We start from the raw sequence: 47,768 nt of genomic DNA, 5'->3' as shown, positions 1-47,768 counted from the left end.
CGTGTCCCCGCCCGGGGGACGCCCGCCGCGTGTGCCCGCACGGCAGACGCCCGCCGCGTGTGCCCGCACGGCAGACGCCCGCCGCGTGTGCCCGCACGGCAGACGCCCGCCGCGTGTGCCCGCACGGGGGACGCCCGCCGCGTGTGCCCGCACGGCAGACGCCCGCCGCGTGTGCCCGCACGGCAGACGCCCGCCGCGTGTGCCCGCGCGGAGTACCCCAGCAGACGGGTCCGCTACTCCGTTGCCACGGCGCGCAGTACGTCCAGGCGAGCCGCGCGCCGGGCCGGGCGGAGGCCCGCGAGGGCGCCTGCTGTGAGGCCGACGAGGGCGACCACCGCGAGTTGGACGGGCGGCACGGCGAAGGCGAAGGCGGTGTCCGAGGCGCCGTCGGAGGCCGCCACGAGCACCCAGCCGAGGAAGGCGCCGAGGCCGAGTCCGCCGACCGTGCCGAAGGCGGCGACCAGGACGGACTCCCAGCGGACCATGGCCCGCAGTTGGGCCCGGGTCTGCCCGACGGCGCGCAGCAGGCCGAGTTCGCGGGTGCGCTCGTGGACCGCCAGGGTGAGCGTGTTGGCGATGCCGAGGAGTGCGATGAGCACCGCGAGAGCGAGCAGCGCGTAGACGAGCGTGAGCATCATGTCGATGCCACCCGCCGAGGACTCCGCGTACTCGTCTCGGGTCTGCACCTCGGGGTTGCCGTACTGGTCGGCCACCTGCGCGACGGCCGCCTTGCTGGCGTTTGTGGACACGCCGTCCGCGAGGGCGACGGCCACCAGCGTGTCGGAGTCCTGCGTGCGGTGCGGGGCCCAGGCGGCGCGGGTGATGACGTAGTCGCCGGCGAGTTCGGACTGCCCGTAGAGGGCGCGGACGGTGAAGGTCTCGCTGCGGCCGTCGGTGAAGGTCAGGCGTGCCGTGTCGCCGGTGGTCAGCCCCCGCTTCGCCGCCTCGCTCTCCGTGATCGCGATGCCGTCGGTGCCGAGGGAGCCGAGTGAGCCGTGGACGGTGCCCAGGTCGAAGGTGCGCTCCAGCGCGACCGGGTCGGTGACGGTCAACGCCCGTCCCTCGCCGTCGACTTCCGCGACGCCTCGGCCGAGGCCGACGGCGGTGTCCACCTCCGGCAGCCGCTGGACCGCGTCGGCCAGTCGCGGACTGAGCCCGCTGCCGCCGGCGCCGAAGGACGGGGCACTGACCGCGACGTCGCCCGCGAAGGACCGGGAGACGGTCTGGTCCATGGTCGCCTTGAGCGAGGCGCCGAACACCGTGAACAGCGACACGACGGCCACCCCGATCATCAGCGCCCCGGCCGTGGCGGCCGTGCGCTTGGGGCTGCGCAGGGCGTTGCGCCGGGCGAGGACGCCGGTGACGCCGCGCAGCCGGTCCAGCGGAGCGCCGAGGACGCGTACGGCGGTGGCGGAGGCGACCGGGCCGAGCACCACGAAGGCCGCCAGGGCCAGTACGCCGCCCAGTCCCGCCAGCCAGACCGACGGGGAGAGCAGGACGCCGCTCAGGGTCACCGCGAGGGCGAGCGCCATGAGCGCCGTGCCGGTGACCGCACGCGCGCGGGAGGCGCCGGACGTGTCGACGGCCGTCTCGCGCAGCGCCGCCAAGGGTGCGGTGCGGCCGGCCCGGGCGGCGGGCAGCAGGGCGGAGCCGAGGCAGACTACGACGCCGACGGCGAGCGGGAGCAGCATCGACACCGCGCCGATCACCAACGCGCCCTCGGGGAAGGGGAACCCGATCGCCGGGAACAGTGCCTGGAGTCCGGCCGCGATACCGATGCCGGCGGCGAGTCCCGCGGCGGACGCGGTCACGGCCACGACGGCCGCCTCGACGAGGGTGGCGGCGGTGATCTGCCGCCGGGAGGCACCGAGCGCCCGCAGCAGGGCGTTCTCGCGGGTGCGCTGGGCGACCACGATGGCGAAGGTGTTGTGGATCGAGAAGGTGGCGACCAGCAGGGCGATGCCGGAGAAGACGAGCAGGAAGGTCGTGAACAGGGTCAGGAACTGGCTGGAGATCATGTCGGTGTTCTCCGCGGCCGACTCCTCACCGGTGATGGCCTCGACGCCGTCCGGCAGTACGGGGGTCAGCCGGTCGACGAGTTCCTGCTGGCCGACGCCGGGACCGGCCCGCACCTGGATGCTCGCCGCCTCGCCCGGACGCGCGGTGAGGCACTTCTCGGCGTCGGCCCGCGTCATGCCGGTGTAGGTCACCTGGGCCATGCCGTCCTCGCCGCCGAAGGTCGCGAGGCCGACGACGGTGACCTCGACCGGGTCGGGCGTGCGCAGGGTCGTCGTGTCGCCGATCGCGAGGCCGCCCCGCTCGGCGGTGCCCCGGTTGACGACGACCTCGCCGGACGCCTGCGGGGCACGGCCCTCGGCGAGGCGGTACGGGTTCAGCCCGGGGTCGGTGATCCAGTTGCCGGCCAGGGTGGGCGGGCCCTGGCCGCCGATCGGCTCGCCGTCCGCGCCGACGAGCTGGCCCGCGCCCTGGACGCTGGGAGCGGCGGCCGCGACGCCGGGCACCCGCTCGACCGTCTCGACCAGGTCAGTGCCGACCGGCTGCCGTACCCCCTGACTCTCGCCCGGCGTGGTGATGGCGTCCGCGCTGCGCACCACGGCGTCCGTGCCCGCGCCGGCGTTGCCGAACATGGTGTCGAAGCTCGCGCGGAGCGTGTCGCCCATGACCAGGGTCCCGGTCAGGAAGGCGACGCCGAGGACGACGGCGAGGAACGTCCCGGCGAAGCGCCGCTTGTGGGCCCGCAGCGAGGAGACGCTGAGGCGGGCGGAGGCGTTCATGACGGCACCTCGAAGGCTTTCATCCGGTCCAGGACCTTGTCGGCGGTCGGGCCGTCCATGCGGTCGACGAGGCGTCCGTCCGCGAGGAAGACGACCTCGTCCGCGTGGGCGGCTGCGACCGGATCGTGGGTGACCATGACGACCGTGCGGCCGGTCCGCCGCACGGTGCGGCCGAGGAGGCCGAGCACCTCGCCGCCGGAGCGGGAGTCGAGGTTTCCGGTGGGTTCGTCGGCGAAGACCACGTCCGGCTGCCCGGCGAAGGCACGGGCCACGGCTACGCGCTGCTGCTGGCCGCCGGAGAGTTCGGCCGGCCGGTGGTGGAGGCGGTCGCGCAGTCCGACGACGTCGATCAGCGCGTCGACCCACTCGGTGTCGCCGCGGCGGCCCGCGAGGTCGAGCGGGAGGGTGATGTTCTCGGCGACGGTCAGCGTCGGGACCAGGTTGTAGGCCTGGAACACGAAGCCGACCCGGTCGCGGCGCAGGAGCGTGAGGCGTCGGTCGTCGAGGGTGCTCAGGTCGGTGTCGCCGATGCGGGCGGTGCCCGAGGTGAGCGTGTCCAGTCCGGCGGCGCAGTGCATCAGGGTCGACTTGCCGGAGCCCGAGGGCCCCATGATCGCCGTGAAGCGGCCGGCCGGGAAGTCCACGCTCACCCCGTCCAGCGCGCGTACGGCGGTGTCGCCACCGCCGTACACCTTCACGGCGTCGACGACCCGGGCGGCGGCCCCGGTGACGGTCGTCGTGGTCATGCCGCACCGCCCTTGCGGGTCCGGCCGAACTGCTCGTCCAGCACGGAGAGCCGGCGCCAGTACTCGTCCTCGTCGATCTCGCCGGAGGCGAAGCGGTGGCCGAGTACGGCGATGGGCGAGTTGTCCTCGACGGTGGGCCGTCCGGGTCCGCGGCGCCCGCGCCATACGGTGCGGCGGAGCAGGGTGATGCCGGCGCCGATGACCAGCGCCCAGATCACCGGGAAGAGCAGGATCCAGGGGCCGGGCCCGCCGTCGCCGAAGTGTGCCAGGGTCTCCATGTCGTCCAACTCCTCGGTGGCGATGTCCTTCGTGTCGCTTCCGAGCGTCGTCCCCGAGGCGGGTCCCGGTCGTCGTACGGCCAGCGGCACTGTGCGTACCCCGCGGGGAGTACGTACGCCGTCCGGGCCTGCTTCCTCCCCCGCCGGACTCTGGATCTCCTGCCTCGACCTCTGTAACTACTAGTATGTACAGTGGGATGCATGAGCACCTCGGAGCGACTGATCGAGTCCACCCGCGAGCTGTTGTGGGAGCGGGGGTACGTGGGGACCAGCCCCAAGGCGATCCTGGAGCGGGCGGACGCGGGGCAGGGCAGCATGTACCACCACTTCAAAGGCGGAAAGCCCGAGCTCGCGCTGGCCGCGATCCGGCAGACCGCCGAGGAGATGCGGGCCACCGCCGAGGGCGTGCTGGACGGTCCGGGCACGCCGTACGAGCGGATCGCGGCCTATCTGCGGCGCGAGCGCGAGGTGCTGCGCGGCTGCCCGGTGGGGCGGCTGACCATGGACCCGGACGTGATCGCCGACGACGCCCTGCGCGCCCCCGTCGACGAGACGCTCGACTGGCTCAGGGAGCACATCGCCCGGATCGTCGAAGAGGGCAGGGAGCAGGGCGAGTTCGCGCCCTCACTGGACGGCGAGGAGATCGCGGCGGCCGTCGTCGCGACCGTCCAGGGCGGTTACGTCCTCGCCCGCGCGTCCGGCTCCCCCACCGCATTCGACGCCGCGGTCCGGGGGCTGCTGGCCCTGCTGGCCCCGCACGACACCCCTGCCCGGTAAGGAGTCCGCGCCGATGCACGCCATGCAGTACGAGTTCACCCTGCCCGCCGACTACGCGATGGACGTCGTCCGGGAACGGGTCGCCCGCACCGGGCACCTCCTGGACGACTGGCCCGGGCTCGGCGCCAAGGCGTATCTGATGCGGGAGCGCGGGGTGCACGGCTCGCCGGTCAACCAGTACGCGCCGTTCTACCTGTGGCGCACCGTGGAGGGCATGAACTCCTTCCTCTGGGAGGGCGCCTTCCAGCGGCCCACCGACGACTTCGGCCGGCCCGCGGTCCGGCAGTGGACGGGCCTGGCCTACGAGGAGGGCGGCGCCGCCCGCTCCCCCGCGCGGGTGGCCGTACGACGTCGGCGGCCGGTGCCGGAGGGGGTGCCCCTGTCGGAGTGGGCGTCGGAGGCGGTGCGGGAGACCGGGCGACTGGCGGCCGGGGACGGCGTGTTGTTCGCGGCGGCGGTCGTGGACACCGGCCGCTGGGAGCTGGTCCACTTCTCGCTGCACGCCGACGAGGCGCCGGACGGGGTGGCGGGCGAGGTCTTCCAGGTGCTGCACGTGTCGGCACCGGAGCGGGAGCGGCTGCCGCGGGGGCGCCAGTGGTGAGCGCCGTCCGCGTATGCAACGCGCACGACCGCCTGTTCTTCGCCGGCCCCGGCTCCCGGCTCCCGGGTGCGGCTCTGTCCTTCGACGGGTCGTCTTGGGCCCACCACGCCACCCCCTGACGTCCGAACCGCCGAAACGCCCTGCCCCCGAACCCCCTGATCCCGAACCCCCTCCGTCCGAACGGGAGATGCCCGCATGCCCTTCGTCCGCATAGACGCCCACGGCACCGACGCCGACCGCCTCGACGCGCTCGGCCGTGCCGTCCACGAGGCCCTGGTCGAGACGCTCGGCATCCCGCACGACGACCGGTTCCAGGTCCTCACCGGACACGACGGCACCCGCGGAGCGCTGCGGTACGACGACTACCTCGGGGTGCACCGGGACGAGGGCATCGTCTTCGTGGCGATCACCCTCCGAGCGGGCCGGACGAGCGAGCGCAAACAGGCGCTGTACCGCCGGATCGCCGAACTCGCCGAGACCTACGCGGGTACCGAACCCCGGAACGTCTTCGTCACCCTGACCGAGAACACCTCCGCCGACTGGTCGCTCGGCCACGGGATCGCGCAGTACGTAGCGGGCGGTACGTAGGCTCGGACCATGTTGAGACTCGGTGTCCCCGTCATCGGCGTCAGGGACGTGCCCCGCGCGGAGGCGTTCTGGACCGCGGCGCTCGGTCTGGTCGCCACGGAGGAGTGGCGGAGCGAGACCTGGCGCACGCTGCACCACGCCGACGGCTCCGGGCGGGCGCTCGGCCTGATGCGCAGCGAGTCGCCGGCCGAGCCGTACCCCCGCGTCCACCTGGACCTCTACACGGACTCGGCGGACGAACAGCGGGCGGAGGTGCGGCGGCTGGTCGGCCTCGGCGCGCGGGAGGTCGACTGGGACCGCTACCCGCCCGACCCCGACTTCGTCGTCCTCGCGGACCCGGACGGCAACGTGTTCTGCGTGGTCGACCTGAGCAACGCCCCCAGCGGCGGCGACCGGCCGACGCCCTGAGCCGTCCGCCCGCCCCCGCCCTAGGCCAGTGCGCCCAGCGGGTCGTCCAGGACCGGCTGCCAGGCCAACTCGGCCGCGCCGACCAGGCTGTTGTGGTCCAGGCCGCACGGCAGGATGGGGACGCCGCCGCTCTGGCCCCACAGGCTGCGGTCGGCGACGACCGCGCGCAGCCGCTCTGGGTCGGCGTCGAGGAGGGCGCGGTGGAGTCCGCCGAGGATGATGCGGTCCGGGTTGAGGATGTTCACCAGGCCGGCGAGACCCAGGCCGAGGCGGTCGATGAGGGCCTCGGTGGCGGTGCGGACGGCCGGGTCGGTGTAGTGGTCGCGGATCAGGTCGTAGGACTGCTGGAGCAGGGACACCTCCGGCCCCGGCTCGCGGCCGGCCGCCGTGAGGAAGGCCAGCGGGTCGGCCTCCACGTCCAGGCAGCCGCGGCTGCCGCAGTGGCAGGGGCGGCCCTCGGGGTTGACGGCGAGGTGGCCGACCTCCAGTGCGAGACCCGAACTGCCCATGTGCAGGCGGCCGTCGAGGACCAGGGCACCGCCGACGCCCCGGTGGCCGGTGGCCACGCACAGCAGGTCGCGCGCGCCGCGTCCGGCACCGTGCCGGTGTTCCGCGAGGGCGGCGAGGTTGACGTCGTTCGCGGCGAACGCGGGCCCCTCGATACCGGCGGCGCGCACCTGCTCGGCGAAGATCCGCCGCACGGGCGCGCCCGCGGGCCAGGCCAGGTGCAGCGGGTTCAGCGCCAGACCCTCCGGCTCCGCGACGGCGGACGGCACGGCGAGCCCCGCGCCGACGCAGCGCCGCCCGGTCTCCCGCAGCAGCTCCGCGCCCGCCTCGACGACGGAGCCGAGCACTTTCGCCGGGTCGGCGTCGACGACCTCGCACCCGGGTGCGGTGGCGACGATCCGGCCGCCGAGACCGACCAGGGCCGCGCGGAAGCCGTCGGCGTGGACCTGCGCGGCGAGCGCGACGGGGCCGTCCTCGGCGACCGCGAGGCGGTGCGAGGGGCGGCCCTGCGAACCGGCCGCCGCGCCGGGCCTGGCGTCGACCCGGATCAGGCCGAGCGCCTCCAGTTCGGCGGCGACGGCGCCGGCCGTGGCCCGGGTCACGCCGAGTTCCGCGGTGAGGACGGCCCTGGTGGGGGCGCGTCCGGTGTGCACGAGCTCCAACGCGGGTCCGAGCGCAGCGCGCCCCCGCTCCAGCCGCGTCCTCGAGGTGGTCCCTTCCCCCGCCGCCCGGGGGTCCGCCTTGCCGCTCATGGAGGGGAGTCTCCCATGATCCGCAGGTGTGGCGTGCCTAGAGGCCACTGACCCGGAGCGTGATGTTGAGCCGTCCGGTGAGCCCCAACTCGGGCGGTGCCGTGCCCGGGTGCACCCTCGGCACGCCGTGGTAGGCGAGCCGGGAGGGCCCGCCGAAGACGAACAGGTCGCCGCTGCGCAGTTCGACGTCGGTGTAGGGGCGGGTCCGGGTCTCCGGGTTGCCGAAGCGGAAGACGCAGGTGTCGCCGAGGCTCAGGGAGACCACGGGCGCGTCGGAGCGCTCGTCGGCGTCGCGGTGCATGCCCATGCGGGCGTCGGCGTCGTAGAAGTTGACCAGGGCGATGTCGTACGGCGCGTCCGCCGCGGCGTCGGCGCCCAGCGCGTCGGTCACCGCGCCGCGGCCCAGCTCGCCGAGCCAGGCCGGGAAGGGCTTCACCGGCGCACCGTCGCCGTCGACGACGGTGCGGGCGTAGGCGTACGGGTGCCAGTGCCAGCCGAGGCAGACCTGCCGGGCGGTCATGGTGCCGCCGCCAGGAGTGTGGACCGTGCGCAGTCCGGCCGGGGGGCGGGCCCACTCGCGGCAGGCGTGCAGCAGCTCGCGCTGCCGTCCGGGCGTCAGCCAGTCCGGCACGTGGACGGCACCGGGCGCGGTCTCGGTACGGCTCCTCGGGAACAGCTCGGAGTCCATGTCCCCATCCTGCCCGCGACGCCGCCCGGTCCGCGCGAGGGGGGTCTGAGCTGCGGCTCGGTTAGCCTGGGCGCACGATGAACGACCGCAGTGACCGTATGACGACGCCATGGGGCGAGCAGGTGCTGACCCGCTTCCCCGAGGACCCGCGCGACCGGCTCCGGGCCTGGGACGCCTCCGACGAGTATCTGCTCGGGCACCTCGCGGAGCGGGAGGTGCCGCTGACCGGCACGGTGGTGGTGCTCGGGGACCGCTGGGGGGCGCTGGTGACGGCGCTGGCGGGGCACCGGCCGGTGCAGATCACCGACTCCCACCTCAGCCGGGAGGCGGCGCGCGTCAACCTGGAACGGGCGGGCGCGGAGCCCGGCGCCGTGCACCTGCTGACCACGCAGGACCCTCCGCCGGACCGCGTCGACGTGCTGCTGGTGCGAGTGCCCAAGAGCCTGGCGCTGCTGGAGGACCAGTTGCTGCGGCTGGCGCCCGCGCTGCACGAGGGCACGGTCGTCGTCGGCGCCGGGATGGTCAAGGAGATCCACACCTCGACGCTCCGGCTGTTCGAGCGGATCGTGGGCCCGACCAGGACCTCGCTGGCCGTGAAGAAGGCCCGGCTGATCTTCGCCACGCCCGACCCCGCCCTGCGGCGGCCGGCCAACCCCTGGCCGCTCACCTACCGGCTCCCCGACGACGTCGGACCGCTGCTCTCCGGCCGGGCCGTCGTCAACCACGCCGGTGTGTTCTGCGCCGACCGGCTGGACGTCGGCACCCGGTTCTTCCTCCAGCACCTGCCGACGGCCGGTGGCGCCCGCCGGGTGGTGGACCTGGGCTGCGGCAACGGTGTGGTCGGTACGGCGATGGCGCTGGCCGACCCCGGGGCGGAGGTGCTGTTCACCGACGAGTCGTTCCAGGCCGCGGCCTCCGCCGAGGCGACGTACAGGGCGAACGGGGCGACGGGACAGGCGGAGTTCCGGGTGGGCGACGGGCTGGCCGGGGTGCCCGACGGCAGTGTCGACCTGGTGCTCAACAACCCGCCCTTCCACTCCCACCAGGCGACCACCGACGCCACCGCGTGGCGGATGTTCACCGGGGCGCGACGCGTGCTGCGCCCCGGCGGCGAGCTGTGGGTGGTCGGCAACCGGCACCTGGGCTACCACGTCAAGCTGAAGCGCCTGTTCGGCAACTGTGACCTGGTGGCGAGCGACAGCCGGTTCGTGGTGCTGAGGGCCGTCAGGACGTAGCGCCGACCACCTGGATGATCGTCGCCACCGTCCGTGCCATGGCCTCCCTTCCGGCGGTGAGGTAGCCGCGCGAGTCGACCGCGTCGGGGCGGGCGGCGAGGTGCTCCCGGATGGCGCCGGTCATGGCGATGTTGAGGGCGGTACCGACGTTGACCTTGGCGATGCCGCCCGCGACGGCCGCGGCGAGTTCGGCGTCCGGGACGCCGGAGGAGCCGTGCAGGACGAGCGGGACGTCCAGCGCGCTCGACAGTGCCCTCAGCAGGTCGTGGTCGAGGGCCGCGGTGCGGGTGGTCATGGCATGCGAGCTGCCGACGGCGACGGCCAGGGCGTCCACGCCGGATTCGGCGACGAAGGCGCGGGCCTCGGAGGGGTTGGTGCGGGCGCCTGGGGCGTGGGCGTCCAGCGGCGCCGCGCCGTTCTTGCCGCCGACCTCCCCCAGTTCGGCCTCGATCCAGAGCCCCTGGGCGTGCGCCCAGCCGACGGCGGCCCGGGTCGCCGCGAGGTTCTCCGCGTACGTCAGCCGGGAGGCGTCGTACATCACGGAGCTGAACCCGGCGTCCGGTGCCTGGCGCAGCAGGCCGTCGCTCTGGACGTGGTCGAGGTGCAGGGCGACGGGCACGGCCGCGCCCTCGGCGGCGGCGACGGCCGCAGCCGCCAGGGGCAGCAGGCGGCCGTAGCGGTACTTCACGGCGTTCTCGCTGACCTGGAGCACGACGGGCATGCGCACGGACTCGGCGCCGGCGACGACGGCCTCGATGTGTTCCAGGGTGATGACGTTGAAGGCGGCTACGGCGGAGCGTGCGGCCGCGGCGCGGCCGACCAGGTCGCCGGTGCTGGCGAGGGGCACGGTCTCTCCCTTCCCGGGCGTCGGGGCACGGGTGTCGGGGGCGGGCTCGGGGACGGGTGACGGGTGCGCGCGGCGGGTGCGCGCGGCGGCGTCAGGGGGCGAGGATCACCGAGCGGGTGAGGTGGCGCGGGCGGTCCGGGTCGAGGCCGCGGGCGGCGGCGACGGCGACGGCGAGGCGCTGGGCGCGGACCAGTTCGGCGAGCGGGTCCAGCTCCCCCGGCACCCACATCGCGCCGGTGTCGCGGACCTGGTCGGCCAGTCCCTCGGGTGCCTCGCCGAACATCCAGGTGGCCGTGCCGGCGGTGCTGATGCTGATGGGCCCGTGCCGGTACTCCATCGCCGGGTAGGCCTCGGTCCAGGAGAGGGACGCCTCGCGCATCTTGAGTCCGGCCTCGTTGGCCAGTCCGACGGTCCAGTCCCGGCCGAGGAAGGTGAACTGGGTGCGCTCGACCAGCCCTTCGGGCAGAGCGGCGGCGAGCGCCGTGCGGGCGTCGGCGACGACCGCGTCGGTGTGCAGGCCCAGGTGGGCGCGGAGCAGGGTGAGGGCGGTGGTCGCGAACCGGGTCTGGACGACCGACCGTTCGTCGGCGAAGTCGAGGACGACCACGTCGTCGGCGGCGGCCATGACCGGCGTCTCCGGGTCCGCGGTGATCGCTACGGTTCGAGCACTGCCCTTCAACTCCGCGAGCAGCTCCAGCACTTCGGTGGTGGTGCCGGAGCGGGTGAGGGCGACGACCCGGTCGTACGCGCGTCCCCGCGGGAATTCCGAGGCGGCGAACGCGTCCGTCTCGCCCTGGCCCGCGCCCTCGCGCAGCGCCGCCACCGACTGCGCCATGAAGTACGAGGTGCCGCAGCCGACGACGGCGACCCGCTCGCCCGCCGCGGGCAGCGCCGCCGTGTGCCCCGCCGCCTCCGCGGCGGCGCGCGTCCAGCACTCGGGCTGGCTGTTGAGTTCGTCCTCGACATGCGTCATGCCGCACACTCCCCGATCGACCGATCTGATTGTTCCTGCAAGATATAGCGAGCTTTCGAGCACAATCAAGCAATCCGGGGAAGTGAACCGTGCGCTAGGGTCGGCGGGAGATCGAGGAACGGAGGCGCGGATGTCGCGCGACGCCCGCTGGAAGGCGCTGCTGGAACTGCTCGTGGAGCGGGGCCGGCTGGACGTCGAGGAGGCGGCGACCGAGCTGGAGGTCTCGGCCGCGACGATCCGCCGTGACTTCGACCGGCTCGCCGAGCAGCAGATGCTCGTGCGCACGCGCGGTGGCGCGGTCGTGCACGGGGTGTCGTACGAGCTGCCGCTGCGCTACAAGACCGCCCGCCGCGCCTCGGAGAAGCAGCACGTCGCACAGGCGGTCGCCGCCCTGGTGGCGCCCGGGGAGGCGGTGGGACTGACCGGGGGGACGACCACCACGGAGGTGGCGCGCGCCCTGGCCGTGCGCGCCGACCTGGCCGCCGGGACGCCCGCGCTGACGGTGGTCACCAACGCGCTCAACATCGCCAACGAGCTGGCCGTGCGGCCGCAGTTCAAGATCGTGGTGACCGGCGGGGTGGCCCGGGCGCAGTCGTACGAGCTGATCGGGCCGCTCGCGGACGGCGTGCTGGGCCAGGTGACGCTCGACGTGGCGGTGCTGGGTGTCGTCGCCTTCGACGCCGCGCACGGTGCGGCGGCGCACGACGAGGCGGAGGCGGCGATCAACCGGGTGCTGTGCGAGCGCGCCGAGCGCGTGGTGGTGGCCGCCGACTCCAGCAAGCTGGGTCGGCGGGCGTTCGCCCGAATCTGCGCGACCGAGTCGGTGGACACGCTGGTCACGGACGTCTCGGCCGACCCGGAGCTGGTGCGCCAGTTCGAGGAGGCGGGGGTCCGGGTCATCACGGCCGGCGCGTAGGAGCGGTTCGCCGGACCCTCAGTGCCCGTGTCCGTCGCCGTGTTCGGTCGGCGAGGAGGGCGCCGGTTCCGACGCGTCCGGCGCCGCTCCGGCCCGCACGGTGAAGGCGGCGGTGTGGACCTCGCCCCGGTGCCGGAAGTCCAGGAAGAGGCGGTAGGTGCCGTCGCTGGGCGCGGTGGCCGTGAAGGAGATGTCCGGGCCGGGCCTGGTGGTCCCGTCGCCGGGCTCGCCGTTGGGATGGACGTGCAGGTAGGCGAGGTCACCGGAGCGCAGGGCGACGAGGTGGCCGTAGGCGCCGAGATAGGGCTGGAGGTCGTTGACGGGTTCGCCGTCGCGGGACACCTCGAACTTCAGCTCGCTCGCCTTGCCGGGGCGCAGGGATCCGGCGAGTTCGGCCTGGTAACCGTCGGTCCTGGCGGTGCCGTTGGGGGCGGGCAGGCGGGCGGGCTCGTAGCGGCCGGAGGCGGCGAGGTCGGCGCCGAGGGTGAGGTTCTCGGCATCCTTCTTCGCCGGGGTGAAGTCGGCGAAGACGCGGTAGCCGCCCGCGCGCGGCAGGTCGACGGGCGTGCTCCAGGTGCCGTCGGCGGCGCGGATGGGGTGCAGGTGGCGGTAGGTGACCAGGTCGCGTGAGGCCACGATGAGGTGGAGTTCCTTGTCGTGCTCGCGCTGGTACGCGGTGACGGCCCCGCCGCTCGCGTCCCGGACCGTGAAGCGCAGCTCTTCACGCTCACCGGCGCTGACGCGCGGGGTGGCGAGGTCGAGGGTGTAGCCCTTCTCGGAGACCTGGAGTCCGCCGGGCGGGGTGCTCTCGTACCCCTCGTGGCCGCCGCCCTCCGGCTCCCGGGGCGCCGGCCCGCCGTGCTCGTCGTGGGGCGCGGGCGGCGCGCTCTCCTCCACGACGGGGTCCACTCCCAGGCCGACGCCGTACGCGGTGCCGAAGGTCGCGGCTAGTGCGGCGGCGAAGGCGGTGATCCTCAGTCCGGTGCGCATGACGGTCGTCTCCTCGGGTTCCGGGCCTCCGGCTCGACGGCGAGTGGAGGACTCTTCCTGCATTTCACAATACCCCTAGGGGGTACTGAGTCAAGCGGGACGAACGCTTGCGTTCGATACCCCCTCTGGGTATACATGAATGCGGAGCGGGGATACCCCCTCCCCGTATGTGCTTCCCAGCACAGCCGCGCACGCGTCAGGAGCAGCCATGACCACCAGTACGACCCGCGCACCGGCCGAGGTGGAACTCGCCATCGGCGGCATGACCTGCGCCTCATGTGCCGCCCGGATCGAGAAGAAGCTCAACCGGATGGACGGCGTCAGCGCCACCGTCAACTACGCGACGGAGAAGGCCAAGGTCAGTTACGGGGGTGAGGTGTCCGTACCGGACCTGATCGCCACGGTCGAGGCGACGGGATACACGGCCCACGAGCCCGAGCCGGTACGTGCCGAGCCCGCGCCCGGCGCCGACACGGCCGCTCCCTCCGGGGACGGCGACGCGCTGCGGCTCCTGCGGCAGCGGCTGGTCACCGCCGTACTGCTCGCCGTCCCCGTCATCGCGATGGCGATGGTGCCGGCGCTGCAGTTCGAGTACTGGCAGTGGCTGTCGCTGACCCTGGCGGCGCCCGTGGTGACGTACGCCGCGTGGCCCTTCCACCGGGCCGCCCTCACCAACGCCCGGCACGGCGCGGCCACCATGGACACGCTGATCTCGGTGGGCACGTCGGCGGCGTTCCTGTGGTCGCTGTGGGCCTTGTTCCTCGGCACCGCGGGCACGCCCGGCATGACCCACCCCTTCGAGCTGACCATCGCCCGCGGTGACGGCTCCGGGAACATCTACCTGGAGGCGGCCGCCGGGGTGACCGCCTTCCTCCTCGCCGGGCGCTACTTCGAGGCACGCGCCAAGCGCAAGGCCGGCGCCGCGCTGAAGGCCCTGCTGGAACTGGGCGCGCGGGAGGTCACGGTCCTGGGCCCCGACGGCCGGGAACGGACGGTTCCCACGGCCGAGTTGGCGGTGGGCGACCGCTTCCTGGTCCGCCCCGGCGAGAAGATCGCCACCGACGGCACGGTCGTGGAGGGCTCCTCCGCGGTGGACGCCTCGATGCTCACCGGCGAGTCGGTCCCCGCCGAGGTCGGTGTGGGCGACGGCGTCACGGGCGCGACCCTGAACGCGGGCGGCCGGCTGGTGGTCGAGGCGACCCGCGTCGGCGCCGACACGCAGCTGGCCCGGATGGCGAGGCTGGTCGAGGACGCGCAGAACGGCAAGGCCGCCGCCCAGCGCCTCGCCGACCGCGTCTCCGGTGTCTTCGTCCCCGTCGTCATCGCCCTGGCGCTGGCCACCCTGGGCTTCTGGCTCGGCAACGGGTCCGGACCCACCGCCGCGTTCACGGCCGCCGTCGCCGTACTGATCATCGCGTGCCCCTGCGCCCTGGGGCTGGCCACGCCCACCGCGCTCATGGTCGGCACGGGCCGGGGCGCCCAGCTCGGCATCCTCATCAAGGGACCCGAGGTGCTGGAGTCCACCCGCAGGGTCGACACCGTCGTCCTCGACAAGACCGGCACCGTCACCACCGGCCGGATGACCCTGCTCGCCGTGCACACAGCCGGTGCCACCGAGGAGGACGACGTACTGCGCCTGGCCGGTGCCCTGGAGCACGCCTCGGAGCACCCGGTGGCCCGCGCGGTCGCCGACGGGGCGCTGGAGCGGCTGGGCGGCACCCTGCCCACCCCCGAGGACTTCGCCAACGTCCCGGGGCTCGGTGTGCAGGGCGTCGTCGACGGCCACGCGGTCCTCGTCGGCCGGGAGCGGCTGCTCACCGAGTGGGCGATGACCCTTCCGGCGGACCTGGCCCGTGCCAAGGGCGAGGCGGAGACGGCCGGGCGGACCGCGGTCGTCGTCGCCTGGGACGGGGAGGCGCGGGCGGTCCTGGAGGTCGCGGACGCGGTGAAGGAGACCAGCGCCGAGGCGATCGGCCGACTGCGCGCCCTGGGCCTGACGCCGGTACTGCTGACCGGGGACAACCGTGCCGTGGCCGCCTCCGTCGCCCGCGAGGTCGGCATCGACCCCGGGGCCGTCTTCGCCGAGGTGCTGCCCCAGGACAAGGTCGACGTGGTCAAGCGCCTTCAGGGCGAGGGACGTTCGGTCGCGATGGTCGGTGACGGCGTCAACGACGCCGCCGCGCTCGCCCAGGCCGACCTGGGGCTCGCCATGGGCACCGGCACCGACGCCGCCATCGAGGCCGGCGACCTCACCCTGGTCCGCGGCGACCTGCGCGCCGCCGCCGACGCGATCCGGCTGGCCCGCAGGACGCTGGGCACCATCAAGTCCAACCTGTTCTGGGCCTTCGCCTACAACATCGCCGCGCTGCCGCTCGCCGCGGCCGGACTCCTCAACCCGATGATCGCCGGTGCGGCCATGGCCTTCTCCTCGGTCTTCGTCGTCGCCAACTCGCTGCGCCTGCGGTCCTTCCGGGCCGCGGGCTGAGCGGGCACCACCTCGCCGGGCGCGGCGTCGGCTGAGCGCAACCGCCCGGCTCCGTTCCACGTACGGTCCCCGTTCCACGTACGGTCCCCGTCCCCCGGTCGGGCCCCGCCGACGCGCCGCGGGCGCGGAGGCGGACCAGGATGGTGCGGCGAGGGACCACGCCCGGTACACCGGCCGGCCCACGGCGCGCGGGGCGCCCGGGCCGTCTCCCCAGGGAGCAGGAGCCGATGATCAAACCCACCAGAGCCGACGGGGACGACGACACCGGCGGCCCGCCGGACCCGCTGCCCGCCCCCCGACGGACCCCCGTGCGGTCCCTCTCCGCCGTGCTCGGTGACCTGCGTGCCGTCGACGGCGCGCTGTACGCGGCGGTCGCCGCCACCTCCACGCCCACGCTCGACCGGGCGCTGCGCCGCCTCTCCCACGCCGCGGACCATTCGAAGGTCTCCCTCGGGATCGCCGCCGCCCTCGCCCTGAGCGGTGCGCGGGCGCGCCGGGCCGCGCTCGTCGGGGCCGGGGCGGTCGCCGTGGCCTCGGCCTCGACGAACCTGCTGGGCAAGCGGCTGGTGCGCAGGGCGCGGCCGGACCGGGAGTCGGCGCGGGTGACGGTGGACCGGTACGTGCCCATGCCGGCGTCGGCGTCCTTCCCGTCGGGCCACACGGCCTCGGCGGTCGCGTTCGCCACGGCCGTCGGCGTCGTCCTGCCCGCCGCCGCCGTACCCCTGGGCGCGCTGGCGAGCGCCGTCGGCTACTCCCGGGTCCACACCGGCGTGCACTATCCCGGCGACGTCGCCGCGGGCGCCGTCGTGGGCATCGCCAGCGCGGCGGCGGCGCTGGCCGCTGCGGCCGCCGCCCCGGTCTCGGGCGTGCGGTCGGTCTACTCGACGACGACGGCGCCGCCGCCCACTGTCGGTCCCGGGTAGTCGCTGCGGGGCCGGAGACCCACGGAGTGTCACGACGCGGCGGCCCGCACCCGGGGACCCCGCTCGGCGAAGTCCCGCGCCCGTGCCGGGGCCACCGCCCTCACGCTCCGTGCACCCCCGGGCGAGGGCGCTCCTGGTGCCCTTTCGGCCCGGCTGTGGAAGCGTCCGGATCATGGCCCACATGTCCCACGGCGCCCACGGCAGGTCTCCGACCCGCGGGCGGCGCTGGTCCACGTTCCGGCAGTCGCCGTTCTGGCCGGCCACGGTGCTGGTGCTGATCCTCGCCGCCGCTGCCGGTCTCTTCGCGGGCTCGTACACCTACTCGATGGCGGACCCGACGCCGCGCTCGATCCCGACGGCGGTGGTCGGCTCGTACGACGAGGCCCGCAGCCGGGCCTTTCTGGACGGTCTGGAGCAGGCGCTGAACGCCTCGGTGAAGGTGCACACCTACGACACCCGGTCCGCGGCGGTCGGGGCGCTGGAGGACCAGGAGGTCTTCGCGATCTTCGAGTTGCGCGCGGGGGGACGGACCGCCGTCCTCGACCTGTCGAGCGCGTCGGGCGCCTCGGTCGCCGAAGTGCTGTCCGACGCGGCACCGGTCGTGGGCCGGAAGACGGGCGTCCAGGTCACCGTCCGGGACATCAACCCGCTCCAGGAGGGCGACCCGCGCGGGCTGGCGATCTTCTACATCTCCCTGGCCGCGGTGATCATCGGTTTCGTCGGGGCGATCCAGCTCAGCGTGCACGCGCGGTCGCTGGTCCCCTTCGAGCGCATCCTGTTCACGATGGCCTACGCGCTGCTCGGCGGCTTCGCCATCGCCGCGACGGTGGACTGGCTGCTGGACGCGCTCGACCTGCCGTTCGTGGAGTCGTGGCTGATCCTGGCGCTCACCCTGTTCACCTCCGGCATGGTCTTCTCCATGTTCAACACCCTGTTCGGGCGCTGGGCGATGCTGCCGACCTGGGGGCTGATGGTGCTCCTCGGCAATCCCTCGTCCGGCGGCGCGGTGTCATGGCCGCTGCTGCCGTCGCCGCTGGGGGTGATCGGCCAGTGGCTGCCGCCGGGCGCCTCGGTCAACGCGCAGCACACGGCGGTGTACTTCCAGGGCCATCAGCACGTGTTCCCGTTCCTGGTGCTGGGCGGATGGGCCCTGTTGTCCTGCGCGGTCTTCTGGATCTGGCGGCACCGGCACCCCGGCGGGCGCGAGAAGGAGCCGGTGGCGGCGGAGGAGTCCTGAGACGGCGGCGCGCCGCGCCTCAGTCGAGTTCCTCGCGCACGGTCGCGGCGATGCGGGTGAGCGCGGCCCCGAGGTGGCGGCGCTGAGCGGCGGTCAGCGGATCGAACACGAGCCGCTTCACCTGCGCGACGTGTTCCGGCGCGCTCTCGACGAGCTTCTGCCGGCCGGCGTCGGTCAGGGTGGCGAGGGTGTACCGGCCGTCTCCGGGGTCGGGGCGGCGGGCGACCCAGTCGCGGACTTCGAAGCGGTCCATCACCTTCGACAGGCGGGGCTGGGTGCTGTCGCTGACCCGGGCCAGGTCGCTGAGCCGCATCGTGGCCTCCTCGGCCATGGACAGCTGGGCCAGCACCCCGTACTCGAAGTTGGAGATGCCCGCGTCGCGCTGCAACTGGCGGTCGAGGGCTGCCGGGAGGGCGATGACGACCGTGCGCAGCGCCTGCCACAGGTCCTGCTGGTCGTCGTCGAGCCAGGGTGACTGGGTGTCCATGAGCCTCATCATACTTGCCCGGGCAACCTGAATCACTTGCCTGGGCAACTCAACGTGAGCTAGCTTCTCACTTGCCTCAGCAAGTAAAAATACTTGCCTGGGCAAGTCAAGAATCCGATGACGCCCTGGCGAAGGCGTCAAGCACACCCTGAGGAACTGCCATGAAGGCCATACGTTTCCACGAGTTCGGCAGCAGCGACGTCCTGCGCTACGAGGACGTCGACCGTCCGGTCCCCGGCACCGGGCAGGTGCTGGTGCGCGTGGCGGCCACGTCGTTCAACCCCGTCGACGACCACATCCGCGCCGGTGTCCTGGCCGAGATGATCCCGATCGCGCTCCCCTACGTGCCGGGGATCGACCTGGCCGGCACCGTCGCCGGACTCGGCGCCGACGTCACGGGCCTGGAGGTGGGCGACCGGGTCGTGGCGATGCTGCCCCTCGACTCCGCCGGCGGCGCCGCCGAGTACGTGCTCGCCCCGGCCGCGTCCCTGGCCCCGGCGCCCCGGACGACCGAGCTTGCCGACGCCGCGGCGCTGCCGCTGACCGGTCTGGCGGCCTGGCAGACGGTGTTCGAGCTCGCCGAGCTGAAGCCCGGACAGACCGTCCTGGTCAACGGGGCGGGGGGCGCGGTGGGCAGCCTCGTGGTGCAGCTCGCCGTCGACGCGGGTGCGAAGGTGACCGCGGTGGACGCGCCGACGCACGCCGACCGCCTCCGGGGCTACGGCGCGGACCGCGTCGTCGGCCCCCTCGACCTCGCCGTGGGACCGGCCGCCGTGGGCGGTCCGTTCCAGGCCGTGGTGAACCATGTCCGCGTCTCCCCCGAAGAGCTGGCGCGGCTGACGGAGTACGTCGCCGACGGCGGGGTCGCGGCCAGCACGGCCGGCCCGATTCCCGAGGGCCCCGCCCGGGGCGTGCGGAGCGCGAGCCTGTGGGTCCGGGGCGACGGAGCCCAGCTGGCCGAGCTGGTGGCCAAGGTGGACGCGGGCACGCTCCGGCTGCACGTCGCCGCGCGCCGCCCGGTGGCCGAGCTGGCCGCCGTGCACGAGGACGCCGGCGCCGGACGGCTGACCGGCAAGACGGTCGTACTCGTTCCCTGACCGCGCCCGGACGGACCGGCTGCCCGCCGTGCGCTCCCCCGTCGGCGGGCGGCCCGGAATCCGGGCCCGCGTCGCGGTCCCGCCCGACCGCCCTGCCCGACCGCCCCGTCTGTTCCGAACGCGGCCCGGCTGCGATCATGAGGTCGGAGTTTCCGCCTTCGGTTGGTTGGAGTGCACATGGCCCTCGACGTCGACGCGATCCGCGCGCAGATACCCGCCCTGAAGTCCGGCTCCGCCCGTTTCGACGCGCCGGGCGGTACCCAGACCCCGCAGCCGGTGATCGACGCCATCGGCGAGGCGCTGGCCAACCCGCTGGCCAACCGGGGCCGGACGACCGAGGGCGAGCGCAACGCGGACGACATCGTCGCGGACGCCCGGAGCGCGCTGGGCGACCTGCTGGGCACCGAGCCGCGGGGGATCGTCCTCGGCCGCAGCGCCACCCAGCTCGCCTACGACCTGTCCCGGACGCTCGCCAAGGCGTGGGGGCCCGGGGACGAGGTGGTCGTCACGCGCCTCGACCACGACTCCAACATCCGGCCCTGGATCCAGGCGGCCGAGGCGGTGGGCGCGAGCGTGCGGTGGGCGGACTTCGACCCGGCCACCGGGGAGTTGCTTCCCGAGCACATCGAGGCGGTGCTCTCCCCGCGCACCCGGCTGGTCGCCGTGACGGCCGCCTCCAACCTGATCGGCACCATGCCCGACCTGCCAGGCATCGCCCGTCTGGCGCACGGAGTCGGCGCGCTGCTGCACGCGGACGCGGTGCACTACGCCTCGCACGCGGTCGTCGACCCCGTGGCGCTCGGCGCGGACACGCTGGTCTGCTCGCCGTACAAGTTCCTCGGTCCGCACCTGGGCGTGCTGGCGGCGCGGCCCGAGTTCCTGGAGACACTGCGCCCGGACAAGCTGCTGCCGTCCAGCGACGCCGTTCCCGAGCGGTTCGAGCTGGGCACGCTGCCGTACGAACTGCTGACCGGTACCCGTGCCGCGGTGGACTTCCTCGCCGGTCTGGAACCGAACGCGCACGGCGGCCGCAGGGAGCGGCTCGTCGCCTCCTTCGCCGCCCTGGAGGCGCACGAGGACGCGTTGCGCGGACGGATCGAGGCCGGGCTGGCGGACCTCGGCGGGATCACCGTCCACTCCCGCGCCGCGCGGCGCACGCCCACCCTGCTGTTCACCGTGGCGGGCCTGAGCCCGGCCGAGGTGTACCGGCGGCTCGCCGAGCGCGGGGTCGACGCGCCCGCCGGCACCTTCTACGCGCTGGAGGCCTCGCGCCACCTGGGCCTGGGCGACGAGGGCGCGGTCCGCGTCGGCCTCGCGCCGTACACCAGCGCCGACGACGTGGACCGCCTCCTGACGGCCCTCGCCGCTCTCACCACCGGCTGACCGGGAACCCCGGCGTCCGGGCTCACCCCAGCGGCACCGTCACCTCACCGCCGCCGCGCGCGCTCCCGCCGCCCGCGACCCGCACGGTGAACGGCCGGTCGGTGCCGGTGGCGGTGACCCGCAGGACGTCGCCGTCGCGCCGCACGCGGAAGGTGGCGGCCGGAGTGCCCAGCAGGTCGGGCACGGTGACCTCGGTCGCGTAGTCGGCGCCGGCGGGCGGGTGGACCAGCAGGGTCGGGTCGTCCAGCCAGTCGCCGTCGGGGCGCCGGTCGTCGGAGGCCAGCGGCAGGACCGCGCCCTCGCGGACGTACAGCGGCAGGCTGTCGAAGGCGTGCCGTTCGGTGCGCCAGGCCGGGCCGGTGACGCGCTCGCCGGTCAGGAGGTGGGTCCAGGTGCCCTCGGGGAGGTAGACCTCCACTTCGCCGTCCTCGGTGAAGACCGGGGCGACCAGGAGGTCCGGGCCGAGCATGTACTGGCGGTCCAGCGGGCGGCAGCCGGGATCGTGCGGGAACTCCAGGAGCATCGGACGCATCATCGGCACGCCGGTGCGGTGGGCCTCGGCGGCGACGCCGTACAGGTAGGGCATCAGGCGGTGCTTGAGGAGGGTGAACCGGCGGGCGACGTCGACCGCCTCCTCGCCGAACTCCCACGGCACCCGGTACGACGAGGAGCCGTGCAGCCTGCTGTGCGAGGAGAGCAGGCCGAAGGCCAGCCAGCGGGTGAAGACCGCGGCGTCGGGCGTGCCCTCGAAGCCCCCGATGTCGTGGCTCCAGAAGCCGAAGCCGCTCAGGGAGAGTGACAGTCCGCCGCGCAGCGACTCGGCCATCGCCTCGAAGGACGACCAGCAGTCGCCGCCCCAGTGGACGGGGTACTGCTGCCCGCCCGCGGTCGCCGAGCGGGCGAAGAGGACCGCCTCGCCCTGGCCGCGCTCCTTCTCCAGGAGTTCGAAGACGGTGCGGTTGAAGAGGTGGGTGTAGTAGTTGTGCATGCGCTCCGGGTCGGAGCCGTCGTGCCAGACGACGTCGGTGGGGACGCGCTCGCCGAAGTCGGTCTTGAAGGAGTCCACGCCCTGGTCGAGCAGGGGCTTGAGCTTCCCGGCGAACCAGTCGCGGGCGGCGGGGTCGGTGAAGTCGACCAGGCCCATCCCGGCCTGCCACAGGTCCCACTGCCAGACGTCGCCGTCCGGCCTGCGGACCAGGTGCCCGAGGGCGGCGGCCTCGCCGAAGAGCGGGGACTTCTGGGCGATGTAGGGGTTGATCCAGACGCTGACCTTCAGTCCCTTCGACTTGAGCCGGGCGAGCATGCCCTCCGGGTCGGGGAAGACGTCCGGGTCCCACTGGAAGTCGCACCACTGGTACTCGCGCATCCAGAAGCAGTCGAAGTGGAAGACGGTCAGCGGGATACCGCGTTCGGCCATGCCGTCCACGAAGGACGTCACCGTCCGCTCGTCGTACGACGTGGTGAAGGACGTGGTGAGCCAGAGGCCGAAGGACCAGGCCGGGGGGAGGGCGGGGCGGCCGGTGAGGGCGGTGTAGCGGGTGAGGACGTCCTTGGGGGTGGGCCCGGCGACGACGTAGTACTCCAGCGTCTGGTCCTCGACGCTGAACTGCACCTGGCCCACGGACTCGGAGCCGACCTCGAAGGAGACCGCGCCGGGGTGGTTGACGAAGACGCCGTAGCCGCGCGAGGAGAGGTAGAACGGGATGTTCTTGTAGGCCTGCTCACTGCTGGTGCCGCCGTCGGCCTGCCACATGTCGACGACCTGGCCGTTCTTGACGAACGGGGTGAAGCGTTCGCCCAGGCCGTAGACCTGCTCGCCGACGCCGAGCGAGAGGCGGCTCAGCATGTGGTGGGCGCCGTCGCCGGTGGTGGCGAAGGCGGTGCCCTTGGCGTTCGCCCGGGTCAGCTCGCGTCCGTCCGCGTCGTGGAAGGTCAGGCCCCAGGGCCCGGCGCGGTCCAGCCGGAGGGTGAGCGGGCCGCTGGTCAGCTCGGTGACGGTGCCGTCCTGGCGCACCACGCCGGCGCCGTCGGCCGGGTCCGCGAGGGCGAAGTCGGGGCCGGGCCCGCGTTTTCCGGCGTGATGGGTGACGCGGACGCCGATGACACCCTCGGCGGGCGAGAAGCATTCGACCGTGAGCAGCGGCGCGTTGAGCGTGTCCCCCCTCCGCGCCACCTTCTTCACGGCGGCATGGGCAGTGAAGCGCTTCGATTCCGGGCGTACATCGCGTACCTCGGTGGCGTACGAGAGATGCACACCCTCACGGATGAGCCAGAAGCCGTCGGTGAACTTCATGATCTTCCTCGGGTGGGGCGGGAGCTGTCGGATGGGGAGCGCAGGGGCCGTCTCACAGCATTTTGATCGTACACAGAACACCCCCCGGTTCCGAGGTGTTCACGCCAAGCCCAGCGCCTTGAACAGGAAGGATCACGGAAAACAACAACATCATCACCGCACGGAGCGAAGAGGCCGGGGTTGCCGCGGTCTAGCGCGGGAGCGGGTCCTTGACGTATTAGTCATCCCATCAAACAAAAAGGTCCGGCGGGGAAGCCGGACGGGACGACAGCAAGGGCCGCACCATGTCGAAGCGCTTCACCTCGCTCGCCACCGCTTCCGTGCTGGTCGCCGGGGCGGCGCTGGCCGGCTGCGGACAGCAGCGTGACGCCGACGTGTACACCGTGATGAATTCCTCGACCGACGAGTCCTACCACCGCTGGGACGCCGAGGCGATGGCTCGCTGCGGGGAGCGGCTGGGGGTCACCATCGAGCAGCAGAGCGTTCCGGCGGCGCAGGTGATGACGAAGGCGCTGCGCATGGCGTCGTCCAAGTCGCTGCCGGACATCGTGCAGTTCGACGCGTCCGAGATGCCGACGTTCGCCGAGGCGGGCGGTCTGGTCGACCTCGGGAGCCTTGGGCTGAGTACCGACGGCATACCCGACGGCATCGTCGAGTTCGGCTCCTACAAGGGGACGTACTACGGCGCGGCCCGGTCCGTGAACACGCTCGCCCTCTTCTACGACAAGGACGTCCTCGACGAGGCGGGCGTGCGAGTACCCACCACCTGGGCCCAGTTGCGGGAGACCGCGAAGCAGCTCACCCGGGGCGGGCGGTACGGGCTGGCGCTCAGCGCGGGCGGCGCGGAGGACGGCGTCTTCCAGTTCATGCCGTTCATGTGGTCCAACGGCGGCGACGAGACCGATCTGGACGGTCCGAAGGTGGTCGAGGCCCTCGACTACTGGAAGAGCCTGTTGCAGGACGGTTCGCTCTCGAAGTCGACGGTCAACTGGACGCAGGCGGACGTCAACGACCAGTTCATGGCCGGCAACGCGGCGATGATGATCAACGGGCCGTGGCAGGTGGAGACCCTCAACAGCGACGAGTCGCTGCACTGGGGCATCGCGCCGATCCCGGTCCCCCGACCCGGCGACGACTCGGTGGGCCCGCTCGGCGGCGCCGTGCTCACCGTGCCCAACACCGGAAACGAGGCGCGCGAGAGGACGGCCGGGCAGGTCGTGGCCTGTCTGTCGAGCGAGAAGGAGCAGCTGACCTACGCGCTCAACAGCTGGATGGTCCCGGCCAACGCCCGGGCCGCCGCCGCCTGGCGCGAACGGGTGCCCGAACTCGACCCCCTCGCTGACCAGGTGGCGGTCGCCCGGTCCCGGACGGCGAAGCTCGGCGCCGGCTGGTCGAGTGTGTCGCTCGCCCTGCAGAGCGCCTTCCAGTCCGCCCTGACCGGCCAGTCCAGTGAGTCCGCCCTGAAGCGCGCCCAGCAGCGGGCCACGAGCGGGAACTGAGGTACGCGCCCATGACCACGCCCACCGTCACCGCCCGGACCGGACGCCGTCACCGGCTCGCGCAGTGGGGGTTCGTCGCCCCCGCCGTCGTCTTCATGCTGCTGTTCTTCGGCTATCCGCTGGTCCGCAACGTCGTGATGAGCTTCCAGCACTACACGCCGAGGACCTTCTTCACCGGTGAGGCGCCCTTCAACGGGGCCGACAACTGGTCCAACGTGTTCCAGGACGCGCTGTTCGGCAAGGCGCTGTGGCACACGCTGGTGTTCACGGCCGGGTCGCTGCTCGGGCAGTTCTGCATCGGGCTGGCGCTCGCGGTCTTCTTCAGCCGCCGCTTCCCGCTGAACGGTGTGCTGCGTTCGCTGATCCTGCTGCCCTGGCTGGTGCCCATGGTGGTCTCCGGCATCGTGTGGCGGCGCATCCTCGACCAGGACACGGGCGTGCTGAACTCGTTCCTGGACACCCTCGGGACCGGCGGTCACACCCCCTGGCTGACCAGTCCGGACCTCGCCCTGCTGTCGGTCGTCCTGGTCAACGTCTGGATCGGCAGCCCGTTCAACATGGTCATCCTGTACGGCGGCCTCCAGGAGATCCCGAAGGAGCTGCACGAGGCGGCCGCCCTGGACGGCGCGTCGGCGTGGCGGACCTTCCGCTCCGTCACGCTGCCGGTGCTCAGGCCGGTCGTCACGGTCGTGCTGGTGCTGGGCTTCATGTCGACGGTGAAGATCCTGGACCTGATCCTCGCCCTGACCGACGGCGGCCCGGCCGACGCCACCCAGACGCTGGGCACGCTGACGTACCAGAACTCCTTCGTGCAGCTGGACTTCGGCGCGGGCGCCGTGGTCGGCAACGTACTCATCCTGATCTCCGCCGTGTTCGCGGTGTTCTATCTGCGGGCCAACCGCACCGAGGGGAAGTGACCGACGATGGCCACCCAGACGCCCACCGCGTCCCGGCGCCGCTGGGGCTCCACCGTCGCCGGCGTGCTCGTCCTCGGCGTGATGCTCTTCCCGCTGTACTGGATGCTCAACACCGCGCTCCAGCCCGAGTCGGGGCTGCTCCGGGTCGAGCCGGTGCCAGGCGCCCTTGACCTGTCCGGCTTCTCCAAGGCGATCGGCGACCAGGGCGGGCACCTGCTGACCTCGCTGGCCGTCTCGCTCGGCGCGGTCGCCCTCTGCCTGGCGATCTCGGCGCCGGCGGCGTACGGGCTCGCGCGGTTCGGGCTGCGCGGCTCGCGCACCATCGTGTTCGGCACCCTGATCACCCAGATGGTGCCGGGCATCGTCATCGCCAACGCGCTCTACAACTCGTACGTCGACCTGGGCCTGGTCAACTCCTACTTCGGCCTGATGCTGGCGGACGCCTCGCTGGGCATCCCGTTCTCCATCGTGCTGATGCGCTCCTTCATGGTGTCGATCCCGGGCGAGGTGATCGAGGCCGCGCAGATCGACGGGGCCGGGCCGGTGCGGACGTTCGCGCGGGTGGTGCTGCCGATGAGCCGCAACTCACTGATCACCTCTGGACTGTTCGCGTTCCTGTTCGCGTGGAGCGACTTCATGTTCGCGCTGACCCTGAACACGACCGACGAGGTCAAGCCCGTCACCCTGGGCGTCTACCAGTACATCGGCGCGCACGTCGGCGACTGGGGCTCGGTCATGGCCGCCTCCGTGCTCTCCGCGGTACCGGCGGCGATCCTGCTCGTCCTCGCCCAGAAGTACATCGCCGCCGGGATCACCGGCGGCTCCGTCAAATGACGCGGGCGGAGAACCGTGCCTTGCCGCGATCCCCGTCCGGCGCCTAGCCTGACTTTGTGCCGCAAATAAACAAAACCCGATCGCACAGCGCCGTGCCGGGTCCCCGCGACGATCTCACCCGCCTGCGCATCGCCCTGACCGCCTTCTTCGCCCTCGACGGCTTCGTCTTCGCCGGCTGGGTGGTCCGGATCCCCGCCATCAAGGAGCAGACCGGGGCCTCCGCCAGCGCCCTGGGGCTGGCCCTGCTCGGTGTCTCGGCCGGTGCCGTCGTCACCATGACGCTCACCGGCCGGCTGGTCCGCCGCTACGGCAGCCATCCGGTCACCGTCGCCTGCGCGGTCCTGCTCTGCCTGAGCATCGCCCTGCCCCCGCTCACCCACTCGGCGCTCGCCCTGGGCGCCGTACTGCTGGTCTTCGGCAGCGCGTACGGCGGGATCAACGTCGCCTTCAACAGCGCCGCCGTCGATCTGGTGGCCGTGCTGCAGCGGCCGATCATGCCGAGCTTCCACGCGGCGTTCAGCCTCGGCGGCATGGTCGGCGCCGGACTCGGCGGGCTGGTCGCCGGGTCGCTGTCCCCCACGCGGCACCTGCTCGGCCTCACGCTGCTCGGACTGCTGGTCACCCTCGTCGCGGGCCGCGCCCTGCTGCGCTGCGAACCCGCCGTGCCGCCCGACCGCCCGGCCGGGGACGACGGCTCCCCGCGCCGCCTCGACCGCCGGACCCGCCGCCTGGTCATCACCTTCGGGCTGATCGCCCTGTGCACGGCGTACGGCGAGGGCGCCATGGCCGACTGGGGCGCCCTGCACCTGGAGCAGGACCTGGACGCCTCGCCGGGCATGGCCGCGGCCGGCTACTCCTGCTTCGCCCTCGCCATGACCGTCGGCCGGCTGACCGGCACGACCCTGCTGGAGCGGCTGGGCCGGACCACCACGGTGGTGGCGGGCGGTACCACCGCCGTGGCCGGGATGCTGCTCGGCTCGCTCGCTCCGTCGGTGTGGGCGGCCCTCTTCGGTTTCGCGATCACCGGGCTCGGACTCGCCAACATCTTCCCGGTCGCCGTCGAACGGGCCGGCGCGCTGGGCGGACCGAGCGGGGTGGCGACCGCGTCCACGCTGGGATACGGCGGCATGCTGCTCGGGCCGCCCGCGATCGGCTTCATGGCGGACTGGTTCTCGCTGCCGGCCGCGCTCACCAGTGTGGCGGCGCTCGCGGCGGTGGCGGTGCTCGTCGCCGTGGCGACCCGGAGCGCGGCGGTGGAGGGCTGAGGCGCGGGGACGGTCAGCGCGCCAGCATCCGGTTCAGCACGGCACGCTGCACCGGGAGCGCCACACCGTGCCGGGCCCGCCCCTCGGCGGTGAGCGCCACCCGCACGCCCCGCCGGTCCTCCGGGCACAGGGAGCGTTCGACGAGGCCGTCCTTCTCCAGGCGGGCGACCAGCCGGGACAGCGCGCTCTGGCTCAGATGGACCCGCTCGGAGATCTGCTGCACCCGGTAGCCGCAGGAGCCGTCGGCGTCCGGTGAGCCCGCCAGGATGTCGAGCACCTCGAAGTCGCTGCCGCACAGGCCGTGTTGGTGCAGCGCGCGGTCGAGTTCGCACTGGGTCCTGGCGTGCAGTGCCAGCATGTCGCGCCACCGCGCGACGAGCGCCTGTTCGGACCTGTCCCCCGCCATGGGCGCACCGTAGCAGAGCGCGCGCGGCCCGCGACCGGTCGCCGGATCGGCCGGATCTGCCAGACTTGCCGGCATGGAGACCTACGGGGGACGGCGTACGCAGGGCGAGCGGGACGCGATGACGGTCGAGATCGGCTACGCGCTGTGCAGCGCGGCGTTCGCGGCGGCCGTGCTGTTCGGGGCCGTGGCGGGACCCGCGTATCTCTTCGATCTGCCGGCCGGCGTGCGAGGCGCGCTGGTCGCGGTGGGAGGGGTGCTGGCCGCCGTGGTGTTCCTGGTCAGGGTCGCGAGTGTGCTGGTGCGGTTCGGACGCGGGCGTCAGCCCAGCCAGCCCGGCCGCACCAACCCCGACTCGTAGGCCAGCACGACCAGTTGGGCGCGGTCGCGGGCGCCCAGCTTGACCATGGTGCGGCTGACGTGGGTCTTGGCGGTGAGCGGGCTGACGACCAGTCTGCGGGCGATCTCCTCGTTGGACAGGCCGATGCCGACCAGGGCCATCACCTCCCGTTCCCGCTCGGTCAGCCGGGCCAACTCGCCTGCCGCCGCGGGCTCCTTGGACCGGGCGGCGAACTCGGCGATCAGGCGCCGGGTCACCCCCGGCGACAGCAGCGCGTCGCCGTCCACCACCGCGCGCACGGCGCGCAGGAGTTCCTCCGGTTCGGTGTCCTTGACCAGGAAGCCGGACGCGCCCGAGCGGATGGCCTCGAAGACGTACTCGTCGAGTTCGAAGGTGGTGAGCATGACGACCTTCACCTCCCGCAGGCCGGCGTCCCCGGTGATCCGGCGGGTCGCGGCCAGGCCGTCGAGCAGGGGCATGCGGATGTCCATCAGGACGACGTCGGGGCGCAGTTCGCGGATCACGCGCACCGCCTCCTCGCCGTCGGCGGCCTCGGCGACCACCTCGATGTCCGCCTGGGCGTCCAGCAGGGCCCGGAACCCTGCCCGTACCAGTGACTGGTCGTCGGCGAGCAGTACGCGGATCACCGGTCCTCCTCCTTCGTGTGCGCCACGTCGATCGGCAGCGCGGCGAGCACGCGGAAGCCGCCGTCGGCGCGCGGGCCCGCCTCGATGGTGCCACCCAGCGCCGCCGCCCGCTCCCGCATCCCGGCCAGCCCGTTGCCGCTGCCGCCCGCGTCGGCGCCCGTCGCCGGTCCGTCGTCGTCGACGCGCAGCCGCAGCGTGCGGCCGTCCCGGTCGAGGCGCACGCGCGCGTGCCGTGAACCCGAGTGCCGCACCACGTTGGTGAGCGCCTCCTGGACGATGCGGAACGCCGCCAGGTCGGTACCGGGCGACAGTCGCGGCGGCTCCCCCTCGACCTCGACGGTGAGGCCCGCGCTCGCCGCCTGCTCGACCAGTTCGGGCAGCCGGTCGAGGCCGGGGGCCGGTGCGCGCGGCACGTCCCCGGGGGTGCGCAGGGCGTCGAGGACCTGCCGCACCTCGCCGAGCGCCTCCTTGCTCTGGTCCTTGATGGTGGTGAGCGCGGTGCGCGCCTGCTCCGGTTCGGAGTCGAGGAGGGCGAGTCCGACGCCCGCCTGCACATTGATCACGGAGATGCTGTGCGCGAGGACGTCGTGCAGCTCACGGGCGATCCGCAGCCGCTCCTCGTCCGCGCGGCGCTTCGCCGCCTGGGCCCGTTCGGCCCGCTCCCGCGCCCACTGCTCACGCCGGGTCCGGGCCAGCTCCGCCAGCGCCACGATCGCCACCACCCAGGTGGCGATCACGATCTCCTCTCCCCAGGAGGCGGCGGAGTCCCCGGAGGGCGGCAGCCAGCGGTAGAGCCAGTGCGACACCAGGGCGTGCCCGGCCCACAGCGTGACCATCGCCGCCCACGCGGCCCGGCGGTGCCCGGCGACGACGGCACTGAAGCAGGCCACCGCGACGGCCACGAACACCGGCCCGTACGGGTATCCGGAACCCAGGTAGAACAGCGTGGTGGCCGCCGTGCCGAACACCACGGGCACCGGGTGGCGCTGCCGCCACAGCAGGGCGGCCCCGGTGACGAACAGCAGCGCCCGCGCGAAGGGGTCCAGGTCGGCCCGCTGCTCCGCCTGGGCGTGCGCGGCGAAGTTGGAGCCGATCAGCACGAACGCCGTGATCAGAGCGGTGGAACGCCAGGGCCACCGGGGGCGGCGCTCCTCGTCGTCCCGCCGGTCCCACCACGGGGGTCCGTGCCGCCACCACTGCGGTGGTCCGCCGCGGCGCTCGCGCTGTCCGTCCATGCCGCCACGCTAGACGCCGGGTGCCTCCGGCGGCGTCAGCCGGGCGTGGTGATCACGGGTACTCCCGGGGAAGTACGGCGGGGCTCCGCCGGGGGGAGGGCCGCTGTGAGTGGGGGCTTCTGACGGTGGGCGGGTGCGGGTGGGTGGTGGCTGGGCGCGCAGTTCCCCGCGCCCCTGGGTGGGTCGGCGCGACGTTCCTTCAGGGGCTGCGGGGAGCTTCTGACGGTGAGCGGCTGCGGGTGGGTGGTGGCTGGGCGCGCAGTTCCCCGCGCCCCTGGGTGGGTCAGCCCGACGTTCCTTCAGGGGTGTCGGTGGGGCGTCGGTCCATTGCTGTCAGTGCTCGCTGGGCCAGCGGGTGGCCGCGGACCAGTTCGCCCAGGGACGTCGATCCCTGCGTGATGTCCTTGAATGCCTTCCAGGCGGGGCGGAATCCGGTCAGGGCCGCGTGGAAGAGGCCAGGACGGCGCTCGAAGACAGCCAGCATGCGCTTGCCGACGCTCATCTCCACACCCAGGCCGGCCTTGATGGCGAAGGCGTAGTTCAGCGCCTGCCTGCGCGCGTCCACCGCGTCGTGCGCCTCGGAGATCCGTACCGCCCACTCCCCCGCGAGCCGGCCCGACCGCAGCGCGAAGGAGATGCCCTCGCGGGTCCACGGCTCCAGGAGGCCCGCCGCGTCGCCGCAGACCAGGACCCGGCCGCGGGAGAGCGGCGAGTCGTCCGCGCGGCAGCGCGTCAGATGGCCGGAGGAGATGCTCGGCTCGAACCCGGCGAGGCCGAGCCGGCCGACGAAGTCCTCCAGGTACCGCTTGGTCGCCGCGCCCTCGCCGCGCGCCGAGATCACCCCGACGGTGAGCGTGTCGCCCTTGGGGAAGACCCAGCCGTAACTGCCGGGCATCGGCCCCCAGTCGATGAGGACGCGTCCCTTCCAGTCCTCGGCGACCGTGTCCGGCACCGGGATCTCCGCCTCCAGGCCGAGATCGACCTGGTCCAGCTTCACCCCGACGTGCGCGCCTATCCGGCTGGCGCTGCCGTCCGCGCCGACGACGGCCCGCGCCAGCACCGTCTCCCCGCCCTGGAGGACGACGGCGACGGTGCGCCGGTCCGGGACCGCCGACCCGTGCTGCTCCACCCGGGCCACCGTCGCCCCGGTGCGCACCTCGGCGCCCGCCTTCTGCGCGTGCTCGACGAGCTGCTGGTCGAACTCGGGCCGGTTGATCAGCCCGAACAGCATCTGCCGGGAGCGCCGGGTCCGGGTGAAGCGTCCGTTGTTCGAGAACGTCACCGCGTGCACCCGGTCCCGGAAGGGCAGCTCGAAGCCGGGCGGGAGGGTGTCCCGCGAGGGACCGATGATGCCGCCGCCGCACGTCTTGTAGCGGGGCAGCTCCGCCTTCTCAAGCACCAGCACGCGGCGCCCCGCGACCGCCGCCGCGTAGGCGGCCGAGGCCCCCGCCGGTCCCGCGCCCACCACGACGACGTCCCAGACCTGACGCGCGTCGTCCGCCGAAGAGTTCTCGCTGCTCACGATGGTCTACTGCTCCGATCAAACCGCATGCCGCACCTGACCCCCGCATCCTACGGCGGCCATCGCCGCAGGCCACTGTGGGAGGATCGGCCCATCAATCCAAGTACTCCTTGGTACAACGTCGCACCCACAAGGAGCGTGCCCATGTCGTCGAATCCGGTCGCCGAGACCGTCTCCTCGCTGCTGCCCCGCGCGAAGGAGGAACTCGCCGCGCTGGTGGCCTTCAAATCGGTGGCGGACTTCGACCAGTTCCCGCGCAGCGAGAGCGTCGGCGCCGCCAACTGGATAGCGTCGGCCTTGCGCGCCGAGGGGTTCCAGGACGTGGACCTGCTCGACACGCCGGACGGCACGCAGTCGGTGTACGGGTACCTGCCCGGGCCCGAGGGCGCGAAGACGGTGCTGCTCTACGCGCACTACGACGTGCAGCCGCCGCTGGACGAGGCCGGCTGGGTCACGCCGCCGTTCGAGCTGACCGAGCGGAACGGCCGCTGGTACGGGCGCGGCGCGGCCGACTGCAAGGGCGGTGTGCTGATGCACCTGCTGGCGCTGCGCGCGCTCAAGGCGAACGGCGGCGTGCCGGTGCACGTCAAGGTGATCGCCGAGGGTTCGGAGGAGCAGGGCACGGGCGGTCTGGAGCGGTACGCCGAGGCGCACCCGGAGCTGCTGGCCGCGGACACCATCGTCATCGGCGACGCGGGCAACTTCCGGGTCGGCCTGCCGACGGTCACCTCGACGCTGCGCGGCATGACCCTGGTGCGCGTGCGGGTGGACACGCTCGAAGGCAACCTGCACTCGGGGCAGTTCGGCGGTGCGGCGCCCGACGCGCTGGCCGCCCTGATCCGCGTACTGGACTCGCTGCGCGCCGAGGACGGCTCCACGACCGTCGACGGGCTGGCGGCGGACAGCGCGTGGGAGGGCCTGGCGTACGACGAGGAGCAGTTCCGCCGGGACGCCCGGGTGCTGGAGGGCGTGGAGCTGATCGGCTCCGGCTCGGTCGCGGACCGGATCTGGGCCCGCCCCGCCGTCACCGTGCTCGGCATCGACTGCCCGCCGGTCGTCGGCGCCACCCCGTCGGTGCAGGCGGGCGCCCGCGCGCTGGTGAGCCTCAGGGTGCCGCCGGGCGTGGACGCCGCCGAGGCCACCAAGCTGCTCCAGGCGCACCTGGAGGCGCGTACGCCGTGGGGCGCCCGGGTCGGCGTCGAACAGATCGGCCAGGGCCAGGCGTTCCGCGCCGACACCACCAGCCCGGCGTACCAGGCCATGGCGGACGCGATGGCGGTGGCGTACCCCGGCGAGGAGATGCAGTACGCCGGTCAGGGCGGCTCCATCCCGCTGTGCAACACCCTGGCGGCGCTGTACCCGGAGGCCGAGATCCTGCTGATCGGCCTGAGCGAGCCGGAGGCGCAGATCCACGCGGTGAACGAGAGCGTGTCCCCGGAGGAGCTGGAGCGGCTGTCGGTCGCCGAGGCGCTGTTCCTGCGCAACTACGCGGCGAGCTGAGCCGGGGCGGCTCGGGTTCTGCCGTCGGCAGAGGGGCCTCGCCACCGCGCGGGGCCCTGCCTACGGTCGTCCCATGGACGTCATCGAGCTGCTGCCGCGTCTGCGCCTGCTGCGCTTCCCTGTCGGCCAGGCCTACCTCTGGCGCGACGGCGACGACCTGACGCTGATCGACGCCGGGCCGGCCGGGGCCGGTGCGGGCATCGCCGCGTGGGCCGGCTCCTTCGGGCGTGTACGGCGTGTCGTCCTCACCCACTTCCACGAGGACCACGTGGGCGGGGCGCAGGAGGTCGCCGCGCTCACCGGGGCCGAGGTGGTGGCGCACACCCTGGAGGCGCCCGTCGTGCGCGGTGAGGTGCCGGGTCCGCCGCCCGTGTACGAGGACTGGGAGCGTCCGCTGCACGAGAACGCGCTGCGGCTGCTGCCGCGGGGCGGCTTCGACCGGCCGACGCGGGTGACCGAGGTGTCCGACGGCGACGTTCTGGACTTCGGCGGCGGGGCGCGGGTCGTGCACGCGCCGGGCCACACAGACGGAAGCATCGGGCTGCACCTTCCTCGGCACGGTGTGCTGTTCACGGGCGACGCCGTCGCCGCGTCGCCGGACGACGGCGGGGTGATCCTCGGCGTGTTCAACACCGACCGGGACCGGGCCGTCGCCTCCTTCGGGCGTCTGGCCGCCCTCGACCCGGAGTTGGTCTGCTTCGGTCACGGGGATCCGGTGACCGTCCGGGCCGGGGAGGCGCTGCGGAAGTCGGCGCGGAGCTACGGGGCGGCCGTCTGAGTCAGCCGACGGGGATGCCCGCCTCCAGGTAGAGGGCGGCTCCGCGTTCCCGCGCCCGCAGGGCCCAGCGCAGCCGCTCGTAGCGGACCGGGGGCAGCAGGCCGGCCGCCTCGTCCTCGGTGACGAAGCGCCAGTCGCGCAGTTCCTGGCCGGGGAGCAGCACCCGGCCGGCGTCGGCGGAGTCGAGCCGTCCGCCGTCGAAGAGCAGCCGCAGACCACCGTAGGCGGGGGGTGCGGGCCGTTCCCAGTCGACGACCAGCAGGGCGGGGACGCCGTCGAGGCGGATGCCGGTCTCCTCGTGGACCTCGCGCATGCCCGCGCGGGCGGGCGCCTCGCCGGGTTCGACGACACCGCCGGGGAACTCCCAGCCCGGCTTGTAGGTGGGGTCGACCAGCAGCACGCGGTCCCGCTCGTCGAAGAGCAGGACACCGGCCGCGACGGTCTCACCCGTGGGCTCCGGTGTCTGCACGATCTCGCAGACCGGGGCGGCGCCGGTGCCGACGGCTTCGGCGACCCGGGCGGCGGCCTCGTACGGGGTGAGGGTGCCGGTGTCGACCGGGTGGGCGTCGGCCGTGAGCCAGGAGGCGAGGGCGGACCGGTACGGCTCGATGTTGTCGTACGACCATTGCCGTACGCGTATCTCGCCGTCGGGCGGGCCCTCGGGTATCTCGCGGCGCGCTATCCGCTCCCGCAGGATCGTTTCGGCCGGGGCCAGCAGGACGTGTCTGACCTCGATCCGGCGGGCGGCGAGACCGCCGAAGATCTCGTCCCGGTACTCCTGGCGGAGCAGGGTCGTCGGGACCACGAGGGTCCCGCCGAGCTCGGCGAGCATCGCGGCCGCCGTGTCGATCACCAGGCGGCGCCAGATCGGCAGGTCCTGGAAGTCGCCCACCTCGGCCAGGCGTTTGGGCGGCAGCAGGTGTGCGAGTGCCCCGCCGATGATCTCGGGGTCGAAGAGCGTGCTGTTCGGGATCAGTTCAATCAGTTCCCGTGCGGTGGTGGTCTTCCCCGCACCGAACGCGCCGTTGATCCAGACGACGGTCACAGGTCCCCCTCTTCTGTTGGCCCCCTGTGGCTTGCCCGCTCCACCCTGCCACGGAAACCAGGCCCAGTTGAGGGCGTACGACAGCGGCGCCGGTGCCCCCGGGGAGAGGGACGCCGGCGCCGTGGGTGCGGGTGGTGCGGCGGGCGTCAGCCCAGCTGCCCCAGGGCGTCGTCGTCCAGGGTCAGGCTCTCGGTGGCGACCGTGTCCTCGACCGTGCTGACGGTGTCCTCCACGTCGAGCCCGAGCGGGAGTTCGCTCGGCGCGGCGTGGGACGGAGTGACGGCCGCGACGACGAAGCCGGTGGCGAGGGACGCGAGGGCGAGCATGCTGCGCTTCTTCATGCCCCGTTCAACTACGGGGCGACGCCATGGTCACGGGTACGTCCTGGGAAGCGTCGGTCCAGCCTGCCCCCGGCCTGCCGTGCACGCACGCCGGCCCCGCGCCCAAGGACGCCCCGAGCCGGGGCCCCTTCGGGCACGTCGGCCCCAACCACCTCGCCCGCTTGGCGGCCGCCGCGGGCGCGCCACCGCCGCCGCCGCCCACCGGAGGCCCCGGCTCCACGGCCCGGTACCCCGGCGCTGACCAGGGGCGAGCGGCCACTCCTCCGTCGCCCGCCCGGGGCCACGCGGTCGCCCCAGTGCGCCGGCGCTCAGACGTGCGCCGCAGTCACCCCGGTCGCCCTGGTCAGCGCCGCCGATGCCGCCCCCACGAGGCCCGCGTCGGTGCCCATCTGGGCGGGGACGACCACCAGGCGCTGGACGAAGGAGAGGGTCGCGTAGTCGGTCAGGGCCTTCCGCAGGGGGGTGAAGAGGACGTCGCCCGCCTTGCCCACGCCGCCGCCCACCACGGCGATGTCGATCTCGACCAGGGTCGCGGTGGCGGCGATACCGGCGGCCAGCGCCTGCGCGGCGCGTTCGAAGGAGGCGACCGCGACGGGGTCGCCCAGGCGGGCGGCGGCGGCGACCGCGGCGGCGGAGGTGTCTCCGTCCGGGCCGGGCCGCCAGCCGGCGTCCAGGGCGCGCCGGGCGATGTTGGGACCGCTCGCTATGCGCTCGACGCAGCCGCGGGCACCGCACGGGCAGGCATCCCCGTCCAGGTCCACGCTGATGTGACCGATGTGGCCGGAGTTGCCCGTCGGGCCGGGGTGCAGCCGCCCGCCCAGCACCAGGCCGCCGCCGACGCCCGTCGAGACCACCATGCACAGCGCGTTGTCGTGCCCGCGCGCGGCGCCCTGCCAGTGTTCGGCCGCCGTGATGGCCACCCCGTCGCCGATCAGCTCGACGGGCAGGTCGCCGACGGCGTCCCGGACCCGTCGGACCAGCGGGTAGTCGCGCCAGCCGGGCACGTTCACCGGACTGACCGTCCCGGCGGAGGCGTCCACCGGGCCCGCGCTGCCGATCCCGACGGCCGTGACCCGCCCCCACAGCGCCGACGCCGTCAGCTCCGCGAGTACGGCCTCGACGGCCCCCATCACGGTGTCACCGTCCTCCCGGGCGGGCGTCGCACGCTGGGCGCGCGCGTGGATGCGGCCGGCGCCGTCCACCAGCGCGCCGGCGATCTTGGTGCCGCCGATGTCCAGCGCTGCCACGAGGTCGGTGTGCATCAGAGTCGGATCTCCCCGTCGGACCGAAAACGAAAAAAGAAAGCGAAAAAGGCGAACACAAGTGCGCACCGTGGACCGGTCCCAGGTGGGGACGAGGACCGGAGAGTGCGATGGACAGTGTCTCCCGCATCTGACAACGTTGTCCAGGCTCTATGCTCGACGCCACATCCTCATACAAACGCATGACCGACACATCCCCCGTGGACGACAGGAGCCGACGCACTCCCGTGGACGACAGGACAGGACACCGCATCGTGCCCGACACGACCCGCCGCGCAGACCGCCTCCCCGGGAACCGCTACGGCAATCGCCCGACCATGAAGGACGTCGCCGCCCGGGCCGGGGTCGGCCTGAAGACCGTCTCCCGGGTCGTCAACGGGGAGCCCGGCGTCACCCCGGAGACCGAGCGCCGCGTCCAGGAGGCCATCGACGCCCTCGGCTTCCGCCGCAACGACAGCGCGCGGGTGCTCCGCAAGGGACGGACCGCGAGCATCGGCCTCGTCCTGGAGGATCTGGCCGACCCGTTCTACGGGCCGCTCAGCCGGGCCGTGGAGGAGGTGGCCCGGGCGCACGGCGCGCTGCTGATCAACGGGTCCAGCGCGGAGGACCCGGACCGGGAGCAGGAGCTGGTGCTGGCGCTGTGCGCGCGGCGCGTCGACGGCCTCGTGGTCATCCCGGCCGGGGACGACCACCGGTACCTGGAGCCCGAGCTGAAGGCGGGCGTCGCGACGGTGTTCGTGGACCGCCCGGCGGGGCAGATCGACGCGGACGTGGTGGTGTCCGACAACTTCGGCGGCGCCCGCGACGGCGTGGCCCACCTCATCGCGCACGGGCACCGCAGGATCGGCTTCATCGGCGACATGCCCCGCATCCACACCGCCGCCGAGCGGCTGCGCGGCTACCGGGCCGCCATGGAGGACGCCGGCATCCCGGTGAAGGACTCTTGGATGTCCCTGGGCGTCACCGACCCCGAGCGGGTGCGCAGGGCGGCCGAGGACATGCTCGCGGACCCGCAGCCGGTCACCGCGATCTTCACCGGCAACAACCGGGTGACCGTCACCGTCATCCGCGTCCTGGCCGAGCACACGCCGGGCGTCGCCCTCGTCGGCTTCGACGACATCGAGCTGGCCGACCTGCTCCAGCCGGGCGTCACCGTGGTCGCGCAGGACGCGGCCGCCCTCGGCCGCACCGCCGCCGAGCGCCTCTTCCGGCAGCTGGACGGCACCCTCCTCGCGCCGGACCGCATCGAACTGCCGACCAGGCTCGTCACCCGCGGCTCGGGCGAGCTGCCGCCGGCGGGCTGAGGCGGGCGTGGCGAAGCCACTGGGCGAGGGCTCCGCGCCGCGGCCTCCCGAGGGCACCCGCGCGTCCGTACGGGCCGACGGCGACGACCGGACGCTGGAGGCGCTCGGGCTGGCCGGGGTGCCCCGTGAGGAGCCGCTGCTGTACCCGGGCGCGTGGCCCCGGGAGTCGGGGCTGCTCGACGGGGACCGGCTGCTGCCGCTGGACGGGCCGGTCGACGAGGCCGGGGGCGGCCGGGTCCCGGTGCTGGCGATCGGTTCCAACGCGAGCCCGGGCCAGCTGCGCCACAAGATGGCCGAATTCGGCATCGACTCACCGATCCCGATGGTCAGGACCCGGGTCACCGGCCTGGACATCGGGGTCTCCGCCCATGTGAGCCGCATGGGCTACGTCTCCGCCTCGCCGGTGGGTGCCCCGGGCGTCGTACGGGAGCTGTTCGTCCTGTGGCTGGACCCCGAGCAGCTCGCCGTGATCGACGCGAGCGAGGGCGTGCCCATGGCCCGCGGCAACTTCGACCGCGCCTGGCTCCCCGCGCCCGAGGTACGCGTCGAGCCGCCCGACGGCGCGGTGCTGCGCGGCGCGTACATCTACGTCAACCGCCACGGCGTCCTGCACGACGGCACCGGCACGCCACGGCGGCACCCGGGCGAGCAACGGCCCCTGATCACCGACCTGCTGCGCGGGTCGGCCCGGTTGCGCGCACTCTTCGGCACGACACCCGAGGAGTTCTGCGCCCGGGCCCGGGCCGACCGCTCACTGTGCGACCGGGGCACGCGGCTGTTCGCCGAGGAGCGACGCGTGACGCCATCCGGCCTGGAGCAGTACGTACGCCCCGACCGACCCGAGGACCCCCGCACCGGGACCCACCCGCCGCCTACTGAGCCGATGCCGTGAGGCCGCCGCGCCGGAGCGCCGACGAGCCCTCCCCGGCGCGGCGCGGCGCTGCCCGAAAGGGCGACGCGACCACTTCACCGAGCAACGGCGCGTGACGGCGCCCGGCCGGGAGAGGCACGCGCCCCCCGGCCTGCCCGAGGACCCCTGCACCGGGACCCGCCCGCCGCCTATTACGCCGATGCCCTGAGGTCACCACGACGGACGCGGAGAAGCCCGCAGGCCGCGGCACCGTACGACCGGAGAACGCCGCTGCTCACCGACGATCGCGAGGGACGGCGTCCGGCCTGGAACGCTCCAGGGCACCCCGGCCGGACCGGGGACCCCACCCGCCCCCCTACTGCGCCGACGCCGTGAGGTCGCCGCGTCGGGGTGCGGAGAAGCCCTCCAGGTCGGTGCGGGTCAGGCCGGTGAGGCGGGCGACCTCTCCGATGTCGAGGGCGCCGCAGTCCAGGCCGCGCAGCAGGTAGCCGGCGAGGGCCTTGGCGGTGGCGGGCTCGTCCGCGATGTCGCCGCCGGTGTGGTTGGCGTAGCGGGCGAGGCGGGCGGCGGCCTGCTCGAAGCCCTCGCGGTAGAAGGCGAAGACGGCCGCGTACCGGGTGGGGATGTGGGCGGGGTGCATGTCCCAGCCCTGGTAGTAGGCGCGGGCGAGGGCGCGGCGGGTGAGGCCGTAGTGCAGGCGCCAGGCGTCGTGCACCTTGGCCGTGGGGCCGACCGGCAGGACGTTGGTGGAACCGTCCGAGACCCGTACGCCGGTGCCCGCGGCGGCGACCTGCATGACCGCCTTGGCGTGGTCGGCGGCGGGGTGGTCGCTGGCCTGGTGGGCGGCGGAGACGCCGAGGCAGGCGCTGTAGTCGAAGGTGCCGTAGTGCAACCCGGTGGCGCGGCCCTCCGCGGCCTGGATCATGCGGGCGACGGCGGCGGTGCCGTCGGTGGCCAGGATGGACTGGCTGGTCTCGATCTGGATCTCGAAGCCGATCCGGCCCGGCGTCAGGCCGCGCGCCTTCTCGAACGCCTCCAGGAGCCGCACCATGGCGGTGACCTGCTCGGGGTAGGTCACCTTCGGCAGTGTGAGGACCAGTCCCTCGGGCAGGCCGCCGGCCTCCATCAGGCCGCTGAGGAAGACGTCGAGGGTGCGGATGCCGCGGGCCCGCACCGGGGCCTCCATGCACTTCATCCGGATGCCCATGTACGGGGCCGCCGTGCCCTGTTCGTACGCCTCGGCGATCAGCCGGGCGGCACGGGCGGCGGCCTCGTCCTCCTCGGCGTCCGTGCGGTTGCCGTAGCCGTCCTCGAAGTCGACCCGGAGGTCTTCGATCGGCTCGCGCTCCAGCTTGGCGCGCACGCGCGTGTACACGGGCTCGGCGAGGTCGTCGGTGAGGCCGAGGACGGCGGCGAAGGAGGCGGCGTCCGGGGCGTGTTCGTCGAGGGCGGCGAGCGCCTGGTCGCCCCAGGAGCGGACGGTGTCGGCGGCGAAGACGTCACCGGGGACGTACACGGTGTGGACGGGCTGGCGGGTGCCCGGGTCTCCGGGGTAGCGGCGCTCCAGCTCCGCGTCGACCGGTGCGAGGGAGGCACTGATCTCCTCGCCGACGGCGCCCGCGAGGCTCGTTGCCACCTTCTCCTGCTGACCCATCCCACACCCTCCTGGTATCCACTTTTCCGCTGAACGGAATCAATAATCCGTAGAGCGAAGTTATCCGGCGGTTCGTCGCCGGTCAACACCATCCTGCGCAGACACCGAGGCCCCCGCGACCAGGACGACGGTCGCGGGGGCCTCGGCCGGAATGCCGGGAGGGCGCTCAGCCCTTGCGGGACTTCACTTCCTCGGTGAGCTGCGGGACCACGTCGAACAGGTCGCCGACGACGCCGTAGTCGACCAGGTCGAAGATCGGTGCCTCGGCGTCCTTGTTGATCGCCACGATCGTCTTCGAGGTCTGCATGCCCGCGCGGTGCTGGATCGCGCCGGAGATACCGGAGGCGATGTACAGCTGCGGCGAGACGGACTTGCCGGTCTGGCCGACCTGGTTGGTGTGCGGGTACCAGCCCGCGTCCACCGCGGCGCGCGAGGCACCGACGGCCGCGCCGAGCGAGTCGGCGAGCGCCTCGATGATCGCGAAGTTCTCCGCGCCGTTGACGCCACGGCCGCCGGAGACGACGATCGCGGCCTCGGTCAGCTCGGGGCGACCGGTCGACTCGCGCGGCGTGCGCGCGGTGACCTTGGTGCCCGTGGCCTGGGCGGAGAAGGTGACCGACAGGGCCTCGACGGCACCGGCGGCCGCGGCGGGCTCGACGGCGGCGCTGTTGGGCTTGACCGTGATGACCGGGGTGCCCTTGGAGACGCGGGACTTGGTGGTGAAGGCGGCGGCGAACACCGACTGGGTGGCCACCGGGCCCTCGTCGCCGGCCTCCAGGTCGACGGCGTCGGTGATGACGCCCGAGCCGATGCGCAGCGCCAGGCGGGCGGCGATCTCCTTGCCCTCGGCGGAGGACGGGACCAGCACGGCGGCCGGGGACACGGCCTCGACGGCGGCCTGGAGGGCGTCCACCTTCGGCACGACCAGGTAGTCGGCGTACTCGGCGGCCTCGTGGGTGAGGACCTTCACCGCGCCGTGCTCGGCGAGGGCGGCGGCGGTGTCGGCGGCGCCGCCACCGAGGGCCACCGCGACCGGCTCGCCGATGCGGCGGGCGAGGGTCAGCAGCTCCAGGGTCGGCTTGCGGACGGCACCGTCCACGTGATCGACGTAGACGAGAACTTCAGCCATGGGACTTCTTCTCTCCTGCTTGCGAAAGATGAGGGGCGGTCGGCGGAGCGGGGCTCAGATGAACTTCTGGCCCGCGAGGAACTCGGCGAGCTGCTTGCCGCCCTCGCCCTCGTCCTTGACGATGGTGCCCGCGGTGCGCGCCGGGCGCTCGGCCGCGGAGTCGACCGCGGTCCAGGCGTTCTCCAGGCCGACCTCGTCCTCGTCGATGTCGAGGTCGGAGAGGTCCCAGGACTCGACCGGCTTCTTCTTGGCCGCCATGATGCCCTTGAAGGACGGGTAACGCGCCTCGCCCGACTGGTCGGTGACGGACACGACGGCCGGGAGGGAGGCCTCCAGCTGCTCGGTGGCGGTGTCGCCGTCCCGGCGGCCCTTGACCGCGCCGCCCTCGACGGAGACCTCGGACAGCAGCGTCACCTGCGGCACGCCCAGGCGCTCGGCGAGCAGCGCCGGTACGACGCCCATGGTGCCGTCGGTGGAGGCCATGCCGGAGACGACCAGGTCGTAGCCGGCCTTCTCGATCGCCTTGGCCAGGACCAGGGAGGTGCCGATGGCGTCGGTGCCGTGCAGGTCGTCGTCCTCGACGTGGATCGCCTTGTCCGCGCCCATGGACAGCGCCTTGCGCAGCGCGTCCTTCGCGTCCTCGGGGCCCACCGTCAGGACGGTGATCTCCACGTCGTCGTCGGAATTCTCGGAGATCTGCAGCGCCTGCTCGACCGCGTACTCGTCCAGTTCGGAGAGCAGACCGTCCACGTCGTCCCGGTCGACGGTCAGGTCATCGGCGAAGTGCCGGTCGCCAGTGGCGTCGGGCACGTACTTCACAGTGACAACGATCCTCAAGCTCACGCCGGCTCTCCTACTGCGTCGACATTTCAGTGCTGCCTCTTGCAGGCAGCATAGGCGCCCCAAGCGGCCGATCCCGGGCGGGGCGACCTGCGCTTCGCACCGGAATATTACTCGTCAGTACACCCAGTTCTTTCCCGCTAAGCAAGCGCTTTGAACTGTGACCTTCGCAACGCAGCGTAACCGGAACTCGACCTCTCCGCAGAAGCGGCCGGTGCCGGGGCGCCGGTACCGGTCAGTCGCGCAGGCCGGTGTAGCCGCCCTGGTGGTACAGCAGCGGACCGCCGGTGCCCGAGGGGGCGCCGGTCAGCACCTCGGCCAGCACGATGCGGTGGTCCCCCGCGGGCACCCGGCCGACGACGCGGCACACGAGCCAGGCGAGGACCCCGTCCAGCAGGGGGACTCCCTGCGGGCCCTCCCGCCAGGCGGTGGGCGCCGCGAAGCGGTCGGCGCCGCTGCGGGCGAAGGTGGCGGCCAGCTCCTGCTGGTGTTCGCCCAGCACGTGCACCCCGACGTACTCGGCCGCGGAGACCGCGGGCCAGCTGGAGGAGCCGGTGCCGATACCGAAGGAGAGCAGCGGCGGCCGGGCGGACACGGACGTGAGGGAGGTGGCCGTGAAGCCGGCCGGACCGGCGGCACCGGACGCGGTGATCACGGCGACTCCGGCCGCGTGCCGCCGGAAGACGGACCGCAGCAGGTCGTCGGTGGCGGGCCGCGGCGCGGCGACGTCGGGTGTGGCCGTCATACGGGGTGTCCTTCTGCGTTGCGCCTCGGTCCCGGCAACGGGGAGCGGGGCCTTCGGGCAGGCTGACGACAGGTGGCGCGCACAGTCAAATACGTCCCGGGACGCGGAAGCTGTGGAGGACGCCTCACCCCCGGCGTGGCGCTGATCACACCGCCTCGCCCAGGGCGGCGATCACGTCCGCCTTGCGCGGCTGCCCGACGGCACGCCGCACGACGCGGCCGCCGCCGTCGAGGACCAGCACGGTCGGGGTCTTGTGCACGCCGAGGGCGCGGACGAGTTCCAGCCGGGCCTCGGCGTCGATCTCGACGTGGGCGACGCCGGGGACCAGGCGGGCCACCTCGCCGAGGACCCGCCGGGTGGCACGGCAGGGGGCGCAGAAGGCGCTGGAGAACTGCACGAGCGTCGCGCGGCTGCCGAGTTCCGCCCCGAGGTCGGCCGCGTCGAGGTGCGGGCCCGGAGTCCCGAGCCCGCCGTCGTCACCCTGCCCGCGCACCAGCGCGCCCCCGTTCCGCCGCGTCCGCGGCACTCATGAGCACGCCTGAGCAGCGCGCCACCGGTCCGGTCGTCCCCAGGTGCAGCACGCGCGGCGGCGTGGAGATTCCCGGTCCACCATCGTCTTCCGGCCACCAAATGGACGGGCGAGTGATGAGGATCTCGCCGCGCACGGGCACCAAGGCTGGTACACGGGCCGTTCTTGGGGCACGATCTGCGACAAGCCGTAAACCTACGGCTGCGTAACTTTCGACTGGGAGTCCCCTTCCCAGGCTGACAAGGAAGGGTCCGACCCGCCCATGGCAGAACTCGCCTACCGCCCGGCCATCGGTCTCGCCCGCACCCTGTTCAAGGTGTGGGACCTCAAGATCGACTGTCAGGGTTCGGAGAACATCCCGCGCGCGGGCGGCGCCGTGCTGGTGAGCAATCACATCAGCTACCTGGACTTCATCTTCGACGGCCTGGCGGCGCTGCCCCAGAAGCGGCTGGTGCGCTTCATGGCGAAGGAGTCGGTCTTCCGGCACCGGGTCTCCGGCCCGCTGATGCGCAACATGAAGCACATCCCGGTGGACCGCAAGCAGGGCGAGGCGGCGTACGCGCACGCCCTGGACTCGCTGCGGTCCGGCGAGATCATCGGGGTCTTCCCGGAGGCGACGATCTCCGAGTCGTTCACGCTGAAGAGCTTCAAGTCGGGCGCCGCGCGCCTGGCGCAGGAAGCGGGCGTCCCGCTGATCCCGATGGCCCTGTGGGGCACCCAGCGCCTGTGGACCAAGGGACACCCGCGCAACTTCAAGCGCAGCCACACCCCGGTCACGATCCGGGTCGGCGAGGCGATGGAGGCCTCCCGCGAGCAGTACGCGGGCGCCATCACCCGCCGCCTGCGCGAGCGCGTGCAGGAGCTGCTGGAGGCCGCGCAGCGCGCCTACCCGGTACGCCCCAAGGGCGCGGACGACACCTGGTGGATGCCGGCCCACCTCGGCGGCACCGCGCCGACGCAGGAGCAGCTGCGCGCGGCCCAGGCGCACTGAGCCGGGCGCGTCAGAGCGCCGTGGGGAGGGTCGCCCACAGGTGCGCCCGGTCGGTGGCCGCCTTCAGGGCGTCCACCACGGCCGGGTGCGGCGCGGCGTACAGCTCCGGGTAGTCCGCCTCCCCCGCCTCGTGGTCCGGCGTGAAGGCCAGCCGCTCCCCCTCCAGGGAGAACCGCGCGTTCACGCCGGGCTTGTTCCCGCGCGGGTCCTGCCGGTGCCAGGCGCCGTTGAAGCGCACCGCGACCAGTCCGTGCACCACGTCGAACCGCTGGTAGCACAGGGCGGTCGGGATGTCCTCGGCCCGCAGCAGGGCGGCCAGCGCGTGGGCCTTGGCGTAGCAGATGCCGGTGCGCCGCTCCAGGACGTCGGAGGCCCGCCAGGTGACGCGCGGGTCTCCGGAGTCCTGTGAGTGCGGGATGGTGTCCCGCACGAACTCGAAGGCCAGTCGCGCATAGGCATACGAGTCGGCCGCCTCTTTGGCGAGTCCGCCGGCCACCTCCCGTACGCGGGGGTGGTCATGGTCGATGACCTCGTCGGCGGCCAGATAGGCGGACAGGTCGGGGGTCTTCTGGATCAGCTCCATGCCCGCAGAGCATAGAAACGCGATCACCCGTCAGTCAATGACTTTTCGGGTGACCGCATATCTATGCATCGAGGGAGCCTCCCGGCTCAGCGCGCCATCTCCTCCTTGAGCGCGGCCAAGAAGGTGTCGACGTCGTCCTCGGTGGTGTCGAAGGCGCACATCCAGCGGACGTCACCGGCGGCCTCGTCCCAGAAGTAGAACCGGAACCGCTTCTGCAGGCGCTCGCTCACCTCGTGCGGCAGGCGGGCGAAGACCGCGTTGGCCTGCACCGGGTAGAGGATCTCCACGCCGTGCACGGCACGCACGCCGTCGGCGAGGCGCTGCGCCATCTCGTTGCCGTGCCGGGCGTTGCGCAGCCACAGGTCCTTGGCGAGCAGCGCCTCCAGCTGCACCGACACGAAGCGCATCTTGGAGGCGAGCTGCATGGAGAGCTTGCGCAGGTGCTTCATGTGGCTGACGGCGTCCTGGTTGAGGACCACGACCGCCTCGCCGAACAGGGCGCCGTTCTTGGTGCCGCCGAGCGAGAGCAGGTCGACGCCGACGGCGTTGGTGAACGTCCGCATGGGCACGTCCAGGGAGGCGGCGGCGTTGGCTATCCGGGAGCCGTCCAGGTGCACCTTCATGCCGTGCGCGTGGGCGTGTTCGCAGATGGCCCGGATCTCGTCGGGCGTGTAGAGCGTGCCCAGCTCGGTGCTCTGGGTGATCGACACGACCTGCGGCATCGCGCGGTGCTCGTCGTCCCAGCCGTACGCCTGCCGGTCGATGAGGTCGGGGGTGAGCTTGCCGTCGGGCGTGGGCACGGTGAGCAGTTTCAGCCCGCCCATGCGCTCGGGGGCGCCGCCCTCGTCGACGTTGATGTGCGCGCTCTCGGCGCAGATCACCGCGCCCCAGCGGTCGGTGACCGCCTGGAGCGCGACGACGTTGGCGCCGGTGCCGTTGAAGACCGGGAACGCCTCGGCGCCGGAGCCGAAGTGGCCGCGGATCACCCGCTGGAGGTTCTCGGTGTACTCGTCCTCGCCGTACGCGACCTGGTGCCCGCCGTTGGCCAGCGCCAGCGCGGCGAGCACCTCCGGGTGGGCCCCGGCGTAGTTGTCACTGGCGAAACCGCGGACCTCGGGGTCGTGATGGCGACGCGCGTCGGTCTTCGGGGGGTTCACGGCTTCTCGGTCAGCCACAGACGGTTTCCGTTCACTTCCGCGGCGGGCATGTCCCAGACTCCGGCGACGGCCTCGGCGAGGTCACGCACGTCCGTGAAGCCCGCGAACTTCGCGTTGGGACGCTCGGCGCGCATCGCGTCGTGCACCAACGCCTTCACCACCAGGATCGCAGCCGCCGACGTCGGCCCCTGCTCGCCCCCCGCCTTGCGGAAGTAGTCCGCCATCGCCAGGGTCCAGGCCTCGGCGGCGGCCTTGGCGGCCGAGTAGGCGGCGTTGCCCGCGGTGGGGTTGCTCGCGCCCGCGGCGCTGATCAGGACGTACCGGCCGCGTTCGCTGCGCTGGAGCGCCTCGTGGAACGCCAGGGAGGTGTGCTGCACCGTGCGGATCAGCAGCAGCTCCAGCAGGTCCCAGTCGTCGAGGTTGGTCTTGGTGAAGCTCTGGCTGCCGCGCCAGCCGCCGACGAGGTGGACGAGGCCGTCGACCCGCCCGAACTCCTGCTCGGTGCGGTCGGCCCAGGCCTGGGCGGCGTCCCGGTCGAGCAGGTCCACGGTCTCGCCGGTGACGCTGGCGCCGCCGTGCGCGTAGCGGGCCGCGTCCACCGCCTCCGCCAGCCGCTCCGGGTCGTTGTCCGAGCCGACGACCGTCGCACCCGCCTCGGCGAGCCGCAGCAGCGCGGCCCGTCCGGCGGGTCCGCCCGCTCCGGCCACCGCGATCACCGCGCCGTCGAGCGCCCCGTTCCCCATGGTCCTCGCCTCCCGAGCCTGTGCCTGCCGCTGTTGTGCCTGACCGCCGGTGCCGTCGCTCACGCGGCGGCCCGCTCGGCGCCGTCCGCGGTGATGCCCCGGGTCGAGGCAATCACCTTCTTGAGTTTCTTGGACAGCGCCTCGTAGAACATGCTCAGCGGAAACTCGTCCGGAAGCACGTCGTCGACCAGCTTGCGCGGGGGCAGGGTGAGGTCCAGGGCGTCGGGGCCCTTCGCCCACTTCGAGCCCGGGTGCGGGGCGAGGTAGGCGGAGACCAGCTCGTAGCCGGCGAACCAGTGGACGATCTTCGGGCGGTCGATGCCGTCCCGGTAGAGCGTCTCGATCTCGGCGCACAGCTGGTTGGTGACCTGGGGCGCCCGCTGCCAGTCGATGAAGAGCTTGTTGTCGGTCCAGCGGACGACGTCGTGCTTGTGCAGGTAGGCGAAGAGGAGCTGGCCGCCGAGCCCGTCGTAGTTGCGCACCCGCTCGCCGGTGACCGGGAAGCGGAACATGCGGTCGAAGAGGACCGCGTACTGCACGTCACGGGCCTGCGGGACGCCGTCGGCCTCCAGGCGTACGGCCTCCCTGAAGGCGGTGAGGTCGCAGCGCAGCTCCTCCAGGCCGTACA

At 73.3% G+C, this 47,768-nt stretch carries 47 protein-coding genes (1 of these 47 only partly in view); 21 read left to right on the top strand and 26 right to left on the bottom strand.

From position 1 onward, the window contains the following. Nucleotides 1-233: 233 nt before the first annotated feature. From ACFC1X_RS33515 to ACFC1X_RS33505, 3 genes are read right to left on the bottom strand one after another with little or no spacing between them, the layout of a single operon-like run. The gene (locus ACFC1X_RS33515) at nt 234-2,795 is read right to left on the bottom strand and encodes an ABC transporter permease (protein ID WP_376361188.1); all 2,562 of its coding nucleotides are present in this window, start codon (nt 2,793-2,795) and stop codon (nt 234-236) included. Further along, nucleotides 2,792-3,541, bottom strand: a complete 750-nt coding sequence (locus ACFC1X_RS33510; protein WP_376361185.1) for an ABC transporter ATP-binding protein — start codon at nt 3,539-3,541, stop codon at nt 2,792-2,794. Before ACFC1X_RS33510 ends, ACFC1X_RS33515 begins: the two co-directional genes overlap by 4 nt. Then, nucleotides 3,538-3,819 (bottom strand): SHOCT domain-containing protein, encoded by a 282-nt coding sequence (locus tag ACFC1X_RS33505; RefSeq protein ID WP_376361183.1) that lies wholly within the window; start codon nt 3,817-3,819, stop codon nt 3,538-3,540. Before ACFC1X_RS33505 ends, ACFC1X_RS33510 begins: the two co-directional genes overlap by 4 nt. A 201-nt stretch (nt 3,820-4,020) precedes the next feature. Between ACFC1X_RS33505 and ACFC1X_RS33500 the strand changes: the two genes are divergently transcribed. The 4 genes from ACFC1X_RS33500 to ACFC1X_RS33485 all read left to right on the top strand — a co-directional run bounded on the left by ACFC1X_RS33500 (nt 4,021) and on the right by ACFC1X_RS33485 (nt 6,193). Beyond that, nucleotides 4,021-4,596, top strand: coding sequence for a TetR/AcrR family transcriptional regulator (locus tag ACFC1X_RS33500; protein ID WP_376361180.1), 576 nt, complete (start codon nt 4,021-4,023; stop codon nt 4,594-4,596). Between the two features lie 13 nt (nt 4,597-4,609). After that, on the top strand, nt 4,610-5,197 hold the full coding sequence (locus tag ACFC1X_RS33495; RefSeq protein ID WP_376361177.1) for a DUF4865 family protein: 588 nt from the start codon (nt 4,610-4,612) through the stop codon (nt 5,195-5,197). A 195-nt stretch (nt 5,198-5,392) separates the two neighbouring features. Next, the gene (locus tag ACFC1X_RS33490; protein WP_376361174.1) at nt 5,393-5,785 is read left to right on the top strand and encodes a tautomerase family protein; all 393 of its coding nucleotides are present in this window, start codon (nt 5,393-5,395) and stop codon (nt 5,783-5,785) included. A gap of 9 nt (nt 5,786-5,794) precedes the next feature. Next, a complete protein-coding gene (locus tag ACFC1X_RS33485; protein ID WP_376361171.1) occupies nt 5,795-6,193 on the top strand; it encodes a VOC family protein in 399 nt (132 codons plus the stop codon). A gap of 20 nt (nt 6,194-6,213) precedes the next feature. Here the strand turns inward: ACFC1X_RS33485 and ACFC1X_RS33480 are convergent, their stop codons facing one another. Then, nucleotides 6,214-7,452 (bottom strand): ROK family protein, encoded by a 1,239-nt coding sequence (locus tag ACFC1X_RS33480; RefSeq protein WP_376361168.1) that lies wholly within the window; start codon nt 7,450-7,452, stop codon nt 6,214-6,216. 37 nt (nt 7,453-7,489) lie between these two features. Beyond that, nucleotides 7,490-8,140: an alpha-ketoglutarate-dependent dioxygenase AlkB gene (locus tag ACFC1X_RS33475; protein ID WP_376361165.1), complete on the bottom strand. Its 651-nt coding sequence runs from the start codon at nt 8,138-8,140 to the stop codon at nt 7,490-7,492. 98 nt (nt 8,141-8,238) lie between these two features. On the opposite strand from ACFC1X_RS33475, the gene ACFC1X_RS33470 reads away from it, so the two are divergent. Then, nucleotides 8,239-9,375 carry a methyltransferase gene (locus tag ACFC1X_RS33470; protein ID WP_376361199.1) on the top strand — a complete coding sequence of 379 codons (1,137 nt, stop codon included), beginning with the start codon at nt 8,239-8,241 and terminating at the stop codon, nt 9,373-9,375. Here the strand turns inward: ACFC1X_RS33470 and ACFC1X_RS33465 are convergent. Together ACFC1X_RS33465 and ACFC1X_RS33460 are read right to left on the bottom strand one after the other, a co-directional pair. Then, a complete protein-coding gene (locus ACFC1X_RS33465) occupies nt 9,365-10,222 on the bottom strand; it encodes a ketose-bisphosphate aldolase (RefSeq protein ID WP_376361162.1) in 858 nt (285 codons plus the stop codon). The two genes, ACFC1X_RS33470 and ACFC1X_RS33465, sit on opposite strands and share 11 nt — an antisense overlap. Before the next feature lie 91 nt (nt 10,223-10,313). After that, nucleotides 10,314-11,195: an SIS domain-containing protein gene (locus ACFC1X_RS33460; RefSeq protein WP_376361159.1), complete on the bottom strand. Its 882-nt coding sequence runs from the start codon at nt 11,193-11,195 to the stop codon at nt 10,314-10,316. A 130-nt stretch (nt 11,196-11,325) separates the two neighbouring features. Here ACFC1X_RS33460 and ACFC1X_RS33455 point away from each other — a divergent pair, with 130 nt between their 5' ends. After that, nucleotides 11,326-12,111: a DeoR/GlpR family DNA-binding transcription regulator gene (locus ACFC1X_RS33455; protein ID WP_376361157.1), complete on the top strand. Its 786-nt coding sequence runs from the start codon at nt 11,326-11,328 to the stop codon at nt 12,109-12,111. An 18-nt stretch (nt 12,112-12,129) separates the two neighbouring features. Here ACFC1X_RS33455 and ACFC1X_RS33450 read toward each other — a convergent pair whose 3' ends face one another. Beyond that, nucleotides 12,130-13,101, bottom strand: a complete 972-nt coding sequence (locus ACFC1X_RS33450; RefSeq protein WP_376361155.1) for a hypothetical protein — start codon at nt 13,099-13,101, stop codon at nt 12,130-12,132. 208 nt (nt 13,102-13,309) lie between these two features. Between ACFC1X_RS33450 and ACFC1X_RS33445 the strand changes: the two genes are divergently transcribed. The 3 genes from ACFC1X_RS33445 to ACFC1X_RS33435 all read left to right on the top strand — a co-directional run bounded on the left by ACFC1X_RS33445 (nt 13,310) and on the right by ACFC1X_RS33435 (nt 17,746). Beyond that, on the top strand, nt 13,310-15,586 hold the full coding sequence (locus ACFC1X_RS33445) for a heavy metal translocating P-type ATPase (RefSeq protein WP_376361152.1): 2,277 nt from the start codon (nt 13,310-13,312) through the stop codon (nt 15,584-15,586). A 227-nt stretch (nt 15,587-15,813) separates the two neighbouring features. After that, nucleotides 15,814-16,509, top strand: a complete 696-nt coding sequence (locus ACFC1X_RS33440) for a phosphatase PAP2 family protein (protein ID WP_376361149.1) — start codon at nt 15,814-15,816, stop codon at nt 16,507-16,509. A gap of 172 nt (nt 16,510-16,681) precedes the next feature. After that, the gene (locus tag ACFC1X_RS33435; protein ID WP_376361147.1) at nt 16,682-17,746 is read left to right on the top strand and encodes an ABC transporter permease; all 1,065 of its coding nucleotides are present in this window, start codon (nt 16,682-16,684) and stop codon (nt 17,744-17,746) included. Nucleotides 17,747-17,765: 19 nt separating this feature from the next. Here ACFC1X_RS33435 and ACFC1X_RS33430 read toward each other — a convergent pair whose 3' ends face one another. Further along, nucleotides 17,766-18,233 carry a MarR family winged helix-turn-helix transcriptional regulator gene (locus ACFC1X_RS33430; RefSeq protein ID WP_376361144.1) on the bottom strand — a complete coding sequence of 156 codons (468 nt, stop codon included), beginning with the start codon at nt 18,231-18,233 and terminating at the stop codon, nt 17,766-17,768. 161 nt (nt 18,234-18,394) lie between these two features. Here ACFC1X_RS33430 and ACFC1X_RS33425 point away from each other — a divergent pair, with 161 nt between their 5' ends. Both ACFC1X_RS33425 and ACFC1X_RS33420 read left to right on the top strand, forming a co-directional pair. After that, the gene (locus ACFC1X_RS33425; protein WP_376361141.1) at nt 18,395-19,330 is read left to right on the top strand and encodes an NADP-dependent oxidoreductase; all 936 of its coding nucleotides are present in this window, start codon (nt 18,395-18,397) and stop codon (nt 19,328-19,330) included. Nucleotides 19,331-19,507: 177 nt separating this feature from the next. Next, nucleotides 19,508-20,713 (top strand): cysteine desulfurase-like protein, encoded by a 1,206-nt coding sequence (locus ACFC1X_RS33420; protein ID WP_376361139.1) that lies wholly within the window; start codon nt 19,508-19,510, stop codon nt 20,711-20,713. A 22-nt stretch (nt 20,714-20,735) separates the two neighbouring features. Here the strand turns inward: ACFC1X_RS33420 and yicI are convergent, their stop codons facing one another. Further along, nucleotides 20,736-23,006, bottom strand: a complete 2,271-nt coding sequence (yicI, locus tag ACFC1X_RS33415; protein ID WP_376361136.1) for an alpha-xylosidase — start codon at nt 23,004-23,006, stop codon at nt 20,736-20,738. Between the two features lie 284 nt (nt 23,007-23,290). Between yicI and ACFC1X_RS33410 the strand changes: the two genes are divergently transcribed. From ACFC1X_RS33410 to ACFC1X_RS33395, 4 genes are all read left to right on the top strand, one after another. Further along, complete coding sequence (locus ACFC1X_RS33410) at nt 23,291-24,505, top strand: ABC transporter substrate-binding protein (protein WP_376361133.1); 1,215 nt, start codon at nt 23,291-23,293, stop codon at nt 24,503-24,505. 11 nt (nt 24,506-24,516) lie between these two features. Further along, a complete protein-coding gene (locus ACFC1X_RS33405; protein WP_376361130.1) occupies nt 24,517-25,422 on the top strand; it encodes a carbohydrate ABC transporter permease in 906 nt (301 codons plus the stop codon). Between the two features lie 6 nt (nt 25,423-25,428). After that, nucleotides 25,429-26,256 carry a carbohydrate ABC transporter permease gene (locus ACFC1X_RS33400; protein WP_376361128.1) on the top strand — a complete coding sequence of 276 codons (828 nt, stop codon included), beginning with the start codon at nt 25,429-25,431 and terminating at the stop codon, nt 26,254-26,256. A gap of 92 nt (nt 26,257-26,348) precedes the next feature. After that, the gene (locus ACFC1X_RS33395; protein WP_376361125.1) at nt 26,349-27,521 is read left to right on the top strand and encodes an MFS transporter; all 1,173 of its coding nucleotides are present in this window, start codon (nt 26,349-26,351) and stop codon (nt 27,519-27,521) included. Between the two features lie 13 nt (nt 27,522-27,534). On the opposite strand, the gene ACFC1X_RS33390 is transcribed toward ACFC1X_RS33395, so the two are convergent. After that, the gene (locus ACFC1X_RS33390; RefSeq protein ID WP_376361122.1) at nt 27,535-27,927 is read right to left on the bottom strand and encodes a MarR family winged helix-turn-helix transcriptional regulator; all 393 of its coding nucleotides are present in this window, start codon (nt 27,925-27,927) and stop codon (nt 27,535-27,537) included. A gap of 73 nt (nt 27,928-28,000) precedes the next feature. Between ACFC1X_RS33390 and ACFC1X_RS33385 the strand changes: the two genes are divergently transcribed. After that, nucleotides 28,001-28,285, top strand: coding sequence for a DUF6332 family protein (locus tag ACFC1X_RS33385; RefSeq protein WP_376361119.1), 285 nt, complete (start codon nt 28,001-28,003; stop codon nt 28,283-28,285). On the opposite strand, the gene ACFC1X_RS33380 is transcribed toward ACFC1X_RS33385, so the two are convergent. The 3 genes from ACFC1X_RS33380 to ACFC1X_RS33370 form a co-directional block, all read right to left on the bottom strand. Then, nucleotides 28,246-28,911, bottom strand: a complete 666-nt coding sequence (locus ACFC1X_RS33380; protein ID WP_365637162.1) for a response regulator transcription factor — start codon at nt 28,909-28,911, stop codon at nt 28,246-28,248. The two genes, ACFC1X_RS33385 and ACFC1X_RS33380, sit on opposite strands and share 40 nt — an antisense overlap. Further along, on the bottom strand, nt 28,908-30,146 hold the full coding sequence (locus ACFC1X_RS33375; protein WP_376361115.1) for a histidine kinase: 1,239 nt from the start codon (nt 30,144-30,146) through the stop codon (nt 28,908-28,910). Before ACFC1X_RS33375 ends, ACFC1X_RS33380 begins: the two co-directional genes overlap by 4 nt. Nucleotides 30,147-30,429: 283 nt before the next feature. After that, entirely contained in the window at nt 30,430-31,668 is a 1,239-nt protein-coding gene (locus tag ACFC1X_RS33370; protein WP_376361112.1) for a geranylgeranyl reductase family protein, read from the bottom strand. 144 nt (nt 31,669-31,812) lie between these two features. Here ACFC1X_RS33370 and ACFC1X_RS33365 point away from each other — a divergent pair, with 144 nt between their 5' ends. After that, the gene (locus ACFC1X_RS33365; protein ID WP_376361109.1) at nt 31,813-33,168 is read left to right on the top strand and encodes a dipeptidase; all 1,356 of its coding nucleotides are present in this window, start codon (nt 31,813-31,815) and stop codon (nt 33,166-33,168) included. Between the two features lie 73 nt (nt 33,169-33,241). After that, the gene (locus ACFC1X_RS33360; RefSeq protein WP_376361106.1) at nt 33,242-33,946 is read left to right on the top strand and encodes an MBL fold metallo-hydrolase; all 705 of its coding nucleotides are present in this window, start codon (nt 33,242-33,244) and stop codon (nt 33,944-33,946) included. Nucleotide 33,947: 1 nt separating this feature from the next. On the opposite strand, the gene ACFC1X_RS33355 is transcribed toward ACFC1X_RS33360, so the two are convergent. From ACFC1X_RS33355 to ACFC1X_RS33345, 3 genes are all read right to left on the bottom strand, one after another. Next, nucleotides 33,948-34,991 (bottom strand): NUDIX domain-containing protein, encoded by a 1,044-nt coding sequence (locus tag ACFC1X_RS33355; protein WP_376361104.1) that lies wholly within the window; start codon nt 34,989-34,991, stop codon nt 33,948-33,950. Between the two features lie 146 nt (nt 34,992-35,137). After that, nucleotides 35,138-35,332 (bottom strand): hypothetical protein, encoded by a 195-nt coding sequence (locus ACFC1X_RS33350; RefSeq protein ID WP_376361101.1) that lies wholly within the window; start codon nt 35,330-35,332, stop codon nt 35,138-35,140. Between the two features lie 308 nt (nt 35,333-35,640). Further along, a complete protein-coding gene (locus ACFC1X_RS33345; RefSeq protein WP_376361098.1) occupies nt 35,641-36,594 on the bottom strand; it encodes an ROK family protein in 954 nt (317 codons plus the stop codon). A gap of 227 nt (nt 36,595-36,821) precedes the next feature. On the opposite strand from ACFC1X_RS33345, the gene ACFC1X_RS33340 reads away from it, so the two are divergent. Both ACFC1X_RS33340 and ACFC1X_RS33335 read left to right on the top strand, forming a co-directional pair. After that, the gene (locus ACFC1X_RS33340; RefSeq protein WP_376361095.1) at nt 36,822-37,898 is read left to right on the top strand and encodes a LacI family DNA-binding transcriptional regulator; all 1,077 of its coding nucleotides are present in this window, start codon (nt 36,822-36,824) and stop codon (nt 37,896-37,898) included. Between the two features lie 19 nt (nt 37,899-37,917). Continuing rightward, a complete protein-coding gene (locus ACFC1X_RS33335) occupies nt 37,918-38,790 on the top strand; it encodes a hypothetical protein (RefSeq protein WP_376361198.1) in 873 nt (290 codons plus the stop codon). 334 nt (nt 38,791-39,124) lie between these two features. On the opposite strand, the gene ACFC1X_RS33330 is transcribed toward ACFC1X_RS33335, so the two are convergent. The 5 genes from ACFC1X_RS33330 to ACFC1X_RS33310 form a co-directional block, all read right to left on the bottom strand. Then, the gene (locus ACFC1X_RS33330; RefSeq protein WP_376361092.1) at nt 39,125-40,423 is read right to left on the bottom strand and encodes a DUF6986 family protein; all 1,299 of its coding nucleotides are present in this window, start codon (nt 40,421-40,423) and stop codon (nt 39,125-39,127) included. A gap of 166 nt (nt 40,424-40,589) precedes the next feature. Then, a complete protein-coding gene (locus ACFC1X_RS33325; protein WP_376361089.1) occupies nt 40,590-41,552 on the bottom strand; it encodes an electron transfer flavoprotein subunit alpha/FixB family protein in 963 nt (320 codons plus the stop codon). Nucleotides 41,553-41,606: 54 nt separating this feature from the next. Beyond that, nucleotides 41,607-42,395 carry an electron transfer flavoprotein subunit beta/FixA family protein gene (locus tag ACFC1X_RS33320; RefSeq protein WP_361355994.1) on the bottom strand — a complete coding sequence of 263 codons (789 nt, stop codon included), beginning with the start codon at nt 42,393-42,395 and terminating at the stop codon, nt 41,607-41,609. Nucleotides 42,396-42,627: 232 nt separating this feature from the next. Continuing rightward, nucleotides 42,628-43,137 carry a flavin reductase family protein gene (locus ACFC1X_RS33315; protein ID WP_376361086.1) on the bottom strand — a complete coding sequence of 170 codons (510 nt, stop codon included), beginning with the start codon at nt 43,135-43,137 and terminating at the stop codon, nt 42,628-42,630. Nucleotides 43,138-43,282: 145 nt separating this feature from the next. Continuing rightward, nucleotides 43,283-43,663 carry a TlpA family protein disulfide reductase gene (locus ACFC1X_RS33310; protein WP_376361083.1) on the bottom strand — a complete coding sequence of 127 codons (381 nt, stop codon included), beginning with the start codon at nt 43,661-43,663 and terminating at the stop codon, nt 43,283-43,285. A gap of 265 nt (nt 43,664-43,928) precedes the next feature. Between ACFC1X_RS33310 and ACFC1X_RS33305 the strand changes: the two genes are divergently transcribed. Next, nucleotides 43,929-44,657: a lysophospholipid acyltransferase family protein gene (locus ACFC1X_RS33305; protein ID WP_376361080.1), complete on the top strand. Its 729-nt coding sequence runs from the start codon at nt 43,929-43,931 to the stop codon at nt 44,655-44,657. A gap of 10 nt (nt 44,658-44,667) precedes the next feature. On the opposite strand, the gene ACFC1X_RS33300 is transcribed toward ACFC1X_RS33305, so the two are convergent. The 4 genes from ACFC1X_RS33300 to ACFC1X_RS33285 all read right to left on the bottom strand — a co-directional run. Then, complete coding sequence (locus ACFC1X_RS33300) at nt 44,668-45,240, bottom strand: transglutaminase domain-containing protein (RefSeq protein ID WP_376361077.1); 573 nt, start codon at nt 45,238-45,240, stop codon at nt 44,668-44,670. Between the two features lie 86 nt (nt 45,241-45,326). Beyond that, nucleotides 45,327-46,397, bottom strand: a complete 1,071-nt coding sequence (locus ACFC1X_RS33295) for a threonine aldolase family protein (protein WP_376361074.1) — start codon at nt 46,395-46,397, stop codon at nt 45,327-45,329. Continuing rightward, complete coding sequence (locus ACFC1X_RS33290) at nt 46,394-47,140, bottom strand: SDR family NAD(P)-dependent oxidoreductase (protein ID WP_376361071.1); 747 nt, start codon at nt 47,138-47,140, stop codon at nt 46,394-46,396. Before ACFC1X_RS33290 ends, ACFC1X_RS33295 begins: the two co-directional genes overlap by 4 nt. A gap of 59 nt (nt 47,141-47,199) precedes the next feature. Next, nucleotides 47,200-47,768, bottom strand: the end of a protein-coding gene (locus ACFC1X_RS33285) for a DUF6421 family protein (protein ID WP_376361068.1). The gene runs 829 nt beyond the window's last position; 569 of the gene's 1,398 nt are visible here — the last part of the coding sequence; the start codon falls outside the window, past its right edge — the gene reads right to left on this strand; it ends in the stop codon at nt 47,200-47,202.

The sequence above is a fragment of the Streptomyces sp. NPDC056128 genome (assembly GCF_042263835.1).
GTDB lineage: Bacteria > Actinomycetota > Actinomycetes > Streptomycetales > Streptomycetaceae > Streptomyces.
This window is presented reverse-complemented; position numbering and strand designations above follow the sequence as displayed.

Bases quoted from the DNA above. Each gene is read 5' to 3' on its own strand.
- ACFC1X_RS33515 (WP_376361188.1), bottom strand. From the start codon at position 2,795: ATGAACGCCTCCGCCCGCCTCAGCGTCTCCTCGCTGCGGGCCCACAAG.
- ACFC1X_RS33510 (WP_376361185.1), bottom strand. From the start codon at position 3,541: ATGACCACGACGACCGTCACCGGGGCCGCCGCCCGGGTCGTCGACGCC.
- ACFC1X_RS33505 (WP_376361183.1), bottom strand. From the start codon at position 3,819: ATGGAGACCCTGGCACACTTCGGCGACGGCGGGCCCGGCCCCTGGATC.
- ACFC1X_RS33500 (WP_376361180.1), top strand. From the start codon at position 4,021: ATGAGCACCTCGGAGCGACTGATCGAGTCCACCCGCGAGCTGTTGTGG.
- ACFC1X_RS33495 (WP_376361177.1), top strand. From the start codon at position 4,610: ATGCACGCCATGCAGTACGAGTTCACCCTGCCCGCCGACTACGCGATG.
- ACFC1X_RS33490 (WP_376361174.1), top strand. From the start codon at position 5,393: ATGCCCTTCGTCCGCATAGACGCCCACGGCACCGACGCCGACCGCCTC.
- ACFC1X_RS33485 (WP_376361171.1), top strand. From the start codon at position 5,795: ATGTTGAGACTCGGTGTCCCCGTCATCGGCGTCAGGGACGTGCCCCGC.
- ACFC1X_RS33480 (WP_376361168.1), bottom strand. From the start codon at position 7,452: ATGAGCGGCAAGGCGGACCCCCGGGCGGCGGGGGAAGGGACCACCTCG.
- ACFC1X_RS33475 (WP_376361165.1), bottom strand. From the start codon at position 8,140: ATGGACTCCGAGCTGTTCCCGAGGAGCCGTACCGAGACCGCGCCCGGT.
- ACFC1X_RS33470 (WP_376361199.1), top strand. From the start codon at position 8,239: ATGACGACGCCATGGGGCGAGCAGGTGCTGACCCGCTTCCCCGAGGAC.
- ACFC1X_RS33460 (WP_376361159.1), bottom strand. From the start codon at position 11,195: ATGACGCATGTCGAGGACGAACTCAACAGCCAGCCCGAGTGCTGGACG.
- ACFC1X_RS33455 (WP_376361157.1), top strand. From the start codon at position 11,326: ATGTCGCGCGACGCCCGCTGGAAGGCGCTGCTGGAACTGCTCGTGGAG.
- ACFC1X_RS33450 (WP_376361155.1), bottom strand. From the start codon at position 13,101: ATGCGCACCGGACTGAGGATCACCGCCTTCGCCGCCGCACTAGCCGCG.
- ACFC1X_RS33445 (WP_376361152.1), top strand. From the start codon at position 13,310: ATGACCACCAGTACGACCCGCGCACCGGCCGAGGTGGAACTCGCCATC.
- ACFC1X_RS33440 (WP_376361149.1), top strand. From the start codon at position 15,814: ATGATCAAACCCACCAGAGCCGACGGGGACGACGACACCGGCGGCCCG.
- ACFC1X_RS33435 (WP_376361147.1), top strand. From the start codon at position 16,682: ATGGCCCACATGTCCCACGGCGCCCACGGCAGGTCTCCGACCCGCGGG.
- ACFC1X_RS33430 (WP_376361144.1), bottom strand. From the start codon at position 18,233: ATGGACACCCAGTCACCCTGGCTCGACGACGACCAGCAGGACCTGTGG.
- ACFC1X_RS33425 (WP_376361141.1), top strand. From the start codon at position 18,395: ATGAAGGCCATACGTTTCCACGAGTTCGGCAGCAGCGACGTCCTGCGC.
- ACFC1X_RS33420 (WP_376361139.1), top strand. From the start codon at position 19,508: ATGGCCCTCGACGTCGACGCGATCCGCGCGCAGATACCCGCCCTGAAG.
- yicI (WP_376361136.1), bottom strand. From the start codon at position 23,006: ATGAAGTTCACCGACGGCTTCTGGCTCATCCGTGAGGGTGTGCATCTC.
- ACFC1X_RS33410 (WP_376361133.1), top strand. From the start codon at position 23,291: ATGTCGAAGCGCTTCACCTCGCTCGCCACCGCTTCCGTGCTGGTCGCC.
- ACFC1X_RS33405 (WP_376361130.1), top strand. From the start codon at position 24,517: ATGACCACGCCCACCGTCACCGCCCGGACCGGACGCCGTCACCGGCTC.
- ACFC1X_RS33400 (WP_376361128.1), top strand. From the start codon at position 25,429: ATGGCCACCCAGACGCCCACCGCGTCCCGGCGCCGCTGGGGCTCCACC.
- ACFC1X_RS33390 (WP_376361122.1), bottom strand. From the start codon at position 27,927: ATGGCGGGGGACAGGTCCGAACAGGCGCTCGTCGCGCGGTGGCGCGAC.
- ACFC1X_RS33385 (WP_376361119.1), top strand. From the start codon at position 28,001: ATGGAGACCTACGGGGGACGGCGTACGCAGGGCGAGCGGGACGCGATG.
- ACFC1X_RS33375 (WP_376361115.1), bottom strand. From the start codon at position 30,146: ATGGACGGACAGCGCGAGCGCCGCGGCGGACCACCGCAGTGGTGGCGG.
- ACFC1X_RS33365 (WP_376361109.1), top strand. From the start codon at position 31,813: ATGTCGTCGAATCCGGTCGCCGAGACCGTCTCCTCGCTGCTGCCCCGC.
- ACFC1X_RS33360 (WP_376361106.1), top strand. From the start codon at position 33,242: ATGGACGTCATCGAGCTGCTGCCGCGTCTGCGCCTGCTGCGCTTCCCT.
- ACFC1X_RS33350 (WP_376361101.1), bottom strand. From the start codon at position 35,332: ATGAAGAAGCGCAGCATGCTCGCCCTCGCGTCCCTCGCCACCGGCTTC.
- ACFC1X_RS33345 (WP_376361098.1), bottom strand. From the start codon at position 36,594: ATGCACACCGACCTCGTGGCAGCGCTGGACATCGGCGGCACCAAGATC.
- ACFC1X_RS33330 (WP_376361092.1), bottom strand. From the start codon at position 40,423: ATGGGTCAGCAGGAGAAGGTGGCAACGAGCCTCGCGGGCGCCGTCGGC.
- ACFC1X_RS33325 (WP_376361089.1), bottom strand. From the start codon at position 41,552: ATGGCTGAAGTTCTCGTCTACGTCGATCACGTGGACGGTGCCGTCCGC.
- ACFC1X_RS33315 (WP_376361086.1), bottom strand. From the start codon at position 43,137: ATGACGGCCACACCCGACGTCGCCGCGCCGCGGCCCGCCACCGACGAC.
- ACFC1X_RS33305 (WP_376361080.1), top strand. From the start codon at position 43,929: ATGGCAGAACTCGCCTACCGCCCGGCCATCGGTCTCGCCCGCACCCTG.
- ACFC1X_RS33300 (WP_376361077.1), bottom strand. From the start codon at position 45,240: ATGGAGCTGATCCAGAAGACCCCCGACCTGTCCGCCTATCTGGCCGCC.
- ACFC1X_RS33290 (WP_376361071.1), bottom strand. From the start codon at position 47,140: ATGGGGAACGGGGCGCTCGACGGCGCGGTGATCGCGGTGGCCGGAGCG.